Annotated in this window: 51 protein-coding genes (2 of these 51 running past the window's edge); 13 read left to right on the top strand and 38 right to left on the bottom strand. The window is 44.0% G+C overall.

Annotated features, from left to right (window positions below; all coding sequences use genetic code 11):
- A protein-coding gene (locus tag PAHA3_RS09750; RefSeq protein ID WP_062834555.1) for a sensor histidine kinase crosses the window boundary here: on the bottom strand, nucleotides 1-603 show its 5' end (the start). Its footprint begins 867 nt before the window's first position; the window shows 603 of its 1,470 coding nt (coding positions 1-603); the start codon lies at nucleotides 601-603; its stop codon lies off the left edge, out of view.
- Between the two features lie 278 nt (nucleotides 604-881).
- Here PAHA3_RS09750 and PAHA3_RS09745 point away from each other — a divergent pair, with 278 nt between their 5' ends.
- Both PAHA3_RS09745 and PAHA3_RS09740 read left to right on the top strand, forming a co-directional pair.
- A complete protein-coding gene (locus tag PAHA3_RS09745) occupies nucleotides 882-1,709 on the top strand; it encodes an AraC family transcriptional regulator (protein WP_062834554.1) in 828 nt (275 codons plus the stop codon).
- A gap of 79 nt (nucleotides 1,710-1,788) precedes the next feature.
- Entirely contained in the window at nucleotides 1,789-2,127 is a 339-nt protein-coding gene (locus PAHA3_RS09740; protein ID WP_062834553.1) for a cupin domain-containing protein, read from the top strand.
- Nucleotides 2,128-2,271: 144 nt separating this feature from the next.
- On the opposite strand, the gene PAHA3_RS09735 is transcribed toward PAHA3_RS09740, so the two are convergent.
- From PAHA3_RS09735 to pdxS, 8 genes are all read right to left on the bottom strand, one after another.
- Nucleotides 2,272-3,408, bottom strand: coding sequence for an alpha/beta hydrolase (locus PAHA3_RS09735; RefSeq protein WP_062834552.1), 1,137 nt, complete (start codon nucleotides 3,406-3,408; stop codon nucleotides 2,272-2,274).
- The gene (locus PAHA3_RS09730; RefSeq protein ID WP_062834551.1) at nucleotides 3,405-4,064 is read right to left on the bottom strand and encodes a TetR/AcrR family transcriptional regulator; all 660 of its coding nucleotides are present in this window, start codon (nucleotides 4,062-4,064) and stop codon (nucleotides 3,405-3,407) included. Before PAHA3_RS09730 ends, PAHA3_RS09735 begins: the two co-directional genes overlap by 4 nt.
- A 206-nt stretch (nucleotides 4,065-4,270) precedes the next feature.
- Complete coding sequence (locus tag PAHA3_RS09725; RefSeq protein WP_235599403.1) at nucleotides 4,271-5,110, bottom strand: copper amine oxidase N-terminal domain-containing protein; 840 nt, start codon at nucleotides 5,108-5,110, stop codon at nucleotides 4,271-4,273.
- A gap of 177 nt (nucleotides 5,111-5,287) precedes the next feature.
- Nucleotides 5,288-6,370, bottom strand: coding sequence for an ABC transporter substrate-binding protein (locus PAHA3_RS09720; RefSeq protein ID WP_062834549.1), 1,083 nt, complete (start codon nucleotides 6,368-6,370; stop codon nucleotides 5,288-5,290).
- A gap of 216 nt (nucleotides 6,371-6,586) precedes the next feature.
- On the bottom strand, nucleotides 6,587-8,860 hold the full coding sequence (locus PAHA3_RS09715) for a beta-glucosidase (RefSeq protein WP_062834548.1): 2,274 nt from the start codon (nucleotides 8,858-8,860) through the stop codon (nucleotides 6,587-6,589).
- A 19-nt stretch (nucleotides 8,861-8,879) separates the two neighbouring features.
- Complete coding sequence (locus PAHA3_RS09710; protein WP_062834547.1) at nucleotides 8,880-10,112, bottom strand: PTS sugar transporter subunit IIC; 1,233 nt, start codon at nucleotides 10,110-10,112, stop codon at nucleotides 8,880-8,882.
- A 201-nt stretch (nucleotides 10,113-10,313) separates the two neighbouring features.
- Nucleotides 10,314-12,827, bottom strand: coding sequence for a GH39 family glycosyl hydrolase (locus PAHA3_RS09705; RefSeq protein ID WP_371327906.1), 2,514 nt, complete (start codon nucleotides 12,825-12,827; stop codon nucleotides 10,314-10,316).
- Between the two features lie 150 nt (nucleotides 12,828-12,977).
- Nucleotides 12,978-13,862, bottom strand: a complete 885-nt coding sequence (gene pdxS, locus PAHA3_RS09700) for a pyridoxal 5'-phosphate synthase lyase subunit PdxS (protein ID WP_200869424.1) — start codon at nucleotides 13,860-13,862, stop codon at nucleotides 12,978-12,980.
- Nucleotides 13,863-14,007: 145 nt separating this feature from the next.
- Between pdxS and pdxR the strand changes: the two genes are divergently transcribed.
- The 3 genes from pdxR to PAHA3_RS09685 all read left to right on the top strand — a co-directional run bounded on the left by pdxR (nucleotide 14,008) and on the right by PAHA3_RS09685 (nucleotide 18,257).
- The gene (pdxR, locus tag PAHA3_RS09695; RefSeq protein WP_062834546.1) at nucleotides 14,008-15,498 is read left to right on the top strand and encodes a MocR-like pyridoxine biosynthesis transcription factor PdxR; all 1,491 of its coding nucleotides are present in this window, start codon (nucleotides 14,008-14,010) and stop codon (nucleotides 15,496-15,498) included.
- 60 nt (nucleotides 15,499-15,558) lie between these two features.
- Nucleotides 15,559-17,580: an ATP-dependent DNA helicase gene (locus PAHA3_RS09690; protein WP_062834545.1), complete on the top strand. Its 2,022-nt coding sequence runs from the start codon at nucleotides 15,559-15,561 to the stop codon at nucleotides 17,578-17,580.
- Between the two features lie 149 nt (nucleotides 17,581-17,729).
- Nucleotides 17,730-18,257 (top strand): DinB family protein, encoded by a 528-nt coding sequence (locus tag PAHA3_RS09685; protein WP_062834544.1) that lies wholly within the window; start codon nucleotides 17,730-17,732, stop codon nucleotides 18,255-18,257.
- Between the two features lie 78 nt (nucleotides 18,258-18,335).
- Here PAHA3_RS09685 and PAHA3_RS09680 read toward each other — a convergent pair whose 3' ends face one another.
- The 5 genes from PAHA3_RS09680 to PAHA3_RS09660 form a co-directional block, all read right to left on the bottom strand.
- Complete coding sequence (locus tag PAHA3_RS09680) at nucleotides 18,336-19,277, bottom strand: family 43 glycosylhydrolase (protein ID WP_062834543.1); 942 nt, start codon at nucleotides 19,275-19,277, stop codon at nucleotides 18,336-18,338.
- Between the two features lie 30 nt (nucleotides 19,278-19,307).
- Nucleotides 19,308-21,023 carry a discoidin domain-containing protein gene (locus tag PAHA3_RS09675; protein ID WP_062834542.1) on the bottom strand — a complete coding sequence of 572 codons (1,716 nt, stop codon included), beginning with the start codon at nucleotides 21,021-21,023 and terminating at the stop codon, nucleotides 19,308-19,310.
- 71 nt (nucleotides 21,024-21,094) lie between these two features.
- Nucleotides 21,095-22,780 (bottom strand): hypothetical protein, encoded by a 1,686-nt coding sequence (locus PAHA3_RS09670; protein ID WP_062834541.1) that lies wholly within the window; start codon nucleotides 22,778-22,780, stop codon nucleotides 21,095-21,097.
- 225 nt (nucleotides 22,781-23,005) lie between these two features.
- On the bottom strand, nucleotides 23,006-23,875 hold the full coding sequence (locus PAHA3_RS09665) for a carbohydrate ABC transporter permease (protein ID WP_047843039.1): 870 nt from the start codon (nucleotides 23,873-23,875) through the stop codon (nucleotides 23,006-23,008).
- 18 nt (nucleotides 23,876-23,893) lie between these two features.
- On the bottom strand, nucleotides 23,894-24,844 hold the full coding sequence (locus tag PAHA3_RS09660; protein ID WP_062836046.1) for an ABC transporter permease: 951 nt from the start codon (nucleotides 24,842-24,844) through the stop codon (nucleotides 23,894-23,896).
- A gap of 250 nt (nucleotides 24,845-25,094) precedes the next feature.
- Here PAHA3_RS09660 and PAHA3_RS09655 point away from each other — a divergent pair, with 250 nt between their 5' ends.
- Entirely contained in the window at nucleotides 25,095-26,804 is a 1,710-nt protein-coding gene (locus PAHA3_RS09655; protein WP_062834540.1) for a sensor histidine kinase, read from the top strand.
- On the top strand, nucleotides 26,804-28,153 hold the full coding sequence (locus tag PAHA3_RS09650; protein WP_062834539.1) for a response regulator: 1,350 nt from the start codon (nucleotides 26,804-26,806) through the stop codon (nucleotides 28,151-28,153). The genes PAHA3_RS09655 and PAHA3_RS09650 overlap by 1 nt, the downstream gene beginning before the upstream one ends.
- 119 nt (nucleotides 28,154-28,272) lie before the next feature.
- On the opposite strand, the gene PAHA3_RS09645 is transcribed toward PAHA3_RS09650, so the two are convergent.
- The 9 genes from PAHA3_RS09645 to PAHA3_RS09605 all read right to left on the bottom strand — a co-directional run bounded on the left by PAHA3_RS09645 (nucleotide 28,273) and on the right by PAHA3_RS09605 (nucleotide 37,329).
- Nucleotides 28,273-29,619, bottom strand: coding sequence for an LLM class flavin-dependent oxidoreductase (locus PAHA3_RS09645; protein WP_062834538.1), 1,347 nt, complete (start codon nucleotides 29,617-29,619; stop codon nucleotides 28,273-28,275).
- A gap of 29 nt (nucleotides 29,620-29,648) precedes the next feature.
- Nucleotides 29,649-30,482, bottom strand: a complete 834-nt coding sequence (locus PAHA3_RS09640) for an ABC transporter permease (RefSeq protein ID WP_082762758.1) — start codon at nucleotides 30,480-30,482, stop codon at nucleotides 29,649-29,651.
- A 6-nt stretch (nucleotides 30,483-30,488) separates the two neighbouring features.
- Nucleotides 30,489-31,283: an ABC transporter permease gene (locus PAHA3_RS09635; RefSeq protein ID WP_062834537.1), complete on the bottom strand. Its 795-nt coding sequence runs from the start codon at nucleotides 31,281-31,283 to the stop codon at nucleotides 30,489-30,491.
- 15 nt (nucleotides 31,284-31,298) lie between these two features.
- On the bottom strand, nucleotides 31,299-32,330 hold the full coding sequence (locus tag PAHA3_RS09630) for an aliphatic sulfonate ABC transporter substrate-binding protein (RefSeq protein ID WP_062834536.1): 1,032 nt from the start codon (nucleotides 32,328-32,330) through the stop codon (nucleotides 31,299-31,301).
- A 48-nt stretch (nucleotides 32,331-32,378) separates the two neighbouring features.
- Complete coding sequence (locus PAHA3_RS09625; protein WP_062834535.1) at nucleotides 32,379-33,146, bottom strand: ABC transporter ATP-binding protein; 768 nt, start codon at nucleotides 33,144-33,146, stop codon at nucleotides 32,379-32,381.
- A 189-nt stretch (nucleotides 33,147-33,335) separates the two neighbouring features.
- Nucleotides 33,336-33,956 (bottom strand): TetR/AcrR family transcriptional regulator, encoded by a 621-nt coding sequence (locus PAHA3_RS09620; protein ID WP_062834534.1) that lies wholly within the window; start codon nucleotides 33,954-33,956, stop codon nucleotides 33,336-33,338.
- Between the two features lie 213 nt (nucleotides 33,957-34,169).
- The gene (locus PAHA3_RS09615; protein WP_062834533.1) at nucleotides 34,170-35,114 is read right to left on the bottom strand and encodes an ABC transporter substrate-binding protein; all 945 of its coding nucleotides are present in this window, start codon (nucleotides 35,112-35,114) and stop codon (nucleotides 34,170-34,172) included.
- A 63-nt stretch (nucleotides 35,115-35,177) separates the two neighbouring features.
- A complete protein-coding gene (locus PAHA3_RS09610) occupies nucleotides 35,178-36,482 on the bottom strand; it encodes an NtaA/DmoA family FMN-dependent monooxygenase (protein ID WP_062834532.1) in 1,305 nt (434 codons plus the stop codon).
- 286 nt (nucleotides 36,483-36,768) lie between these two features.
- A complete protein-coding gene (locus PAHA3_RS09605; RefSeq protein ID WP_062834531.1) occupies nucleotides 36,769-37,329 on the bottom strand; it encodes a sugar O-acetyltransferase in 561 nt (186 codons plus the stop codon).
- 180 nt (nucleotides 37,330-37,509) lie between these two features.
- On the opposite strand from PAHA3_RS09605, the gene PAHA3_RS09600 reads away from it, so the two are divergent.
- Entirely contained in the window at nucleotides 37,510-37,911 is a 402-nt protein-coding gene (locus tag PAHA3_RS09600) for a MerR family transcriptional regulator (protein ID WP_201028077.1), read from the top strand.
- A gap of 142 nt (nucleotides 37,912-38,053) precedes the next feature.
- Here PAHA3_RS09600 and PAHA3_RS09595 read toward each other — a convergent pair whose 3' ends face one another.
- The 5 genes from PAHA3_RS09595 to PAHA3_RS09570 all read right to left on the bottom strand — a co-directional run bounded on the left by PAHA3_RS09595 (nucleotide 38,054) and on the right by PAHA3_RS09570 (nucleotide 43,119).
- Entirely contained in the window at nucleotides 38,054-38,485 is a 432-nt protein-coding gene (locus PAHA3_RS09595; RefSeq protein WP_062834529.1) for a hypothetical protein, read from the bottom strand.
- Between the two features lie 54 nt (nucleotides 38,486-38,539).
- A complete protein-coding gene (locus tag PAHA3_RS09590) occupies nucleotides 38,540-38,911 on the bottom strand; it encodes a DUF7674 family protein (protein WP_062834528.1) in 372 nt (123 codons plus the stop codon).
- 621 nt (nucleotides 38,912-39,532) lie between these two features.
- Complete coding sequence (locus PAHA3_RS09580; RefSeq protein ID WP_062834526.1) at nucleotides 39,533-40,771, bottom strand: DUF418 domain-containing protein; 1,239 nt, start codon at nucleotides 40,769-40,771, stop codon at nucleotides 39,533-39,535.
- Between the two features lie 187 nt (nucleotides 40,772-40,958).
- Nucleotides 40,959-41,699, bottom strand: coding sequence for a type I methionyl aminopeptidase (gene map / locus PAHA3_RS09575; RefSeq protein ID WP_062836044.1), 741 nt, complete (start codon nucleotides 41,697-41,699; stop codon nucleotides 40,959-40,961).
- A gap of 112 nt (nucleotides 41,700-41,811) precedes the next feature.
- Nucleotides 41,812-43,119 carry an AraC family transcriptional regulator gene (locus PAHA3_RS09570; protein ID WP_062834525.1) on the bottom strand — a complete coding sequence of 436 codons (1,308 nt, stop codon included), beginning with the start codon at nucleotides 43,117-43,119 and terminating at the stop codon, nucleotides 41,812-41,814.
- Between the two features lie 182 nt (nucleotides 43,120-43,301).
- On the opposite strand from PAHA3_RS09570, the gene PAHA3_RS09565 reads away from it, so the two are divergent.
- Nucleotides 43,302-43,904, top strand: coding sequence for a GNAT family N-acetyltransferase (locus tag PAHA3_RS09565; RefSeq protein ID WP_062834524.1), 603 nt, complete (start codon nucleotides 43,302-43,304; stop codon nucleotides 43,902-43,904).
- Between the two features lie 61 nt (nucleotides 43,905-43,965).
- On the opposite strand, the gene PAHA3_RS09560 is transcribed toward PAHA3_RS09565, so the two are convergent.
- From PAHA3_RS09560 to PAHA3_RS09550, 3 genes are read right to left on the bottom strand one after another with little or no spacing between them, the layout of a single operon-like run.
- The gene (locus PAHA3_RS09560; RefSeq protein WP_062834523.1) at nucleotides 43,966-45,147 is read right to left on the bottom strand and encodes a Ger(x)C family spore germination protein; all 1,182 of its coding nucleotides are present in this window, start codon (nucleotides 45,145-45,147) and stop codon (nucleotides 43,966-43,968) included.
- Nucleotides 45,144-46,241 (bottom strand): GerAB/ArcD/ProY family transporter, encoded by a 1,098-nt coding sequence (locus PAHA3_RS09555; RefSeq protein WP_062834522.1) that lies wholly within the window; start codon nucleotides 46,239-46,241, stop codon nucleotides 45,144-45,146. Before PAHA3_RS09555 ends, PAHA3_RS09560 begins: the two co-directional genes overlap by 4 nt.
- Nucleotides 46,242-46,272: 31 nt before the next feature.
- Entirely contained in the window at nucleotides 46,273-47,967 is a 1,695-nt protein-coding gene (locus PAHA3_RS09550; protein ID WP_062834521.1) for a spore germination protein, read from the bottom strand.
- Between the two features lie 366 nt (nucleotides 47,968-48,333).
- Between PAHA3_RS09550 and PAHA3_RS09545 the strand changes: the two genes are divergently transcribed.
- From PAHA3_RS09545 to PAHA3_RS09535, 3 genes are read left to right on the top strand one after another with little or no spacing between them, the layout of a single operon-like run.
- Entirely contained in the window at nucleotides 48,334-49,116 is a 783-nt protein-coding gene (locus PAHA3_RS09545) for a DNA/RNA nuclease SfsA (protein WP_062834520.1), read from the top strand.
- A 59-nt stretch (nucleotides 49,117-49,175) separates the two neighbouring features.
- Nucleotides 49,176-50,123 carry a helix-turn-helix transcriptional regulator gene (locus PAHA3_RS09540; protein WP_062834519.1) on the top strand — a complete coding sequence of 316 codons (948 nt, stop codon included), beginning with the start codon at nucleotides 49,176-49,178 and terminating at the stop codon, nucleotides 50,121-50,123.
- Between the two features lie 37 nt (nucleotides 50,124-50,160).
- Entirely contained in the window at nucleotides 50,161-51,045 is an 885-nt protein-coding gene (locus tag PAHA3_RS09535) for an SDR family oxidoreductase (RefSeq protein WP_062834518.1), read from the top strand.
- Nucleotides 51,046-51,106: 61 nt separating this feature from the next.
- Here PAHA3_RS09535 and PAHA3_RS09530 read toward each other — a convergent pair whose 3' ends face one another.
- From PAHA3_RS09530 to PAHA3_RS09505, 6 genes are read right to left on the bottom strand one after another with little or no spacing between them, the layout of a single operon-like run.
- The gene (locus tag PAHA3_RS09530; RefSeq protein WP_062834517.1) at nucleotides 51,107-51,760 is read right to left on the bottom strand and encodes a hypothetical protein; all 654 of its coding nucleotides are present in this window, start codon (nucleotides 51,758-51,760) and stop codon (nucleotides 51,107-51,109) included.
- A 13-nt stretch (nucleotides 51,761-51,773) separates the two neighbouring features.
- Nucleotides 51,774-52,739, bottom strand: coding sequence for a zinc-binding alcohol dehydrogenase family protein (locus tag PAHA3_RS09525; protein ID WP_062834516.1), 966 nt, complete (start codon nucleotides 52,737-52,739; stop codon nucleotides 51,774-51,776).
- 6 nt (nucleotides 52,740-52,745) lie between these two features.
- Nucleotides 52,746-53,372, bottom strand: coding sequence for an ABC transporter permease (locus PAHA3_RS09520; RefSeq protein WP_062834515.1), 627 nt, complete (start codon nucleotides 53,370-53,372; stop codon nucleotides 52,746-52,748).
- Nucleotides 53,369-54,169: an ABC transporter ATP-binding protein gene (locus tag PAHA3_RS09515; RefSeq protein ID WP_235599401.1), complete on the bottom strand. Its 801-nt coding sequence runs from the start codon at nucleotides 54,167-54,169 to the stop codon at nucleotides 53,369-53,371. Before PAHA3_RS09515 ends, PAHA3_RS09520 begins: the two co-directional genes overlap by 4 nt.
- Complete coding sequence (locus tag PAHA3_RS09510; protein ID WP_062834514.1) at nucleotides 54,153-55,067, bottom strand: glycine betaine ABC transporter substrate-binding protein; 915 nt, start codon at nucleotides 55,065-55,067, stop codon at nucleotides 54,153-54,155. Before PAHA3_RS09510 ends, PAHA3_RS09515 begins: the two co-directional genes overlap by 17 nt.
- Before the next feature lie 9 nt (nucleotides 55,068-55,076).
- On the bottom strand, nucleotides 55,077-55,733 hold the full coding sequence (locus PAHA3_RS09505) for an ABC transporter permease (RefSeq protein ID WP_167350865.1): 657 nt from the start codon (nucleotides 55,731-55,733) through the stop codon (nucleotides 55,077-55,079).
- A 131-nt stretch (nucleotides 55,734-55,864) separates the two neighbouring features.
- Here PAHA3_RS09505 and PAHA3_RS09500 point away from each other — a divergent pair, with 131 nt between their 5' ends.
- Complete coding sequence (locus PAHA3_RS09500) at nucleotides 55,865-56,215, top strand: winged helix-turn-helix transcriptional regulator (protein ID WP_062834512.1); 351 nt, start codon at nucleotides 55,865-55,867, stop codon at nucleotides 56,213-56,215.
- 99 nt (nucleotides 56,216-56,314) lie between these two features.
- Here PAHA3_RS09500 and PAHA3_RS09495 read toward each other — a convergent pair whose 3' ends face one another.
- Nucleotides 56,315-57,671, bottom strand: partial view of a glycoside hydrolase family 127 protein gene (locus tag PAHA3_RS09495; protein ID WP_062834511.1) — the 3' portion only. It continues 584 nt past the right edge of the window; the window shows 1,357 of its 1,941 coding nt (coding positions 585-1,941); its start codon lies off the right edge, out of view — the gene reads right to left on this strand; its stop codon occupies nucleotides 56,315-56,317.

The following is a 57,671-nucleotide window of genomic DNA, read 5'->3' as shown; positions in this document are numbered from 1 at the left end:
AATGAAGCTACGAGTGATCCAGCGGAACAAGAGCAGATTGGTAATAATGAGGACACCGATAAGCAGGAGTGACATCACAGGGAGCAGCTTGCGAGTAAGTTCCGCAAAGGGACTTTTCTCACGAATGACGAAGATACTCCCCCGTTCCCCATCTGAATATTGAAAATCAAATTTCGCATACGCGTAGAATCGCTCACCAATATTGAAGGTGCTCCGAATCTGGTAATTGTTAAGGTCATAGGCAGGCAGTGCTTGCTTCAGTTCTGGCTGGTTAAACGTCAGTGATTCGAAGATCTGACTATTCTCCCGTCTGACGTAGAGTCCTGACTTCTCAGCTCGAAGCTTCATGTCATATTCACGCAACAAAATCTTGTTCTGCAGGTCGTCCGGGTCATTTTTGGCCAGAAACTTCATCTCTTGAAAGATCGATTCTCCCTGTTCAGTCAGTGGATTGATCTGATAATGCACCTTGTAGATATCGCGAAAACTCTGCAGATCCCCCGTAGCCGCAATCGTGTATAGGCTTGCCGTAAGCAGGATGAACAACAGACTTATAACGAGCATGCCCGTGAAAGACAGCAGCATTTTGATTCGAATTGACATAAGTTCCCCTTCTTAAACATGCAATTGGATTAGTTAGTGCACATGTTAACACAAGATCGATCCCATTGCCCATATTTTAAAAAAAGTGCTTCCGCATTCGCTATGTTGGTTCGGTTACCCCGCATGGAACCGTTTAATGCTAGTTTGAGCGGAGCCAAAAGCATCATTTTTCATTTTATATGTTGACAGTGATAATGATTATCAATAGTGTTGAAGTTAGTTTCACAGTAATTTATCTCAGCATGACCAGCAAACACTTTTGAAACGAGGTACGAAATGTGAAAGTAGATGTGAATCAATTAGCAGCGCATTTTGCACACATTCCTTTTCAAGTAGAAGGAATATATCGATATGCTAGAAATCCAGGCGTGCCCCACGCTGACTATACCGATTCTTTTCCTGGATTTGTATTTCCTCTGACAGGAAAGATTCAATTCCAATTTGATGGTACGCCCTATATCTTCTCACCAGGAAAAGTTGTGCACGGGGGTGCGAAAATGAAACTGGACCAAACCGTGTTTAATAAAAACGACTGGGAATACATCCTTGTTTTATACCGAATATGTAGTTCAGATCTCGATGAATCAAGCTTTTCCCATCAGCATTTTGAATTATCAACGGGTCAATCCCCTCGTCTGATCGAACTAATTACGCGTTTATGGCATGTGTATAATCAGCGTGGAGGCATGTCAAAGTTTCAGACCGAGATGCTGTTCCGCGATGTGCTGAATGAGGCCTTAATATGTGTGGATCATCGGCAAAATAGTAATGAATCAGATGCTTTATTCGAACGGGTCTCTACTCATATTCATGAAAACTATGATCATAGCCTGACAGTAACATCGCTCGCAGAGCTATATAATGTGAATCGCAATCGAATTTCTTATGTATTTAGAAGACATGCGGGCATGGGGCCAGCAGATTATATATTGAAATATCGTATAAATATGGCGCAACAAATGTTGTCTGCAAGTGACGCGTCTGTAAAACACATTGCCGAAACCGTTGGCATTGCTGATCCCTTCTATTTTAGTAGAGTGTTCAAGAAACAAAATGGTATTTCTCCTACTGAGTATCGCCAGAAGTTCATCAATAATCCATCCTGATTTCAACAGGCATCCATGTTATACCAAAGCTTAGATCAGTATACTGAACATATAGGATGAATACACAGGAGGAATGACGATGCACTATCAAGCTATTAAATTAAATGAGGAATTTTCGAAATTAAACGATCTTTGGTCTCCGAAACTCATTGGTGAAATGAATGACTATCAGTTTAAGATCGTTAAGATTGCTGGAGATTTTGAGTGGCACGTTCATGAAGAGACTGACAAGTTATTTTTTGTGCTCGAAGGGGAAATGATTATTGATTTTCGTGATGGGCAAGTGAAGATTGCTAAAGGTGAGATGTACATTGTTCCCAAGGGAGTTGAGATCAAGCCTTCCGCCGAAAAAGAATGTCATATCATGTTGATGGAGCCTGGAAGCGAAGTAAACACTGGCGGGACTAAGTCCGAATAAGCGTCAGATATTGGAACCAGGATGTGAATTTGTAATATCAGAGAGCCGATAACCGCGTAATAGGGTTAGCGGCTCTGCGTCTGTACGGCTAGCTCTTGGACATGCATTAATTTACATATATTAATCAGTAGCCTCTCGGTTATGTCACTTTTTGCTGGTCTTATTGATCAATTCCACACCATCGTATGCCAGACTTTCCACACTTGTTGTCTTCTGTAGTATGTAATGATCAAAAAAGTTCTTCGCATAGTCTGTAACAAGATTTCGCATCTCCACAGCATCCCGTTCACCTCTGAGTTCCTCATTAACACTGGTAAACACGATGTCACAGTAATCCAAATGTGCAACACGATCAACTGAGAAATAATAGGTTTCCATGCTATTGTTAGCGCCAATAACCGCATTCATATTATAGTTAGGTTCACAAAACAGGAACAAGAAGGGTTTCTTAAGATCGCTGTCAAGAAGTCCAAACGCACCGCTATCCAAGCCAATCCCGCAGGCGAACCGGTCGTCATCCCGGCAAACCATCGCCGTCGTAGGCCCTCCATAAGAATGTCCGACTATACCCATGCCGATGTCAAGCAGCAATCTACCCTTAAAGATGGAATTCAGCTCTCCAGAGTCCAGTTTGTAAAGGTAATCGGCTACATACCTTACATCTTCTGCCTGTGATTCACTGTACTCTGTTATCTTGGAAAGTATCGGTAGTGCAAGCACGTTACGGCACATCTCAATGGCAGTTTCATCGTCAGGACGCATCTCCATCTTACCAGTCAACGCCAGCATCTCTGGATCTTCACCAAACGCTGTAATGACATCGGAAAAATCCTTGGATACATTAAACAGGCGCCCATCTTTACGTTTATACATCGTGCTATTCTGATGGCCGATGCTCACCACAACATACCCCATGCTTGCCAAGTCTGTACAGAGCACTGTACCCCATTCTGGAGAACCACCCCCGCCGCAAACATAGAATAACACGGGATAGCGCTTTTCCTTCCCGGAGAGAGCAAGGTCGTCGTAACACTGTGTCTTGATATCTATAGAGAAAACATCCTTCAACGCAGTGACAAGTGGCTGCTCATTAAACATCTCGTAGACTTCAGGAAACATGTACGTTGATGTAGTCTTACCTTCGCTACTGTCAGACGGATAGTACACAAAAGCGGTCAGTTCTCTTTTGGAGTAATCTGATGCCGTGTATTCAAAATCTATCTGGGTTCGACCGACAGTATAGCCGCCAATTGGTTCTGGAAATACGTCATAGGTTTTCATTTTCTTTCCCCCTTGAGATCGCTAACCATTTCAGAATATTTATGATCTTCAAGCAGCCCATGCCCCATAAATTCAGCAAAGTACTTGCTGATCTTATGTTGCAGCTTAGAGTCCTTAATATCGAATTCTCTAAAAAACATAATTAAATTAAGCTGCATTGACTCAAACATAAAAGAAATCAGGTCGTCGTCAACATCAGGCCTTAGATATCCATCAACCCTCATTCGGCGTAAAATGTCCTTGATCATAGGGAATGACTCGCCCTTTAACACATTCACATATACTTTCAGCAAAATATCCTCAGGAATATATGAAAATGTTTTAGTCAATTTGATTTCCAACTCATTCAGTGGCTCGGTCACCATGCTATTTACGTTACCAAATAAGCCAGTAAGGAAATAGCTGTAAAGGGAATCTTCATTACTGTTATTAAAATATGCAGCTCTTTTCTGGGTCACATTACGTATTAAGTGACAATAAAGGTCATCTTTGTCTTCAAAATACCGATAAAATGTTCCGGGGTGCATGGACAAACTATCCAAAACCATCTTCATAGATATATCCTCGTAAAGGTTATTAACAAAAAGCTGCATAGCGCTATTCGATATGTCCTCGCGCCTTGCTTCATCTAAACGAAAGAAAGTATTTTTTGGCATAGACTACTCCTTAATGTGAGGTGTGAACTGATTCACACTATACCGATAATAAATTCACAAGTCAACTAGTCTTGAAAGATATCATTATAAAAAGATTCAGGAAGAAATATGCTAGAGCCGCTGATCATCGTGATCAGCGGCTCTTTGAGATCTTTGTATTATTGTTCTTTAATTGGTAACGTATGAATATCGGATCAGATATATATTCAGCGAGGAAGCACTTCAAGCACCTTACCGCTTCCATCATCGATAATACGTATCTTATTGTCATCTATGAGTTGAATACTACCATCTGAATTCAAAATTTCATGCGGCTCCATTACCCCATGAGCAATGGATTTGCGAATCAGACCTTTATTTTTGAATACCAACGTGTAAAGATCGTAGTCTTCTGTTTTTCGATTAGTATGTTCAATGATGACAATAAGTAGATTTTGGGGACTCCTCTTGAAATTTATCTTGAGATCATGAGTATTCACATTAATGTCCTTTATACCTAACGGAATTGAACTCTTTTGTCCAGTAGAAGTATTCGTAATTTCAAGATCTCCTTTTGTAGCGCGAATGACATAGGTGTAACCCATGTCGCTACCATAAAAAGTATCGGTATAATTGCTCAGCCCAGTCACGGTTATCTTATTCGTTTTCGTATCTCGATGAGTCACTTCCCCGTCCAAAGCAGATGCAAGAAATCTAATGGGCACATAAAGTTGACTAATATACGACACAGGTTCTGTGCCCATATCTACTTTTTGACCATCCACTTCGGCAATTCTGCTTCCCAAGTGCACAACGATATGCTTCTCACTGCTCTTTAGTACGGCCGTCTTATCATCTTCCATCCCCCACACTAGGCCTGCCTTAATACCCAGTGAGAAAAAGTTTCCGTACGTGACTCCATCCTTGATTAACGTCTCAACATGGTTAATACGACCGTCAGCCCACTGAATTTCCAAATCAACGTATTTGGATGCCGCTTCAGATTTTTGAGGCCCCAGTGGTAATAACACCGACATCACTAATGCAACGGCAACTACTTTTCTCATATGCTTCATCTTCACAGCGGCTCACCCATTCCATGTAATTTTTAACTATAGAATAGTAACGTTAGATTCCAATAAAAGTTTGATCAGCTTAAGACAGAAATTGGATTCCTGATAACAAAAAAAAGCCGCTAATATAGCGACTTTCATTGGTACTATGCTCTTAGCACGAAATTGCCATTACAAGCCTAGATCATCAGCAAGTCCTTCAACGCCTGTGAAGATGGAATCTCCGTATCCCCAGAAGTTGTTGAAATCAATAATGTAGATTTTCTTGTTTTTAACTGCGTTAATGTTTTGTACCTGCTTGTTGGCTAGCAGCTTTTTAATCGTTTCTTCTGGATCAATACCACCAGCATATCTAGAAATAATCATGGCATCCGGATTAATCTCGATTAGCTTCTCGAGACTGAGTGTGCCGGTTTCATTAATCAGCATATTATGCATATTGATTAATGACATTGCACTTTCAATAAACGTATCTCCGTTTCCGTTGTAGATTCCAATAGTTCCATCACCATTATCTGAAAAAGATGCATAGTTGATCGTTTCAGCGCTAGCTCGGGCAGACAACGCAGTCTCGCGAGCTTTAAGAGTCTCAATATATGCAGCTGCGTTCGCCTGTACGTTGAATATCTCACCTAATTCAGTAATGTCCTGATACAGACTATCTAACGATGCATCAGGAACACTGGTGCTTTGCACGTACGTTTTAATCCCCATATCATTTAAGCTGCTTACTGTACCAACGCCCCAATCAGCATCCTCAAACAATCCACCACGCCCCACAACCAGGTCAGGCGAAGCGCCTATGGTCACTTCCTTACCGACATAGCCTTCAGCCAGCACAGGAATTTTTTTGAATTCATCAGCGATATCGTCAGGTACACTACCGAAAAGCGCTGCAACTCCAACAATTTTGTCAGTCAAACCAAGACGGATCATTAATTCAGCCGCACCTTGTGTATTGGCAACAACCCGTTCAGGTACCTTATCGAACGTTTGATCCTTCTTCACCCATGTGCCATTCTCTGTTGTGTAATTTGAAACGGTTACCGGGTAAGTTGTTTCAGCAGGTGCTGAAGCGTCTGCGTCGGTTTGTTCCCCATTTTTTGCTTCATTCGTGGCGCTGCTCTCCGCAGCTTGCTGTGAGCTGCCATTTGCATCTTCACTGCCACCATTGCTGCTTGAACACGCTGCGAGCACCAGAATCATTGCAGTAATCAAACAAAGAAACATTCCTTTTTTAACGGATACCAACATGTAAATAATCTCTCCCTTTTGAATTCTCTCTTGTCTTTTAGACCAATATGTAAAATAACTATTGTCAGTATACAGTAAATGTCGAAGTGTGTAAATGAGAACAATAATCAATATCATTCATCGAAGGTTACGTTCCCTAATGATATACCCGAAACTTTAAAAAAACCAAGTTCATCTCCTTTGTACGGAATTGAACTTGGTTTCTCTTTTATTTATCTATTCATTACGTGCCTGGTTAACCTTGGCGATAAGTTCATTAATAATTTCATCAGGTGACCGCTCATTCATCCATTGTTGGCCGAACATTTGGAACACTTTGATCATCGGGAAATCTGCCCAGAATCCCACAAACTCCTCGTTAAGATATACCTTGTCCGTAACGTGCTCGTTCATTTCATTCAGGCAATGCTCCAATTCCTTTTTCGCCACAGGATCACTCATCCACTCACTGAGCAGACTGAATTTGTGGAACGTGATTTCTTCCTTACCAAAGTCACAATGCAGACGTTCCGTAATTCGGAGATCTTTGGACGAGCTGCCAAGTGAAATTTGGAAAAACCCGGTCTCTGCCACCCAACGGTTATACTTGGTGTTGTAATATGAGAAATCTCTCTCTTCCAGTTCAAAAGTAATTTTGCGTTTTTCACGCGGCTCCAGTTCAACTTTGGCAAAAGCTTTTAATTCTTTCTCTGGACGGGTCCATGTGCACTCTTCATCGTGAACATACAGTTGAACAACTTCTTTCCCCTTGCGCTTACCGGTATTTTTTAATTGGAAGGACACAGTAACACCGGTATGGGTCTGAGCCACTTCCAGATCCGTATACAAAAACGATGTGTAAGACAATCCGTGTCCAAACGGGAATTGAGGTGCCAGTTCTTTCCGGTCATAATATCGATAACCCACGAACAGGCCTTCGCGATAATACAGTTTGCCGTTCTCTCCGCGAATTCGCATATGTGAAGGGTTGTCCGATAGTTTGACGGGGAATGTCTCAGACAGCTTGCCCGAAGGATTCGTCTGTCCGAATAATACATCTGCAATCACTTTACCCATGCCTTGACCCGACAACCAAGAATGAATCACACCAGGTACATGCTGTACCCATGGACGCATCGCCAGTGCGGAACCGCTACTCGTTACGACAATACACTTGGGCTGAACTGCGGCTACCGCAAGAATCAATTTTACTTGATGCTCGGGAAGATCAATGCCTTGCAAATCATGCATTTCGGATTCCGCATATTCCGGTTGGCCTACAAACAGTACAGCAACATCGGAATTCATGGCTATTGACACGCTTTCCTTGATTAGCTCATCATTGATAGAGTCATCCTCCGGGTACCCTTCTGCATAATTCATGGTCATGGCATCGCCAGCCAGATTTTTTATCTCGTCCCATGGAATATCGACTCTTGTAGGCGTTACCTTCGCACTGCCCGCTCCCTGAATTCTCGGTTTTTTGGCAAACCGCCCGATCACGGCAATCGACGCAATGGACTCCTGCCCTAGCGGGAGAATCGCGTTCTCATTTTTCAGAAGCACAATACTCTCGGCCGCCGCTTTACGCGCGAGTGCATGATAGTCCGAATCTGGAGAAGAATCCATGTCTTTCTTGCCCGTTACCCGCTCAACCAGCTTCAAAATCCGGCCCACGCTGCGATCTAACTGTTTTTCGGAAAGGCTTCCGTTCTGGACCGCTTCAATGATTGCTTTGGCATTGTAATGAGCAGGACCTGGCATCTCCAGATCAAGCCCGGCCTTCAGACCGCGTATGCGATCATTGACAGCAGTCCAGTCGGATAGGACAACACCTTCATAACCCCACTCTTTTCTCAAAATGTCATGTAGCAAATGTTCGTTCTCGCTCGTATATGTTCCATTCAATAAGTTATAAGAACACATGACCGTCCAAGGGTCGGATTTCTTAATAATTCGTTCAAAGGCGCTCAGGTAAATCTCGCGAAGCGTTCGCTCGTCGATTTCCGAACTGGTCACCATTTTCTCGAACTCCTGGTTGTTGCCGGCAAAGTGTTTGACAGAAGCGCCCACGCCTTCGCTTTGGATCCCGTTTATAAAAGCTGCTCCAAGTTCACCCGTCAAGTATGGGTCTTCCGAATAGTATTCGAAGTTTCTTCCGCCGAGCGGCGTTCTTTTCATATTGACACCGGGTCCAAGCAACAGCTCGACGTCCATCGTTTTCGATTCCTGTCCTAGGGCCACACCGACTTCATGCAACAATTCCGTATTCCACGAAGAACCGATGGCTGAACCTGTAGGGTAACAGGTTGCGGGTACATTTTCCGTTGTAATCCCCATTTCTTCATCGCTGTTTGTTTTACGGATGCCGTTTGTCCCATCGTACATATGAACTGGCGGAATGTTTAACCGCTCGATTCCTTTTGTCATCCACATATTCAATCCTGCGCAGAGTGAAGCTTTCTCGGCCAACGTTAATGCCGTCAACAATTCATTGATTGATTTATCCATAGTACTCACCCTTCTAATATCAATTTTGTTCCTGTTCTTTCTTCAGTTCCTGTGCATCATACAGTTTGAAAAACGGAAACCAGACAATAAATACAATCACCAGGACGACCGCCAGCAAGATAAGCCCATTGAGTCCGGACATAATGTAGGTGGACAGGCCGATCGGCGTGTACCATAGCTGGAAGATCTGGCTCGGAATCCGCACCCAACCCCAGTCGAGAGCCAAGTACACAATCACCGGTGTGATAAGTGAATTAATCCACATCGGCACCATGAGTAATGGATTAAAGGCAATCGGTGCACCGTATACGACAGGTTCATTAATGTTGAACAAGGACGGGATAATAGTCGCCTTGCCGACAGATTTCAGTTTTTTCGAACGTGCCATCAGGAACCAAACAACTAACGGCAAAGTCGCACCCATACCGCCAATACCCAGCCAGCCGGAGAAAAAGGTTTCAAATGTGTTGATATTGACCGGATCTTGTCCCGCTGCGACAAGAGCTGCATTTTCTTCGATTGCAGGTATCCAGATTGCGTACCAGATCGGTGTCATGACCCACGGGCTTACGCCGAAAGAATACAGTACAACACCAATGAAATTGAACAATAAAAATCCGGTTAAGCTTTGTCCAACGGCATTGATCGGCTCAAATACGTTCACGATCAGTCCAAAAATATCAAAATGAAGCTGATATACAAGCAACCATCCTGTTGTTAATACCAGGGCGATCGGGACGAGAAAATCGAACCAGTCCATAATGAATTCGGGAAGTGAAGACCCTTTTTTAAAGAACGAAAATTTGTTACACATGATCATTACAAGAGCGACAAATACACCTACCAACAGTGCTGTAATCATCCCCGAGGGTCCAAATCGTTCAAGGATGAACTGAATGGTACCGTCTTCGTTTACCGTCGGGTTAAGCAGCATAACGAACAGAGATATCCCCGTCATTCCTGCCAGCAACTTGATTTTGTGTCGTTCTCTTTTTTCCATCACGACATAAGGCGTCAAAAAAGCAATAAACAACCCCAGTAAACCGAAACTGAATGTCGTGATGGGTGTCAGGTCCGGCATTCCCGGAATGAAATCCTGCAAAATCGAAATCAATGTAATAATCGAACCGATGAAAATCATCGGAATGGCGACCATGATGGCTTCTTGAATCGAAGAAACCCAAATATTGTTCGTAAACGCCTCCAATCTTGGCGCAAACGAATCTGTCATCCATTTCATGAAACGCTTCATCCAAAACTCCCCCTGTCTTCCTCTAAGCTGCCACAACCATAGTATATCGATTTGTGTTAACGCTTTCTTGTTGGAACTTGCCGCATCATGGATCGTTTTTTGCCCAATTCATCGCTATTGTTCTAGCTTGCCAGCCTGAACAAGAAATAAACAACAAAAAACATCCCTTCAATACTGAAAGGATGCCTTAAGAGTACTTTTTTAATATTGTTTATCCAAAATGAGCAGCATTACCCCATGCGGTGGAAGCAAAATCTCTCTGCGCCAACTTTCATCTCTTACCATCTCTGTCCCCATAACGGGTCCACTCCTACCGTTTAGATAGGCGATTTCTTCTTCCGTCAGGGAATAGGGCGATCCCATGCGGGTCCACTCATCAAATACCGATCCATGCTCCCGGTCCAGTTGATAACTGGTGCATTTATAAGGACCCTCGAGATTGCCCAGGGTAAGTTCATAAGCTTTGCTGCCTTTTTCCTCAAATACGTCATAGCGGGTTGAGCTGGATAATTCCGACCAATCTCCACTTGCAAACAGCTGGTCTACGTGAACATAGTGATAGAACAAAAATTGCATGCTTCCATCCCTTTTTCGGGTTCCAACATAACCGTCTCCCTTGACCATCAGCTCATCCCCAAGCTTTTGCATAAGCTCAAATGCATAATAGCTGGGTTTCTTCAGCCCATCGCGGTTAATCAGGCCAAAACCTCCGTAGAAAGGAGAAGCGGGAACGATACTTTCTTCGAATACATCGGTAAAGGACCAGAAAGCCATCGCTTTCACGTCACCGAGCGTGTTCATGGTGTGGTAAATGACAAATGGAGCCATGAACATGGTATCGTGTAGCAAGTTACGGTCATACAGCGAAAAGTTCCACTCGGTGACATGAAGTTCAACATGACCGTACGATGACGCATTCATTTTTTGCTGCATTAGCTCAATACTCTCTTTATAAAAAGCAGGGGGCATGATTTGGGTTAAACGATCCTCTTCAACTTTGAGCTTGGGATACTCCGAATAGATGTGGAATGAGAAAAAGTCGAGATCCACTTCCCGCTTGTGGCAATAGGACAAAAATTCCTCCGCCCAGGTATCATTCCAGATAGATCCGTAACCCATAGCTGGACCCCCCACCTTCAATTCCGGCAAAATTGATTTGATGGCATGAACGGTCGATTCGTAAAACGCAAAGTATTCTTCCTTGCTTCCTGCCCAACAAACACCAGCCAGGTCAGGCTCGTTCCATACTTCGAAATACCACCGTCTCACCTCTTCCGCCCCATAACGATTTAAACAATGACGAACGAATTCGCCAACAAGCGCCTGCCACTTGGCAGGGTCGGATGGCGGGCTGATATTCCCCCTCCACCAAAACAGCGTTTCTTTGGATCTCGCCAGTTGGCTAGGCATGAAACTTAATTCCACAAATGGCCGAACGCCTTGATCCAGCAGGAAATCATACAACTTGTCCACATAAGACCAATTATAGATGGGGATGCCCTGCTCGTTTTCGCTGTACACCATCATCTCGTCATTGAAGATGCCGTGAAATCGAATATATTGAAAAGGTACTTTGCCTTTCAGCGTGGAGAGCTGCTTCCGCCAATCTTCACGCAAACCTTCAATGGCTCTCCCCGCCGTCATGGTCATATTCCAGTGCTTTTCATAGACAGACGACGTCTGATCCGCACGAATTTCAATGCTAGTTTGGTCTGACAGATGTGCAGACGTTACAGGGAGCGTGTCCTGATCGGCATCTACCTTAGCATCCAGATATCGATACAGTGAGCCAATCGCATTCAACGTTTCCATCTCGTAATAATCTCCGCTTGAAGATTCCTCATACGTTTTGGGCTTGCGGTTCACATTCAACTGATGGGGTTCCGGTGTACGTAAAGCTTCCCGATAGGAACCGGGCGTGCAGCCGTACTTTTCCTTGAAGTATTTGTTAAACAGCTTCACATTGGCAAATCCGCAATCCAGCGCAATCTCAGAAATGTTTTTATCGTTTGCAGCCAGCTGAGCCTGAGCCTTCTCCAATCGAATGAGCGTCAAATACTTTTGGAAAGGTATTCCGATTTTGTCGGTGAAGAAGTGGGAGAAATAATGCAAACTTAAATGTTCGGAATGCGCCATATCCTGCAGCGTAATCTTCTCATTGTAGTGTAGATCAATATATGTGAGGACCCTGTTCAGTCTCTTATAGTCATAATCCCTGCTGCCTTCTTCCAATAGGGCATTGGTTCCACTGGAAAAACACCTTTGCAGGTAGCCGCATAACATCTGTAATCTGCCTATTGTGAAATTTTGATAACCCGGTGTTTTTTTGTTAATCTCCCATACCATCTGCGCAAGATATTGTTTAATGCTATGCAGCCGGGGAGCGTCTTGCTCCACATTCAAGGCAGAGTTACAGGTGATAAAGGTATTATTGTTCATCAACTCAGGACCGAATTGCAATGTCAATAACACGTTGTCCTGATTGGTTCGTTCGATCTTGTGGACTGACATACTGTTAACCACGATCACATCATCTTTTTGCAGTGTATATTGCTGCTGGTCCAGATACATGATGATTGAACCGTGGAGCACATATACAACTTCCACTTCCTTATGCCAATGGAAATCAATATGTTTTACCGAGTTCACGAAGAGTTTCATAGGCAGATCGTCCTGATGTTGAATAAACTCGTATAGATAGCGAATTGTCTGCACCTTCCTTCATACCGATTATTATAGGCACAGCATTTTGAAGATATCAACAAACTAAACAGTAATAACAAAAAAGCCGATCAATTAAGTTCAATTGATCGGCTCTTCTATATAAATGTTCAAATTACCTATTCAACCAGATGCCCTGCTATCTTACCAACCGCGGTTGGACATGCGCTCTTCAGGAGCCAATTTAGAAATTTCGATCCCTTTCATCGGGGCGCCCAAGTTTTTGGATACTTCGGCAATCAATTTGTAATCCGTGTAATGTGTTGTCGCTTCAACGATTGCACGAGCGAATTTCTCCGGGCTATCTGATTTGAAAATACCTGATCCTACAAACACACCATCTGCTCCCAGGTGCATCATTAATGCTGCGTCTGCTGGTGTAGCTACACCGCCTGCTGCAAAGTTAACGACAGGAAGTTTTCCATTTTCATGTACTTCGCGCAGTAGCTCATAAGCTACACCCAGGTTTTTTGCTTCAGCGTACAGCTCGTCCTTGGACATGTTTTGCACTTTACGGAGCTGGCTGTTAATTAGACGCATATGACGAACTGCCTCAACAATGTTACCCGTTCCAGGCTCACCTTTTGTACGAATCATCGATGCTCCCTCACCAATACGGCGAAGAGCCTCTCCCAAATCTTTCGCTCCACATACAAATGGTACAGTGAACTCATGTTTATCAATATGGAACACTTCGTCTGCAGGTGTAAGAACTTCACTTTCATCGAGATAATCCACACCTAGGGATTCAAGCACTTTGGCTTCTATGTAATGACCGATACGCGCTTTGGCCATAACTGGAATAGACACAACTTTCATAACCTCTTCAACGATCGTTGGATCAGCCATACGAGCTACACCGCCAGCTGCGCGAATATCAGAAGGCACCCGCTCAAGAGCCATAACTGCTGTTGCCCCAGCCGCCTCAGCGATTTTAGCTTGCTCTGCATTCATAACGTCCATGATGACGCCACCTTTTTGCATCTCAGCCATTCCTCTTTTTACACGATCTGTACCTGTTTGCATGATTGTATTCCTCCTATGAACTTTGGGTGGTTTTCAATAAAGGCATCGCTCTAAACTATGATTTAGTATAGAATGAGAATGGTCATATAAAAAGATCCAATAATTTTGGTTTTTATTGTACCACTTGAATTATAACTCTGGAGGTCCTATGCAATTTCATGTAGCTTACAGTTCATATTTGAACCGAAAATATACGAAGATGAAGGCTCTCTATCATGCCATTCGTGATGCTATTCATGAAGGTAATCTTATACATGGCGAGAAGTTACCCTCGACTAGAGAGTTAGCCGCGACGTATCACATTTCCAGAGGAACCGTGAATCAGGTCTATGATACATTGACTGCTCAAGGTTACATTCAATCAGAGCATGGAAGAGGAACCTTTGTTGCGTATCAGTTGGATTTAAGCAATGATTCGTCCACCGTGAAAGCTTGTAACCATCACTTATCAGCCTGGGGAAATCGTATTCAGCAGTTTGAACAGCTGACAACTCAAAGAAATGCACAAACCAATGCTCCAACACATGATTCCAGAATGGATCGCAACGAAGTGATCGACTTTAGCAAATACCAACCTGATTTATCCAAATTCCCTTACGATGAATGGAATAATCGATTGTATGCAGAGATACGGCAGCGTGAGCATCACCTGGAAACAACCTCTGCGATGGTCAGTTCAACCGGGGATCCGAGATTGAGAGAAGCCATTGCTGCCTACCTTCGAAGAATGCGGGGAATTCAAGTCGATCCGGATCATATTGCAGTGACTGCAGGCTCCATGCAAGCTATAGCTCTTCTCACTCAATTACTTGCAGATCCTGGGGATCACGTCGTGACGGAAAGCCCTTGTTATGTCGGGATTTCTAAAGCCATTTTGGCTGCGGGTGCACAGTTGATTGAAGCCAATCTCGATGGTCAGGGCGTTGTGCCCCAAGACTGGGAAGCGCGTATGTTGTTTGTCACGCCGTCACGACAGTTTCCCACTGGCGAAATGCTCAGCCTTGAACGCAGACAAACCTTGCTGGACTGGGCACATCGTCATGATGCCATGATTGTCGAGGATGATTATGATAGTGAATTCCGATATCGCGGAATGCATGTTGAACCGCTGAAAACACTTGATAAAGCAGGACGTGTAATCTACCTGGGCAGCTTTACGAAAACCTTGCCTTTTGAAGTACGACTTGGTTTTGTGGTTCTTCCACCTACCTTGGCAGATACCTTTAGAAAGGCACAGGCATTATACGAGCCAAGACCCGTCAACCTGATCGAACAACGGGCATTAGCTGCATTCATGACAAGCGGTCAATATGAGCGTCATCTGCGCAGGATGAATCGATTATACAGTCGCAAATTCGATCTGTTACTCAAACTTTTGAACAAGCAACTTTCTACATGGTTTGATTGGGTGGAGAATGAAGCGGGTCTGCACGTGTTTGGCTGGTGGCGAGGTAATGTGTCCACGTATGAGGCCTTTCGGGCATCGGCTAAGTCACAAGGTGTGGTATACTCAGAAGTCAGCAGTTCAACGTCAGTTGGTACGAAGTATGGTATATATTTATCTTTTGCACATTTGTCAGATGAACAGTTACAGGAAGGCGTATCCAGATTGAAAAACGCCGTCACAGCCTCTTTGTGAGGTACATCGTCTCCAAAATGTGGTACAAGAAGATCATCATTCGGAAGAGGGGCGATCGTTATGAATTGGTTAAATGAACTCTATAAAATAAATAAGCGGGAACCGAACAAGGAAATCGAACGTTCTTTGGTTAATGCCATCTTCCGAATATATGACCGGTTCCCCCGAATCGGTCTAAGAGAGCGGATCGGACAGCAAGAAATGTCTCTCGACATAGCCGATGCTTATATCCAAGGACATAACGCCATGATTGAAGCTGGTGTCGGAATCGGTAAGTCTTTTGCGTACCTGATTCCAAGTCTGCTCACGAATCAAATGTCTCAGAAACCAGTCATTATAGCTACATCCTCCATTCAGCTCTCTGAACAGATACATAAAGATTTAAGGACTATTGGAAGCAGATTGGGATTCACAACGGTTCGTTCCGTCGTGGGCAAAGGCATGGGCCAGTATGCTTGCCGAAGCAGGGCAGCGGAATTGATCAGTCTTGATGATGCTAACTCCTCCGTGTCTACCCTCGCCCAGCGCATATTAGATTATGAAATTGATGAAAGAGCCGATATTAAAGCTGGAGTTAGTGATGCCGAATGGTCCCACGTTTCCGTGAATGATTGCACATTTGAACGTTGCCATCATAAAAATGCATGTTTGTTCTACGATATGAGAGCGAAATTAAATGCAAAAACTCACGAAATTGATTTTATTATCGTGAACCAGGACTTGCTCATACGGGATTTGATGAAGAAAAAAGAAGGAACCAAGAGCATCATCTCGGAACAGCCTGCTCTGATCGTTGTTGATGAAGCGCATAATCTGGAAGCAAAAGTTCGAGATGCCAGAACACTTGAGTTCACTTATCGGGGAATCTGCCGCATTCTGGATACCACGGTGCAGCTTCTAACGAAGCAGTCCGGGGATAAAAGTCTCTTCTCACAATCCAAGTTCATCAAAAACTGCGCTGAGCGCATCTTCAAACAGGTAAACGCGGATCTGCTCCACCACGCCAAGCAGGATAACGACCGAATCAAAGTGTCGGAGATCAAAGGAATACCGTTGAACCAAGTCTCAAACGATTTGAAAGATTTCAGTCTACGCCTGTCCATTTTGACTTCTCGCCACGAGCGGGAGATCGATGACGCTTTTGAAGCCATCAACGGGCTTATTACTCTCATTGGTGTCTTATCTGAACTGGAGGACAACTATCTTTTATGGGCAAGCAGTCCCCTGGGAGTAGCTACGATCAGCATCTGTCCCAAAGATATAAGCCAATTTCTGAAATACACTTTATTTAATGGCAAGGCCCCTGTAATCCTGACGTCGGCAACGCTGTGCCAAGGCGGAGATACATTGGAGGAAGAATACTCTTATTTGACGCGCTCTCTGGGCTATAAGGGGGATTTTATGGATCGCAAATCCTCCCCTTTTGACTACACCAACCATGCCATGATGTACATCTCGAACAAAGTTCCCTCTTACCACCATGACCAGCGCGAAAACTATCTTGAAGCAGCTTACCAAGAAATGGTTCAACTCTGTAATCTAACTCAGGGAAGAACAATCGTCCTTTTTTCAGCAAAGGAGGACATGAAGTACATTCACAAGAAGTTGATGTCAGAGCTTAATGAATATTCATGGGCAGTCCATGTTCAAAAAGAAGGATCTTCACAGGACAGTGTCATCGCCGAATTCAGGAAAAGCAAAGGAGTACTCCTGGGTACCGGTGTATTCTGGGAAGGCGTGAATATCGAGGGTCCTGACCTGTCACAGGTCATTATTTTCCGTCTGCCCTTCCCTGTTCCATCGGATCCTGTTTATGAATATAAGGCATCTGTAACGGAGAATTCGTTCATGGAGGTGTTTGTACCGGACATGCTTCTTCGGTTACGGCAAGGAACGGGTCGTTTGATTCGAAGTGAAACGGACCTTGGCATACTCAGCATACTTGACTCTCGTCTCAGCGCAGCGGCCAAAAAGAGTTATCGGGAACAGGTGCTGGACACGTTACCGTTCAAAAAACTGACAGAGGATTTTGCGGTTTTGGAGAAGTTTGTCCAAAATAAAGGAATACGACGTACGGATTAGAAGTGGAATAACACGTAACCTTGAAAAACTGCCTAAATTACATGAAGCAGCCCTTCCACCTATCAAGCGGAAGGGCCAATTTAAATGCTGGAAGTAAGATTTATGCTACAATATATTCCAGATCTACGAACCCCAAAGGAGGCATTACCATGGTTGAAAGACCAACTACTGATGAATATGCAGCTTATTATGAAGGGTACATCAAGCTTGTTCCTGAAGGGAATATCATCGAACACTTAGAGCTGCAAGCCAACATCGTACCAACTTTGCTTTCTTCATTGACCGAAGAGCAAGCAAATTATCGTTACGCTGAAGGCAAATGGAGCGTGAAAGAGGTCATCGGCCACCTTTTGGATAACGAACGAATCATGAGCAGCCGATTGCTTCGTATCGCCAGAGGCGACCAAGCGAATCATCCCGGCTACGATCAGGACGTGCTTATGCAGACCCACCCGTTCAATGCATATACCCTGGCCGATTTGAGTGAAGAATATGCCGTCACACGTCGCTCAACCATCCTTATGCTCCGTCGCCTCACGCCGGAAGCTTGGCTCAGTAGAGGGATCGTCAGTGATAATCCTGCTTCAGCTCGATCAATCGCCGTTATTATGGTTGGACATGAGCTCCACCATTTATCCGTACTTCGCGATCGCTATTCGTTAGATTTGAATTTATAAAATTCATTCAAAAAGACTTTGAACCTTCATTCTCTGTAGGATCAAAGTCTTTTCTCAACAATCGTTTTATCGTTCAAATTATCGTTCAAAATGAATCAGATGTGCGTCCTCTCGCAAGGATAACGTGCAATAATGATTCAGAATCGGAATGTCCCCATTGAACTCAATGGGTAGTACCACATAGCTGGACTGAAAGTAATCCGATCCATTCCAGCGATCCGAAAAGTACAGGTACTCCTCCTCTGATCGCTTCAGCACAAACGCTGGTTGCGTTCGATATGTCGTTTCATCGCCAAAATCGCTGAGCATCCCCCATGGACCATCCATCATATTAGCCATCGCGTATTTCCCTTGATTGGGAGCCCAACCCGTGCAAAATGAGGTCACCATATAATACTTCCCGTTCCGCTTGAAGACGGCTGGCGCTTCTCGATACTCCCCCTGCCATAGCTTTCCGACAAGGCTTTCGACATTCAGGTAATCCTCCTGTAGACGATAGATGTGAAGGTCCGCATTGTCTCTGGCAGCCGAAATAAAATATGCCGTCCCGTCATCGTCCTGAAAGAGCGTGCAGTCACGCGACATATACCCGTACGGATTAAAGCTGCCATGATACACGAAATGACTATCCGGAGAATCCGATGTGGCAATGGCGCATGCGGCATCGTTGTAATTGTTACCATTCTCATAGTGAGCCCAAAGTACATACTTTTTGGTCACCGCGTTGAAAAGCACTTTAGGCCGTTCGAGATTTACTTTTCCACCTTTATCGTTCACTAATCCCAGATTTGTCCGAACTCGAATGGGTGCAGCTGGCGTAGAGGTCGTCAAAATATGGTTTCGAAACTCCCAGTTGAATAGATCTTTGGAACGGTAACAACTCACATATATATCGTCTCTCCGATCTTCGCCATACCAGTAATAATAGTCGTCATGGAATAACATATGTCCACCATGGGCATGGATCGGATTACCATTTGAATCATTCCAGATGCCACCATTGATTAATTGAATATTCACATCGTTACCTCTCTTCTTTTAGGAACATCGTTAATTGGTGCCCGATCCAAATACCTTCACTTCCCAAAGTCTTGGCGTGTACCAATTGTTTGGATTGTTATGAAGTGCCGCATTTTGCATATTAATTCGTACATACCTGGCAGCAGTGCTTGATAGCGTATCTGATGTGAAACCGTAAGATGTATTATTGGTTCGATCCAATGCCACGGTCCAGTTTACATTATCCGTACTGGTCTCGATTTTGTATTTGTAATAACCTTCGGAGCCTTTTTGCATCCACCAGGAGATTTGCACATTATTCAATTGCTGAACGGAACCAAGGTCGACCTTCCACCAATGTGGCCAGGAACTGCCTGTGCCGACCCATTCGGTTTGATAGTTACCATCATTAGCATAACTTGCCGGATTCGTTCCGGTAGCTGTTTGCGCTGTTGCAGGTTTACCTTGTGACAGCAGTTTCCCATTTTGAACGGGAACGACAACATCATCACTTGTATTGTATAGAACTTGATCAAAATAATCATAAAATGCGTAACCATCGGAGAACCAAACGGGAAGCAGTCGTTCCTCCGTTGTTCCATTTTGCGTACCTGCCCAGCCAAACATCCAGCGATATGCAACCATAACTACGTTGTTACCCGTATCTGGCTTCACCCGCATAACGGAACCCGACTGCGCCGAGAAGGTTGACGTGTTGCCAATTGTCCGTAATTCAGACCAATCTCCGTCTATGCTATTTGCTGATGAATACAAAGGTATACTCGGATACCAACCTGCCGCTTGGGAAGAGAACAAATAATAAATGCCATCTTTTTTGATCATCTTAGGCAGTTCTCTATGTTGATTTTGATAAATAACAGAAACTTGATAATCCACATCCAACCAATCGGAGGTTAACTTATACAAAATTGTGTCCGAATTATTATTAGCCGTAGAGATCAGATAGGCCGAATCATCATCATCTTTGAAAATGGAGATATCCCTTGATTGGTTTCCTTCCGGCCGAAAGCTTTTGTGAAAGGTAAAGTCTTCTCCAGGCGTGGCTGAAGCCACCGATACCCTGGCAAGTGTGTAGTCTGTACTGTTTTCATAGTGAGCCCAAAAAACAAACTTATTCGTAGGTGCATGGTATAGGATATTAATCCCCTCAAATTTAGAATTCGCCAGATCGGGATGATCCGTGTAGGAAAGGACCACTTTGTCGTTACCGTATGTGATGTCATCCGTTGACGTCTGTTGAATCATTTCGCCAAAACCGCCTGATGACTTTTGTACGAAATTGAATCTGTAGTAGGTATCTCCAACTTTAAGTTCATTGGGGAGCATAAGCGTTGATTGCGTTGTGTTATCAAAAGTTGTGAGGTTCTCTGGAAGGCTGAAAGGGGTATATTCTGGTGAGACAGCAGAGGTTAACAAGGAAGTTCCGCCATATGCCTTCACTTGATATTTGTACGTGCTACCTAGATTGAGGTCATAATCATCCGTCGTTGTACCGGTTAGGGTCTGTAATAAATGATAGGTCTCATTGTTCTCGGATCTATACAACTCGTATGCAGTCGCTCCCTGAACAGGTGCCCAATGGATTTTGGCATTGGATACTTCGGATTCATTCTTCAATACAAACAGTGTTGCAGCAATATGGGTCTCTTCACCAGCAGCGTGAACGGTTTGAGCTGAGGACGTTAAATGAACTGTTAACAACATCAATGCAATGACGATAGCCATCCACGATTTACCTTTGATCATGTCTCATCATCTCCTTTTTTAGAAGACCAACCTTCCAGTTGGCGGAAGGCTGATCCAGGTGATACTTGACTTTATTTCAAATTCATCAGTGTCATTACATCTGTCTCACTAGCTTGGTTGTACCAATCGTTAACTTCTTGGATTACGGTGTCTCCACCTTTTTCGTGCCACTGCTGGACAAAGGTATCAAATGCTTCAAGCGGCTCATTGCCATATATAATTTTGGTGAACGTCTCTTGTTCCATGGTGGTCAACTGTTCCCACACATTTTGCATCGTTGGCGTTGGTGGACCGTTAAACTCATTTGGCAGTAAAACATCCCTGTTTTCATACGAAATCCGGTATCCATCCTGCGTCGTTTGATCTTTTGAAGCGCTTTGAATGAGGACGCCCGTGTCGGCTTTAACTCCATTCGCCAGATCGTAGTACGATTGGCCGGGACCATCAACACTCGGTGTATTTTTGGTAAATGCCATTTTGCCAACGCCTTGCACAGCCTCTAATGGCGTATTAAATTTTGTTGGATCGAAAGTGACTTCGTCATTGACGATATCGTAATCGTAACCCTGAGCGTAGCCGTATTTAAAATCTCCAGTGCTGAACGCCGCATCATACATTTTATCGTAGTACAGGAAGAAGGCTTCCATGTTCTGAAAATCCTTGTTAAACATGAACACCCCATCGTTCAATTGGGCGGACTGATAGGTCTTATCTCCGTTCACGCCTTGAATAGTCGGATAAGCACTAATTTTCGCACCCTCAACATTTTTCTCTACGTCTTTCACACTGTCATATAGCCAAGGACGACCAATGATAATACCTGCTTTCCCCTCCGTAAAATCGGACAGTGCGTCCCAGGCCCCCTGGGTGGCCAATTCTTTGTTCAAGTACCCTTTTGCATACCAATCGCGTAACTTCGCCAGTGCCTCTTTGTTGCCATCAGCCACAGATCCATAAGTAAGTTTGCCGTTCTCGTTGTACCATTGTCTTGGAAGGTGCTTGCCCGTGTATGCGCTGAAGATCATGACCGGATCGCTGACCCAGCCCGTATTGTAGGAATCTTTCCCCGAAAATGTAAAGCCATATGTGTCTTTCTTGCCGTTCCCATCCGGGTCCTCGTTGGTGAACGCCGCGATGACTTGCTCAAACTCTTCAATCGTTGTTGGCGCTTTCAAATTTAATTTGTCCAACCAGTCCTGGCGAATCAGCATGACTTCGCCTTCCGTCAGATTCGGCGCGATCGCCATACCGTAGACTTTACCCTCCCTAACCACTGGATTGAAGGTGGTCGGGTATTGTTTGTATATTTCTTTTATCCGGTCAGGCATGTAGGTTGAGATGTCTTCCGTAATCTCCTTGACCTGCCCCGACTCGATCAGATCATTGACCAGCATGGTATCATAGACGGGCAGAACATCGGGCAACTTCTCGGAACCCGTTAACGCCAGCCGCAGCTTGGTATTATATTGTGAAGCATCACCTCCCAGCAGGGTGGTTTGGATTTTGATACCCAGGTTTTGTTCGCCCCAACGGGTCAACACATTGTCATTCAATGTCTCACCATTAATGTACTTTCCAGCATTCTCATCCTGTTGTTTGGCGATGGTGATCGTAAATGGAGGATCATATTTTCCGTCCTTAAGCACCGATGCCGGTGCGGTCTCGGAAGCACTCTCCCCTTTGCTACAGCCAGCCACTAGAATAGCCGACAGCATAACCATACTTACCATTTTCCATAACTCGTTTCTTTTCTTCATGGAAACATGCCCCCTTCACTCACTCAATTTGTTTTCTAGATAAGCTCAACTAATTTCATATTTACACTGACACTCCGATGACAGAATAACCTTCCGATCGCTGTTATCCCCAGAATTTTTAGATTCACCTTTACAAATGTAAATTTCTAGTGATAAAGGCGAACGCTCCGCTTCTTCAGATTATTTCTGTCCTCTCCGTTAAGATCGAATTTTTCGTCACAACAACTATTCTTTTACAGCTCCTAGCACGATTCCCTTTACGAAATAACGTTGTAAAAAAGGATAGACCAAAATGATCGGTAGCGTGCTGACGAAAATTTGAGCTGCTTTGATGCTTTGCTCTGACATTGCGGCAACCTCGGACTGGCTCATCGCCATATTTTGCATGTTGCTCTGTACGACAACGGTCTGTAGGAATGAAGCCAGCGGATACTTGCTCGCATCCGACATGTACAAAATTCCGTCAAACCAGGAATTCCAGTGCCCCACCATAATGAACAAGGATACGGTCGCGATGCCGGGCAGAGATAGTGGTAAATAGATTTTGCTGAGGATTACGAAAAAGGACGCTCCGTCAATGAATGCCGCTTCTTCCAAGGCTTTGGGAATCGTTTTGAAGAAGTTGACGAGAAGAATCAGATTATAAGCACCGAAAGCTCCCGGCAGCACAAGGGCCCATATTGTATCCTTTAATCCAAGGGCGGTGATCAATATGTAAGAAGGTATCAATCCCCCCGAGAAGAGCATGGTGAAGATAAAAAACCACATGAGCACGTTGCGTCCCCGGAATTCTTTGGATAGGGCATATCCTGCACAGGTAAGGATAAACATGCTGATGGTCGTACCCAAAACGGTCCGAGTGATGGATGTCAGCATGGCACCGTTGAAGTTGGAATTATTGAACGTTTTGATATAGGCATCCACGTTGAACCCGACCGGCCAAAATGAAACCATATTACCGCTAATGGCCGCTTTACTGCTGAGCGATTGCGCGAGCAAATGAAGCAGTGGAAGGAAACACGCCAGACCCGCCAGTATCATGAATGCGTAATTAAAATAGGAGAATACTCTATAGCCTGTCGTCTTATGGTACATGATCCCTCTCCCTCCTTGTTAGAATATTTTGTAATTGGCATATTTATAGGCCAGCCTGTAGGAGACGACGATCAAGATCAAGCTGATTCCCGATTTGAACAATCCTACAGCAGTTCCGAACCCATATTGCCCGTTTAATAAAGATGAACGGTAGACATAGGTATCAATGATATCTCCCGTACTGTAGACAAGCGGATTGTACAGATTGAAGACCTGATCAAAGCCCGCATCCAGAATATTGCCCAGACTCAGCGTAGAAATGACGATAATCATAGGCAACATGCTAGGCAAGGTGACGTATCGAATTTGCTGCCGGCGTGTGGCGCCGTCGATCTCGGCCGCTTCGTAATAAGAAGGATTAATCCCAGCAATGGTCGCCAGATAGACAATCATGCCGAAGCCAAAGCTTTTCCACACGTCGCTGATTACAACCGTGAATCGAAACAGATCAGGATCACCCAGGAAGTAAATGGGATCGTTCCCGAAAATCCGTGTCAAGATGTGATTGATTCCTCCGTCTAATCCGAGAATGTCGATCATCAACCCCGCGACCGTAACCCAGGACAAGAAATGCGGCAGATACACCAGTGTCTGAACACTTTTCTTAATGCCCATATTTCGGATCTCGCTCAGCAGAATAGCCATGACGATCGGAACGATAATACCGACGATAATTTTGGAAACGGCGATAATCAACGTATTAATGATCGCTTGTGTGGCTTCTTTGTACTGGAAAATTCGTTCGAAATTATCTAACCCGATCCACCGTGAACCTGTGATGCCCAGCCATGGTTTGTAGTCCTGAAATGCCATGAGCAAACCTACCATCGGGCCGTAAGAAAAGACGCAGACAAACACAAAAGCGGGAATACACAGTACATACAAAGGCCAGCTTTTCTTGAGTTCCTTTTTGAATGAAGTTCGCTGGGTAAGCTTTGTTTTTGTTTTTTTTGCGGATCTGGCGGGCACGATCTCGTTAATGTTGCATACCTCCTCTATGATGGCTCTTCGAAAGCGATCCTTGAAGATAAGCTTAACAAAAGCGCTTTCACTCCAAAATGCCAAAATTTCAAGATCATCACCCCACGCTGAAGTATTTTAAAACCGCTTTCATTTATCGCGGATACTGCCCTTCCGCTTTTCGAAGGTTTGGCTTATATTAAGGTTAATCCGATATGATTTTAAACTTCTACGTTTGGCGATATGAAAGGAAAGGCATATGATCAGAAAAATGTATATGAAGCGATTCATCTATTTCTTTGTTTTTTTTCTGCTGCTGACGTTGAGTTTGTTTTTCGTGATGAACCGATTGAGCTCCAAAACACTTGAAGAAAATTTGATAAGCGCTTCGAAAAACCAGCTTGATTATGTGAAAGGCATTCTAGACGGGATTATATACGAGGCTAATATGTACGGGGTTCAGTATGCAGCTGACAGTGATGTGCGGTTCTATCAGAGGCATGTTATCGAGCTGAGCAATTACGATTCCCAAATGAAAAAAAACGATATCGTGGATCGCTTGCGGCAAACGCTCCTTTCCAGTCGATCCATTGAATCGATCGGCATTTACTGGAAGACTGAAGAAGCGTTTCTCTCCACGAACAATACCCAGGGGGCAAGACTTCCGTTCAAGGATGTTCATGAGCGGGGATGGCAAATCGTCGGTAACAGCTTGTATTACTTTGCCCTCTACCCTTACATCCAAAAGTCCGGACAAAACGAACCGACTCAGTACGTGGTTGGTGTAAAGCTGAATACGGATTATTTAAAAAGCCTGCTGAAAAAGGCTGTGAATAACGACAGCTCAAACGCTTTTTTTCTTTTTGCCCCCGAGCAGTTATGGAGTGAGAAAGAAATTGACACCGATCTATTGAAAGCGGTTACCGAAATGATTTCACCCCAGCCAGAAGTCACTTTAAAATACGATTATCATACCAATTCGGATGACTACTATGTTCTTTCCCGATATATTGAATCGATCGACGGCTACCTGATTACATATACACAGACGAACGATTTTCTGCAACCGCTTGACCGCAATCGCAAAGTATTCTTTGCCAGCATTTTAGCCGTGTTCACGCTTGGTCTGGTCGTGATCTTTACGTTTTATCGGAACTACTACCGTAATCTCCGTTTGTTGGAGAGAAAGTTTTCACAGGTTGAGCAAGGCAATCACAACACGCGAATCACCGAAAATACGGGCAAAGAGTTTTACAGCCTGTTCAGAAGTTTTAACCATATGGTTACTGAAATTCAGGATCTGTTCGTATCCTTGAAGACTGAAACGGAACTGAGACGAGGTGCGGAACTTCAACAACTTCAAGCTCAGATTAACCCTCATTTTTTATATAACAGTTTGTTTTTCATCATGTCGGTGGCTCAGTTTTCACCTGATTCTGTCATGCGCATGAGCAAGCATCTAGCTGAATATTATCGTTATTTAACCAAGTTGGACCGACATGAAGTGACGCTGGAAAGCGAGCTCCAGTTTGCGGAACATTTCCTGATTATTATGGCTCTCAGCAAAAAAATGGAGTACAGCATTGATCTGCCGCCAGAACTGGCCTCCCTTCCCCTCATGCCGCTGATCATCCAGCCAGTGGTTGAAAATGCAATTCAACATGGCATTGAAGGACAACAAGGAGCCCATCGGGTGACGATCGATGTCAAACAGACGGAAGCTGCGATAACGATCAAGGTATCCGATGACGGCAAAGGTCTTTCGCTGGATGATATCCGCAGCCTAGAGGCTCGGCTTGAGAGCGATACCCCGCCTGAAGGAATTAAAGGCGTAGGGCTCTGGAATGTAAATCGACGTCTGAAAAATACGTACGGCGAACGTAGTGGGCTACATTTTACTACGAATGATTGGGGCGGCTTGTCCGTCCTGCTGCTCATCAGCATACCCGAGGTGAAAGGAGATAACTAATGCGATTATTAATTGTGGATGACGGACATTATGTCGTTGAGTATATGAAGCACTTGCTCGATTGGAAAACCTTCGGCATTCATCAGATCGAGACGATGACCAATTCGATTGAAGCCCGGGACATGTTGACTCAAAACCATATCGATATTCTGATCACTGACATACGAATGCCCGAGGTGTCGGGTATTGATCTGCTTCAACATATCCACCAACATAGCTTGCCAACCAAAGTCATCATCCTTTCCGGCTACTCCGAGTTCGAGTATGCACAGCAAGGAATCCGTTTAGGTGCGCTTGACTATCTGCTCAAACCTGTAGACAAAGATGATGTGGAGAAAGCCATGTCTAAAGCCATCAAGAATATTACAAAGACACGGCCCGCTCAACCTATCGCATGGGAGAACTTCGATGGATTGGGGTATCTGCTTTCGCTGCTAGGTCAAAACGAGACATTAAGAAAGCAATATGATTCTTATACTGATTTTTTAGGGGAACACCGTTTTTGCTACTTCAAGCTGGAGGGATTCACACAAGAACATGAGGATGTTATAAAACGTGATGTCGCAGACAGATTGGATTGTCTCGTTTGGGCTGCTGGTACCCGACTGGTCGCTCTTGTTCCGGAAGAAGTTGCTGGGGAACTAACTATCCAACTGGAGCAATCGTTCGTGTCCCCTCCCTTTGTATTGACCGATAGAAACGTGATCCGGCAGATGTTCTACAGGTTCTTTCTTAATGAGGACGTACACTCAGAAGATTTTATTAGCATATTCAATCATTCTCCATCATGCGGTGATTGGGAGTCGGCGGGAAATATCATTAAAAAATATGATCAAATCCATCTCCGAGAGCAAAAAATAATCTTTCTCATGGAAACCATTCTATATGTATATCTGGCGGATAAGGATCACGATACCTCTGAAACCGTGGATTGGATGTTCAATCAGTTAGAGCAACCTGATGAACTGTGGTCAACTCTCATGGATCGGGTCAGTCGGATCAGAAACAACAAACAGATGTCCATCCAAACTATCGTCGAGAAAGTGCAAACGTATATCGAAGACCATCTGTCACATGGTCTTAGTCTGGATGAGTTGGGGAAAGTCGCACATCTACATCCCGTTTATTTTTCCAAACTGTTTAAACAAGAGACGGGCGAAAATGTGTCAAATTACATTTCTAAGAAAAGGCTGGAGAAAGCTTCTCAACTGCTTCAAGATTCGGAACTCCGTGTCAACGATATAGCACAAATGGTCGGTTACAGAAAAAATCAGTATTTTATCCAGTTGTTCAAAGTGGAATACGGGGTTACGCCCTACCAGTATCGCAGAAATATGATTCACAAATAGTGCTATAAAACTAAATGACCGTTCCCCGGTAGAATACCGTAAAACGGCCTCAGCCTAAATCTATATATTTTACAGTTTAGCTATTAGAGTGAATTCGATGATTGGTTCTTCCTAACGGATTAACGGTGAACTTGCTGTTTATGACTTACTAACACCGTTGGTTCAGAAAGTCCCAAATGCTCTCGCAGCGTTGTCCCCTCATACTCCCTGCGGAAGAGCCCACGTCGCTGAAGCTCTGGAACGACGTGCTCGACGAAGTCATCAAGATCTCCAGGCAGAACCGGCGGCATGATGTTAAAGCCATCGCAGCCGTATCCATTAAACCATTCTTCCATGAGGTCGGTAAGTTGCTCCGGCGTTCCTACAAATTGCATATGACCACGGGCACCGAGAAGCCTCCGCCCGAGTTCGGCAATGGATAATTGCTCGTCACGTGCAAGGTCCATAATGAGTTGCACGCGACTCTTCATTCCGTTGCTTGCTTGGACCGGATCTGAGATGTCTGGTAATGGACTGTCCACAGGATACCCGCTGAGGTCTGTTTGAAGCATGCCAGATAGCATCATTACCGCTTCCTGCGGATCGATGAGGTCGAGCAGCTCGCGTTCCTTGCGTCGAGCCTCCTCCACAGTTGAACCGAGGATCGGTGACAAACCCGGCATGATGAGCAAGCTGCCACGTTCACGTCCGATTGCCAGAAGTTTCTCATTCACCGTGCGATAGAAATCTTGCGCAGCAGTGAGTGAGGTCTGTGCAGTGAAGATCACCTCTCCGACTTTTGCAGCGAAATCCTGACCTGGACCCGAGGAACCAGCCTGAATAAGGACGGGGTAACCTTGCGGTGGACTGGGGACGTTCAAGAGCCCTTGCGTGGAATACCATTGCCCTTTATAGTCAGCGACACGCAGCTTGGATTCATCGACGAATGTGCCTGATTCTCGATTCATGACGAGTGAATCCTGTGGCCAGCTGTCCCATAATGCCGCAACGACATCAACGAATTCCTGCGCCATCTCGTAACGTGTTCCATGTTCAGGATGCTTATCTCGACCGAAGTTCCGAGCTTCCGTGTCAACTTGGGACGTGACGATATTCCATCCGGTCCGTCCTCTGCTTATGTGGTCGAGTGTAGCTAAACGGCGCGCGGCATTGAACGGCTCGTTATAGGTCGTCGATAACGTTGCTGTCAACCCGATTTTATCCGTTACCATGGATAGTGCGGAGAGCAGCGACACCGGGTCCAGCATGCCTGCTGCAGCGCGACTTGGGTAGATCAAGTGCAGTAAGTCCGCAAAAAAAATCATATCAAGCTTACCTTTTTCAGCTGTCTGGGCAATCCGCTTATACCATTCGATATCGAACATCTTCTCTACCCCTGATTCAGGATGACGCCATCCGGCATGATGATGTCCAGTGAAATATATAAATGCACCAAGATGAAGCTGGCCCTGTCGTTTTTTCGTCATATCTGTTCCTCCGCTTTCATTCTAAAAATCTAGCCTTTATATGTGTTATTCCATCGTAGTAATCTTCTTTCCACCAGTCTGACTGCCGAATCCGACAGTTTGCCCACCAATGCAAACATAATTATGCCCACGAAGACGACATCTGTCTGTGCATATACACGTGCGTCTTGTATCATATAGCCAACTCCTGCGCTTGCACCCATCATCTCTGCCACGGCAAGCAACAGCCAGGAGGCACCCACAGATAACCGAATGCCAAGTAGAATGTTTGGCAACGCCGAGGGAATAATTAGCCTGGTTAGCAGCCGGAACTTAGAATATTGCAAGATGCGAGTAACCTCATACAGCTTTCTGTCCGCACTGCGGACCCCCAAATGTGTATGAAAATAGAGCGGGAAGAATGACCCTAGTGCAATGAGCAGTACTTTGGATAATTCCCCTACTCCGAACCAAAGAATGAACAGCGGAATAACCGCAAGCAACGGAACCGTTCGCAGCATCTGTATCGTCGGATCAAGCGTTTGTTCAGCCCATTTGCCTAGACCAGTAAACACACCGAGCAGCAATCCTGTGACGGCTCCAAGTAAGAATCCACCACTCGCCCGAATGGTACTGGTTGTGAGATGCTGCGTCATATCACCATTTAGGCACAGTTGCCAGAATGTTCGAGCAATGCGGGATGGAGCTGGCAGTGCCGAGTCAGACAACAGTCCAAGAGCAGAGCCTGCCTCCCATAAAGCTAATATAATAATGGGCAACACCCATCCATACAGCCAATTTGGCATTCTCCACTGGTGTCCCCTTCTTATTACCGTCTGCTCCTTATTAGTCTTCGAGCTTAATGACACATCGTTCGTACTCATAATCTGTTATCCATCTCCCTCTATGGAATCCTGCCAACGCAGTAACTTCTTCTCCGCCAGCCTAACCAATGAATCGGTCACTTTGCCAACAATCGCAAAGACAATTATGCCGACGAAGATGACAGACGTTAGTGAGAAGGATCGTGCGTCATTGATGATATAACCGATCCCTGAGCTTGAACCCATCATCTCCGCGACAACCAGGCCAAGCCAACTTACCGCAATTGAGAGCCGAACACCTAAAAACAGGGAAGGAAGTGAGGCAGGGATAATCAGCTTGGTGATGGTTTGAAGTTTCGTGAATTGCAATACGCTTGCTACATCGAACAACTGGCGATCCACCGAACGAACGCCCAAAAAGGCATTTACATATAAAGGGAAGAATGCCCCCTTAGCGATGAGTACAATCTTTGAAGTTTCGCCAAAGCCGAACCACAGAATGAACAATGGTGCAACAGCCAAATGAGGTAGTGTCCGAAGCAGTTGAAGTGACGGATCGAGCAACCGTTCCGCTTTTAACGAAAAGCCGACCCATAATCCTGCGGCTAATCCCAGACCGCCGCCCAACAAGAACCCGAGTGCCGCTCTCCCCGTCGAGATGCGCAAATTCGTCAGCAGTTCTCCTGAAGAGATCATCCGTCCAAATTCAGCCACGATGTCCTTCGGAGGAGGAACTAACACCGGATTTACCCACCCATTCGAGGATGCAATCTGCCAAATGATTAATATTGCCGCCGGTACCGACATCCCAATCAGGAGATGAATAGTCCGAAAAACAAGCTTGTTTCCCGATAGTTGCATAACCGCACCTCTACTTTATTTAAGAGCTTCTTCAATGTACTGGTTGTCGAATACGTCAGCCACGTTGATTTCCTTACGGATTGTACCTAATTCAAATTGAAAGTTAGCGGTGTTCTGCTGACTGGCAATCGTTTCGTCACTTACCGGTATATTGATCATTGCCGCCCGCGATTGAATGCCCTTCACCAGGTCAATCGGAATGTTGCGTTCGTCGGCATAGCGTTGGTACGCTTCCTCTTGATTATTAGCTTCCCACTGGCGTGCTTGCTCGAATGTCTTTAGATAAAGCGTAACCAGTTCCGGATAGTCATTCGCAAAATCCGAACGAACCAATTGGAAGGATGGAGACAGTACGCCTTCACTTTCCCCATCAGCTAGCACTTTTCCCTTGCCACTTAATGTATTCAGAGTAATGTAAGGATCCCAGACGGCCCAGGCATCCACTTTTCCGCTTTCGAAGGAAGGCTGCGTTTCATCAGGTTGTAATTGGATTTCTTGAATATCGGAGTTATCTAAACCAGCTTTTTGGAGTACTTGATATAGGAAGTTATAGGCGTTGCTCCCTTTTGTGACAGCCACCTTTTTGCCTTTGAGATCCGCAATGCTTTTGATCGGGCTGTCGTTCGGCACAATGATCGCTACATTGTTCTTGCCATCAAGTAGCTGTGAGATGATTTTGAAGTTAATGCCAGCTGCTTGTGCAGAGATTGGGGGCATGTTGCCCATGCCAGCAAAGTCCAAATGATTAGAGGTCATCGCTTCGATCATTGGAGGACCGCTCTGGAACTCCAACCACTCCACTTTTACCCCCAACTCTCCGAATGCATCCTCAAACCACTTCTGTTCTTGCGCCTTGCCGAACAAGCCGCCCTTGCCCTGTACACCAATCTTCACTGTGACATCATCATAGGATGCATTTGGATTCGAGCTACTTTCTACCGGCTTGGCATCTTCGCCATTGCCAGCATTGTTGTTTGCACTGCCGCATCCCGCCACAACCAGTATCAATACGAGTAAGACTGCGATCAAATTATATTTTTTAACCATATATTCGTATCCCCTTTATGAACGTAAATTCGTTTATGTGTATCCAATTTAAATGCCTGCGCCCTTATCAATCAGGGGGGCATGTTCCACTTTTTCGAACTCACTTAACACGCGGGAGCGAAGCTCCTGAAAGGCCCCCCCACTGCGCTTACGCGGATAAGGGAGATCTACAGAAATTACATTGCGGATATGACCCGGGCGAGGGTTCATAATGACGACTTTCTCTCCAAGAAATACCGCTTCGTCCAAGTCATGCGTAACAAACAACATGGTCGTCCGGCTGTTCTGCCAGATGTCCAGTAGCGCCTCTTGCATGTGTGTGCGAGTGAAGGCATCGAGGGCTCCAAAAGGCTCGTCGAGCAGCAGAATCTCCGGTTTACGCAACAATGCCCTTGCAATGGCCACGCGTTGAGCCATTCCTCCAGATAACTCCTTCGGATATGCTTTCTCGAATCCTTTCAGACGAACTAGCTCAATCAGCTCTTGGACTTGATGGCGAACCTGAGCATTGCCAAGCGAGAGATTGGCTGCGATATTCTTCTCGACCGTCATCCAGGGGAACAAACGTGGCTCTTGAAAAATAAACCCTTTATCAACACTTGGTCCTGTAATTGCTTTTCCGTTTAGTTCAACTGTTCCTTCATAGGTCGTGTCTAACCCGGCCACGATTTTGAGCAATGTACTTTTGCCGCATCCGCTTGGTCCGATAAAAGTAATAAATTGTCCCGGCTCAACTTGCAACCGTATATTACTTAGCGCCACAATCGGCCCGGTAGGAGCAGCGAACGTTTTGTTCAACCGCTCAATAATCAGCATAGGGTGTTACCTCCAATTTAAAATAATTTTTCGGATCTATTTACTTGGTTTTATAGTTATAAAAAAAGGCCTTCTGCTTATATATCTTTCCCCATGAACGATCTCTGGTTGTCCAGTCGAACTCTCGTTCACAAACCGAGCGATTACTCGGTTTGTTGGGGAAATTGTAGCAGTGGCCTGTATCTGTTGTCAATCATTTCTTTTGGAGTTATGTAAAGACACAGCAAATAAAGAGACAATTGAACGCGCCTGCGCACGGATCGGCACTTCAGCGCCTGGCATTTTCTGTAGCGTGAGTCCTTGAATTAAACTTACAAAATAATAGGCAAGCTCCAAGGGAACACCGCTGACGATGAGTCCTTCCTTTTGCCCCTGTTCCATTATGTTCGCGACAGGACCAAGGTTATTCGTGAAACGTTCCGTAACCTCCCGCCGAATCTCTTCGGAGGAAGTATCCGAAAGTCGCGCTGTGTGGATAAGGATCGTGTAAGCCCAATTGTTTTCCAACGCAAGCCAAGACTCAGACAGTAGTAAAAGTTTGTTCAGAGCATCGCCGGACTGCTCAGCGAGCTGGGAGACATGTTCTCCGTAACTGGTCTGGCCTCTTCTCAGAATTTCGCTGATAATCTCATCTTTGGACTTGAAGTAGTGATACATGTTCCCAATACTCATGCCTGCTGCTGCTGCGATGTGGTTGATGCTTACTGAACCTATTCCTTTAAGGGCAATGATCTCCAGCGCGGAATCAAGGATGTGGTTTATTCTTTTTTCCCGTTGTTGCAAGTCTTTCTCTATGTTTCTAGGTGACATTAACGTGGCCTCCCCTTTCTGAATTTCATTATAGCATAGCCGTTTTGAGGCTTTGACTAACTAAGAAACATGTTACCTGAGTTCCTTACAAGGACGGCAAGCCAATCCATTTTGGAGCTAAATAAATCGGCATAGGAAATTACGATGTTAATTCAAAATAAAAAAGCCGCTATAATAGCGACTTTGATTAGTATTTGGATTTTGTGTACGTATCTATTGTTCAGCCAATTTCACAAAATATTCTGAAGCCAAACGCACAGCCAGGATACTTGCGCTATTGAGGGAATTATCAAAGATAACAACATGGTTGTTTTTTACCGCTTCCAATGACTTCCATACCTTTGAAGATTCCTTATCCTTGACTGCTGCCTCTGCGACGTCAATACGATGCTGGATAATAATATAATCGGGATTCATGCTGGAAAGCCCCTCCAAGGTAAGTGATTCTCCTCCCTCAGGATATCCCTCTGGTGCTAATAATCCAAAGCCTGCAGTTTGATTGTAGTACATCGTGTTTTTAGACCCTTGCGCATTAAAATTGGATTTTCCGTCTACCCGCAACAAGGCAAAGGTTTTATTCTCAAGCGTACTTAACTGCTCTTTCGTGGATGCTATCATTTCTTGTGTTTCCTGAATCAATTGTTCCGCAAGCTCCTCTTTACCAACAATCTGAGCACAAAGCATGGTCGTTTTTTCCCATGTGTCGGTGTAGTCGATTAAGACGACAGGTGCAATCTTGCTCAACTCATCATATATGGTATCCACGGAACCCTTAAAGGTCACAATGACATCAGGGTTAGCCTCCATAATCTTTTCCAGATTCGCTGAGTCGTTACCCAAGTCAATAATCTCGGCAGATCCGGCGTAAGGCTGTAATGTAGCAAACTCCTTCATCGCTTCTGCCGCGCTAGTTGATGCAATTGGAGTTGTATCCAAAGCAAAAAAGTAATCTAAGTATAAAGGATGAAGCACCGCTATGCGCTCTGGTCGTTTCTCAAGCACCACTCCATTTTCGCTAGCATCCTGAATGGTTCTTGGCCATGCCTCCCCCTCGCTCTTGCTGGTTTCAGGTGTAACGGTGCTGGACGTTTGGGAACATCCGGCCAGTACTCCTGTTAGTATCATTAATACTGCAATCCATCCAATTAGTCTGTTCATATGGCTCCCCATTCGATAAGTTATTAATTATTTTATACCACTGCTTCATTAATGATCGATCTATTAAATCCCTAGGTGATCTCGTAAAGTAGCTCCCTCGTAGTCGCTTCTGAACATTCCTCGTTCGACCAACTTTGGAATCAGCTGTTCAAAGAATATCTCCATCGATTTTTCTGAACCGCCCGGCAACGCTATGAATCCATCAATCGCACCAGCCTCAACCCGCTCGATAATATCATTCATTACAGTCTCGACGGTCCCCACAGATACCCAATGGGCTGATCCGACAACCTCCGGTCGATCCAGGATTTCTTGCACGGTAGGCTGATATTTTGTAATAAAACGGCGTAGCAACTCTGCATGTGTACGGCTGCGGACAGCTTGACTTGGATCGGGAAGCATTTCAGCAATTACGCGTTGATTCAAAGGAAAACCTGTTAGATCAAGTCCCATTACCGATTGGAGTGAGGCATGTCTGCGTTCAAGAGTTAGATGCGAATGCGCAGCCTTATGCAACTCAAGCGCTTCTTCATACGTATCGCCTAGGAAAAAATACAGACCCGGCAAAACTTTGATGGCATTTGGATCGCGCCCATGTTCTAGTGCTCTTCTTCGCAAATCATTTCGTAATTCCACTCCTGATTCAAGATCAGGCATTGCTGCAAAAATAGCATCCGCGACGGAAGAGGAAAAGTTCCGCCCGATATCTGAAGCGCCAGCTTGAAACAAAGGAATGCTTCCGGATGGATGAGATGGTAACGTTAGCGGCCCTTTTACATTGAAAAATTCACCAGAATGATTAATGGCAGTCACTTTATCCTTATCTGAGAACTGGCCTGACTTGCGGTCAATGACAATGGCTTCATCCGGGAAACTCTCCCAAAGCTTGCATACGACATCCGTAAACTCCATTGCCTTAGCATATCTCTCTTCCGGTGATGGCATAGGTGAATTGCCGAAATTATCGGCTCCTTCAATAGAAGTGACAATATTCCAGCCTGCACGTCCATTGCTTAGCCAGTGTAAAGACTGCAGTTGTCTGGCAACAACATAGGGTGGATTAAACGTAGTAGAGATCGTCGTAACCAGTCCGATTCGGTTCGTTTCACGAGCGATCGCTGCAAAGAACAGCGTAGGATCCGGGCTGCCAAAGTTAGAGGAATCACCCAACATTTGCGGGCTAATATACAGATAATCCGCTCTGAAAAGAAAATCAAGCTTGAACTTCTCTGCTATTTTTGCCCACTGAATGTAGTAGTCAATGGTTCCTGTATGCTCGACTCCGCTATCCGGGTGCCGCCACCCGTCACCTTTACTCCATGTTGCATTTAAGGATAATCCAATACTTAATTTTCGATCTGAAGTCATGTTTACCAACCTTTCGTTTCGTTGATTTGCTCCTAAGAGACCTGAGGTAAAACTTTAGCTCTCATAATTAATAATGATTCTCATTATCAGAAATAAAGTTTAACAAGGATTCAACTCCATTTGAATACACAAGTGACGAATTGGATATGCATAATTATCTAATTCAAATTAGAACAAGCTCTTGCCCTCGCCAACTTAGATAGGAAATTACATGGATAAAACAAAAAAAGCCGCTTGAATAGCGACTTGAATGATACTATGTTCTTGTCCCGTGACTGGTGATGACCTACGATTCAAGCTCTTTGATTACTTTGGCAGGTACACCCCCAACAACACAATGATCAGGGACATCCTTGGATACAACAGCCCCCGCAGCAACAATTACATTGTTTCCTATCGTTACGCCTGGTAGAATCACACAGTTCGCTCCGATCCAAACATCATCACCAATCGTAACGGGTTTCGTAATGGACAACTTCTCTCTTCTTCCTTTGGCTGTCATCGGATGATTTACTGTAGAGATCGTAGTGTTAGGGCCTATCATGCAATAATCCCCAATCGTTACTGTGTCGACATCAAGAATTGTAACGTTGTAATTGGTCAGAAAATCTTCCCCCACATGAATATTCTTACCCACATCGCAATTGAACGGTGGCTGCATATAAACTTTAGTACCACATGAACCAAATAATCTGCGGATTACTTCTTGTTGTTCCTGGATATTTACAGTATCAATTTCATTGAATTTTTTACATAGACGAGTTGCATTTTCTTTCAGTGAAGCAATCTCTGGATCTAAAAAGCAAAACGCTTCCCCAGCAAGATATTTATCCATTTCTGTTTTCATATCGATTCTCCTCTTGGACTGTTTAACTCACTTATTTCTAAATTCAGGATACAAATTAAAGTGCACTTTAAGTCAATTGATTTTTATATAAACTTGCTTCATTAACTCTTTATCCGTTAGAGTGTCTCAGAAGAACGATTCGTTTGAAGAGATATTTAGCACCATCCTGGGAGGACGATTATGTATATCAAGGAAGCCGCTGAGAAATTGGGAATTGAAGCTCATACGATACGGTATTATGAACAAGAAGGATTACTGCCGTTCGTTGAACGTGATCAAGGTGGAAGAAGAGTTTTTAACGAAGGGGACTTAAGTTGGTTGGATCTGATTACTTGCTTGCGGATTACGAATATATCTATTGCAGATTTGCGAAAGATCGTTGAGCTTACTCAGGAGGGAGATTGGACTATTCAAGCAAGAAAAGAGATTATTTTAGAACACAAAGCTAAATTAATGGAAGAGCAACATAAATTAGACAAAGCTTTTAAAAAAATAGCCCAAAAACTCGATTACTTCGACGATCTTGAAGAAAAGTATGTGGAAAAACAAAGTCAACGTAATGGCAATGTAGCATTAGAATAAGTTGAAAAAAAGTTGAAAAAAGAAGGGGCATTTCGATGCTCCTTCTTCTCTTTAGATCAGACATGAATCCCTGCGGGGAATCCTTCTTAGTTTAGGTTATTCCCGTATGCTCCAAGGGAGTACTTTAATATCTTATAAAAAATTACACATGTTCTCCATAAGAAATCGACTGAAACAATGGACCAAATATAGGTACTAGTTTAGTTGTATACCAATTTATATCAGTAACTTTAATATAACTTTCTACATCAAGGACTTTTCGATTGATATCAGGGCTTATCAGTATGGTGCCGTTCTCTTTAATTAAAAAAGTGCCCCCTATATTTGTATCCTTCCAAGTCATAGCCACTCCAATTAATTCTCCTTGATTATCCTTTATAGCTAGAATTTTTAGTAACTCGTCTATAGGAATATCTTTGTGCTGCCAATCAAAGTCATCCTCATCCCCAACAGGTAGAAAAGTTACTTTTCCTTGATCGTTATATGACCAACCAAACTCTTCTAGTTTGTGAAGAATATCCATTCTTGAGATTTGCTTTGATAAACTGATTTCAATAGATATTGAAACGGACATGCAGAATCCCCCTTATCACTGTGAAAAATTCAACCTGATCTTCTGCACATTAATCTATGAAAAATATTTCCCTGAGTGCAAATCTTCTATTTCTTGAGAGAGTCTTTGAGTATGTGGCTTCATATAACTTTGAGCTTTTTGTAAAATATCTGTGTGTCCACCTAGATCATACAATATTGTAGTAGATAACACTTGTACAATATAAAGGCTCGCTTGAGTTGCCATCCATTCAAAAAAATTGAAAAACTTCTCAATTAGTTCTGTGTCATCATTTTCACGAAGCAATCCTTCAACATAAGTAGCCACTTCATCACCAAAAAACACATGTCCTAGAAACTCTTGATTTAAATTCAAATGTTCGATATAACAATCGTGGAATTCAGGAAAAAGTTTTAAGAATTGATTGATTAAAATGTCACTATCCATTCCAACCTCCATAATTACTGTTCTTTTCGTTTAAAAAACATCTTGCCAACAATAAGTCCCATACCAGATGAACAGATTAGATATCCAAAGAACAAGAAAAGTAAATAAACACCATGAAGATCTGCAGGAATCTGCTTTAAGCCTTCAAACCAAGCTAAACGAAAAGGATACAGAATTAGTACCCAAATGATCAGCAAGAAAAGAAGAAAATTAATAATTTTCAGCACAATAACGATCCTTTCAAGTCCGAGTGGAAACAGTCGGAGATATACGCTGCATCGTTTATTTCGTATACCTTAACGCTGTCCGTACTATAATAGTTAACTTATGTATTAAAGTTGATATGTTGAATCTATAAATAATTACTAATTTTATTAGGAAACATTAGGGGGATTTCTTATTTCTTCAGTAAGCATAACAAATAAAGGTAATATAAGCACACAAAATTAATTATGGTAATTCTCCAAGCTAAAACAATTAACTTATTCTTAACTAACGTTGAAAATAAGTGAAGAAATACGTGTCATGCTTTAAGTTTAGGGAAGTAATCAATACGGCATTAAGAAGCCCTTTATTTCATCAGAACGGGCTTCTTTGTACATTTGCAGCAAAGCTTTAAGTTCACTGGACACCAGGCGCGTTTTCTTGCACATTCGAGTTCAATCTTTTCTTCTTTCTTGGCTGACCCTTCCAGGACAGATATGTCCAAATCCGTAGAACATACTCGACCGGTCCAGTGCTGAATTTCTTAAGATATAGTGGACTAAGCCACAATTGAATGCCGTATACAGCAAGCGCAATAATTGCTCCGATGAACACGCCAGCACGACCAAACAGTCCGAGGCCGTATCCATAAAAGATGGTCGTACAGATTACGCTCTGCATAAGGTAGTTCGTCAGCGAGAGACGGCCAACCGCCTCGAACCTGCCCATCAGGCTGGAACGGTGGCTTCCCGCATACAACAGCGCAAATGCGTAAATGTATCCGAGTGCAAGCAACGTTCCTCCAAGCGTTTCCCTGATTCCGATTCCGGGCCATCCTTCCGCACCAAATTGTGGTGCCAGTACGCCATATGCTTTGAGCATCAAACCAACTGGAATCAAAAACGAGACACGACGAAGATACATATTTCGCATTGCCTGAGGGTCGTTAAACGTACCAATTCTTGCAGCATGCATACCGAGCAGGAACATCGGTATCGTCATAAGTGGGGCCAGCACCAAGGCTATGAGGGCGTATGACACCTCTAAATCCCCACCGAATGGATCACCGTTATTGCTGAAATCCCTGATCTCCGCGTAGCTGCCGCTGCCGTATACATCCTGACTTTGAATGATGTAGTTCTCCATATTCGTGGATTCAAAAGCCAGCGGGTTCGTTGGATTGGATGCCGGTAGACCTAGAAGCCCTGCTCCAGCGAGTAGTATTAACGCCCATATAAGCAATGTTTTGGGCTTCCGATTAAGAAACATCAGCAGGAAGAAACCCAGTACACCGTAAAACGCCAGGATATCCCCTTCCCACAGATAGATGATGTGCAGCAATCCGATACCAAACAGCAGTAGAAAACGTCGAGCCAGATGACACTTTGGTCGTAAATCTCGTGATTTTAGGCTTTCCGATAGCTTAATCATGCCAAAGCCGAACATAAATGCAAAAATCGGCATAAAACTGCCCACCACCGTGATAAGCAGGAACGAGAGAAAAGCTTGGTCTGCACCGCCGATCCCGAACAGTTGGGGTTTACTCTGGCCGAACATTCCGTATTGGAAAGCCAGCATATTTGCCAGCACGATGCCGACTAGACTGAATCCGCGCAGTCCATCTATTAATTGGATGCGCTTTTTTGATGTGCTCAATCAATCACCTCTGTCTATAACATAAAGATCAGATCTAAATATACGTTAAATCCTTCCAAAATTTCAACATAAAATAATAAGTGAACATTTATATTATGGTTTACTTTGACGTACCATTAAAACAAAAACAAAAACAAAAACAAAAACAAAAAAAGCCGCTAAATTAGCGACTTTTAATTGGAACATTTTAAAGGGTAACTATGATTGGACCATTTTTAGAAAGGATGATCGTATGTTCGATTTGAGCGACATAGCTATTTTTAGTAGCAAAGGTCCAGCCGTCTCCTGTTTGGAATACTTCTTCTTCTGAAGTGGAGACAAATGGCTCGAATGCGATAACCATGCCTTCTTTTAACAATTCATCATCCGATGGATCATTATAGTTATAGATGTGGTCAGGTGCTTCGTGTATCGCACGTCCAACACCGTGTCCTGTAAGGTTTTTGATAACCGTTAATTCATGCTGTCTGGCAGTTTGGAATACGGCTTTTCCGATCCCGCTTTTTTTGGAACCCGGTTTTGCTTTCTTAAGACCTGCTTCAAATGCTTGTTTAACAACATCGCATATTTTCGTTAACACTTCTTCGCCTTCGCCTACGACAAACGAGATCCCCGTATCTGCAAAATAACTATTCTTCGAGCCAGACACATCAATATTGACGATGTCCCCTTCTTGAATAACCCGCTCTCCAGGAATACCATGTGCCACTTCTTCATTAACACTAATACAAGTGAACCCTGGGAAATTATATTCACTTTTTGGAGCAGAGACTGCGCCAGCTTTCTCAAAAAGCTCTCCGGCCAGATCATCAAGTTCTTTAGTCGTTATGCCCGGAATGGTTTTTTGAACCAATTCATCTCTAATAGAAGCCACAATTTTGCCAATTTCCTTCAAACCATTAAAATCTTCTTCTGTTCTTGCGATCATTTTTTCTACCTCACTATCTTTTATCGTCAATTGATTAATCATATCCAAAGCAGCAAAGCTTCGCAACTTTTTTATCCACATCGTGAGTGTGGTTGTTCTCTTGTTCCTTCTGTTATTGAAGCTCAATTCTCCATCCCTTCATATGTTCTGCGCCATAACTGAGGGTATAGTTTTGAAGTAGTCCTTGTATGGTGGTGATCTGTTCTGAAATAGCGTTACTACTCGTTCCGATGATAAATACAGGAGAAATATCGTTTTCCCTGAATTGGTTGAGCATCCATGTCAAAACTTGAAAATCGTCACGGTTTGCAGTATCCAAAGTTTCTTCAAATCCAAAAACGTTGTTGGGGCTTAAGGTATTTACCTGAAGGATCATCTTAAGATACGCTTGTGAATCACCTTTTACTAATTCAGATACCTTGATCAAATATAGAGAAGTTGAATATTGTTCATTAGGCCCAAATATATCGATATGAATCCGTTTATTTAGTTCGCTGTTTACTGTCTCAGGAATTTCAAATAATCCTCGATGACTTGTAAGCACTAATGCTGGATCGATGATTTCCCTGCAATGTTCTTTCATCTTCTGTTTCTTTTGATGTTGTTCACGAAATGCTTTCGGTCCTTCCGGAAAAATCTTATTAAATCGTTGATAAAAATATCTGGGTGAAGAAAAACCGCTCTCGATTGATATTACTAACAGACTTTGATCTGTCGTCAATAATTGTTTGATTGCATGCTCAATGCGCAAGTAATGAAGTAAGTTTTGCAGCGTATCTCCTATTAGTAACTTGAATTGTGATGACAAATAATCCAAATTTAAATATTCCTCGGTATGTTTGGCGATATCATTCAAAGATACCTTGTTAATAAAGCCCCTGTTATTGAATAAGTAATCATATATTCTTCCTATTCGTTGCAGCTTGGTCGGGTTCCCTTCGAACATTCTTTTCGCATCAAAATTCATAATGAGCAGGTCCAACAATTGTTCTGCTGTATTCTTTAACGTTAAAAATGGCATCTCACGCGTAGCTACAATTGGAGTGATTAACGTGCAGATGGACTTAATGACTCCTTCTACTCGTTCTATCCCTAGACATGCTCCAGGGCTAAATTCATGCGCAAACCAGACATATGATAAATCCGGAAAATAAGCTTTTGCAAATTCAGCATCGATATTTATTTGGAGGACGACATTGTTTTCATCGGTCTGCCATAGACGGTGAACTTGATTGATGTTGAAAATTTCTATTGCATCAGCACCTAATGTTCTTTGCTCATCTGCAATGGCAATATGAATGCTACCTTCCAACACAATTACCACTTCAATGGAATTATGCCATCGGAAGGGTTCATCTTTTACGTTTAGAAACTCTACATTCATGGGAGAACTGGCGGTGAAATAACCCGTACTACTCATCTTGTTAGCTCCTCCTTTCACTCCAATTCAACGAATCCCAAGCAACATTCGAGCAACATACGAAGAAATCTAAGAAATGTACCCACAACGCAAAGAAATGTGAATTGTTCACGTTACTGCATTTTAGGAAAATGAATGATAGAGCATCAACTAACTCTTAATTAAGGATTGGGGAGATATCCATGAACCAAATTCAAATCACACAGCAGCTTAATGCACAACAACAAGAACAAGTTGCTCATTTATTTTACGAAGCTTTTCCATTGAAAGTAACACATCTGTGGTTTTATGCAAAAACAAAAGAAAAAGCAATTAAGCTATTATCTCAGTCTATTCAATTTGAACAAGGCATATATGCATTAAGAAATGAAGAAGTGGTCGGATTTCTCGGTTACAATATAGGAAAAAAAGCGTTCACACCTGCCAATTATGCAGCATTTCGGAAAGTGTACTCCCCATTTGTAGCGACTTGGCGATTTTTATGTTATGCGTTTTATTTAAAATTTCATTTGTATCATGAACATGTATTGCATATCGACCCTATTGCCGTATCTGAAGAAGCTCGTGGTCATGGAATAGGTAAATTGCTATTAAGTAAGTTGGAACAAGTCGCAATCAATAAGCAAATTACTACAATCAATCTAGAGGTCGTGGATACGAACCCTTCGGCACAAAAATTATATGAGCGGTTCGGTTATAAAACCAAAAAAGAACTGAAATCCGGCCCATTTACTGCCAAGGCCGGCTTCAAAAAAGTGATATTTATGCAAAAAATGCTTAGATAACACTAATTCCTCAATCCAATCAGAATAAGGAGGCCAGCGGACTTGTGCCACTGCCTCCAACTTAATCCATACTCATGGTAGAGGCTCCATAATCATCGATATGCAGCTTCACACTGAAGGTCACTGGAATTGTGGTGAATGTGTCATCCCAATTTCCTTTGACCTTTTCCCATACGGCCGGATGCTGAATGCGCAGCGCTTTACCCAGACCTGCAACCTCTACATGCATTTTTTTTAACTTGGTCATGGTGTTCTCTACTAGTTTTTTAACCTCTGCTTCCACGATTTCGGAATGCTGTTCTAGCGACCGATTATTCTTTTTCTTAATGTTGGATGCAAAGACTTCAGACAGGCGCCCTTCCGACTTCATGTCAACGTGAAACGAGATATCATCCCCGTGCACGGTTGCCTTGATTTTGCTCTTGACGGATTTGATCTCATATACGAATTGCTGCTGTAGTTCAGGTTCTTTGATCTTGTATATGCCCCCTGAAATATCACCTTTTATCCATTGCAAACCTTCCACATGGGATTCATTTAAGTATCCGCCGTACTTTTGCGTGTTGCCTTTCATTACCCCCGCACCTTTGATCTTTAAGGCACCTTGTTCCACACTGACATTTGGCAGAAGATAGCTGGATTCCGATTTTAGCGGTCCGATCAGGTTCGCAAGTGTAACGGGTTTGATGAGGCGGGAGATTCGTTTGCGGTTGCCGGACAGCTCTTTGAGCAGAAAAGCAGGAATCTCTCCGGATGCATTTTCCTTGAGGACGTCACTAGCTGTTCCTGTCGTCATATATACCTGGAGACTAAGTCGAATATCATTATCGGCTAGATAAAAATCAAGTAACTCATGCATCGGAATCTCTTGCAGTAGCTTGGAACTGATCACAATTGTCTTTAGATGGAAACCGGCTGGTGATCGGTTCGTGAGATACGTCTCCCTCGTCATCTCCATAATGGAGTCCCCGATCTCCTCTTTGTTATAAAACTTTTTCCCTGGAGAGTTGTTAGACTTAGCTCCTGCTTCAGGCAAAATATATTGCACGGTTCGCCGAATCTTTTGTTTTTGAGGGTAATCTACGCGCTCAGAAGCAATTCTTTCTTCAGGTTGTATCTTATCGTAGGCAATACCTGCCTCCAGATACCGCTTTTCAATAGGTGAGCTGCTCCAACATCCGGTCATTAACATACTTGCTGCTGCCACCAACATAAACAGAGCAACATTTCGGGAATAGATCATGTCGACTTTGACCTCCAGCGCGAAATGAGTAGCAGGATCAGAGACAAACCGGAGAATAGAATGAGGTTGGCTTTACCAATATATCTCCCCAGTTGGAATAGTTCGTTGATATCCCGAGGGACGCGAGATACGATCAGCATGATGGGCAGTAGAATACAGAGACTTCGTGCATAAGAAAGCTTTGTCACATGGGATAATCCCAATGCCGCACAATAAAAAGCGATATTAAATGTCGCGAAAATCTCTAGTACCCAGATTGACAAGAGTAAGGATTCGAACCGTTCCAACGGTAAATTATCTACTTCAACACTGCGTGTGAGATCGAAAAAAGGCCATACACGAGTCATAACCCCCTCCGCAGTGAATGCACCGATGCACAGAATAGTAGCGGTTGTATAGAGCACGATAGCTACGCCAAGCCCCCATCCCATGATGCGAACTGCTTTTTCGGGTTTTTCCATTTTGGCTAATATAAATAACATGATTTCGCTCCCGCTAAATGCCAAGGTAGTGGTACTCATGCCATGAAAGACGGGAGACATGCCTTTGGATAAAAAAGGACGCAAGGTGCTAACGTCAAAGTTTTTCACCCCAAGTAATAAAATGAGGAGGTAGATCACGATCGTGATCGGAACAATGATCTGGCATACTTTTGCGATCACGTCCGTGCCCTCCATGCACAAGTACAAGGAGATCCAGACAAATAGGGCCTGAATGGCCCACCATGGTGTACCTTCAAGTAGGAAAAACGATGTGACTTCCTCCATCGCCCGCATTTCATAACTTCCCAAATGAATGTAATAGACTATCACGACCAAACCAATCATCTTGCCAATCCATGTACCTACAATCTGTTGCACGAATTCATAGAAGTTCATCCCTGGAAATTTTCGGGCTAGCCTTATCATCATCCACGCCAAAAGTAACGTTACACATCCTCCGAGAATGACGGACAACCAGGCATCTGCACTTTTAACAGCATGAACGACTTCTCTGGGTAACGTAAAAAGCTCCACACCAACAATAAAACCAATGATCAGACTTATGCTCTGTAATGTTGTAAGCTTGCCTGATTCATTCAGCCCGGATGCCATTATGGTCCCTCCTCATTCTAAGTGTTACATGTTAACTCTTGCGTTTCCGGTCTTTGGTCTGCAACAGTCCTGGTCTTTCCCGCATGAATTGTATCGGAGCACGAATCAAATAATCCTTCCACTCCTTAATGGAAGGTGGAGCAGCCATCCCTACATAAGGAATGCCAAAACTTTTTAATTTGAACATATGGATGACCAGGAACAGAAAAGCCATGATCACACCATATAATCCGAACATCGCAGCGGTGAACATGATGGGAAACCGTAATAACCGCATGGCAATACCTGCACTGTACATTGGCGTGGCAAAAGAAGATATCGCCGTCACTGCAACAACGATGACCAGTATGGGACTTACAATACCGGCATCCACCGCAGCTTGTCCAACGATGAGACCACCAACGATCCCCATGGCTGGGCCGATAGGCTTCGGCAAACGTAATCCCGCCTCCCGCAAAATCTCAATCGCAAGTTCCATAATAAGTGCTTCAATTAACGTGGAAAAAGGCACGCCCTGCCTCGTTCCAATGATTGAAATCACCAAATTGGTAGGAATCAGTCCAGGATGAAACGAGATAAACGAAATGTATATAGCCGGAGCAAATAGCGAAATCAGGGTAGCTACAAAGCGTAAAAAGCGGATAAACGAACTGGGAATCCAGCGTTCATAATAATCTTCGGGTGATTGCAGCATCATGGCATAGGTAACCGGCATTAACAAGGCGTAAGGTGACCCGTCCAGCAGGATCGCGACTCTCCCTTCCAATAAGGCCCCCATGACCCTGTCCGGTCGTTCTGTATTTTGAATCTGGGCAAAAGGGCTAAGGAAATTATCTTCAATTAACTGCTCCACATAACCGGACTCCAGTACTTCATCTACATCAATTGCGCGCACACGTCGTTTGACTTCGTCGACCAGTTCATGATTGGCAATATCCCGAAAATAGACGATCATCAGTTGCTTCTCGACTCTGCTTCCCACTTTGCAGGAGACCATTGCAAGTTCATTGGTTTCCCCGTGTCTGCGCAGCATGGCCGTATTGTCACTGAGCACTTCCGTGAAGCCAATCCTTGGCCCCCGAAGAACCGATTCCGATACTGGCTCCTCGATCGATCTTGATTTCCCCTTTGGCGTTCCCAGAATTAGCGCCCCTTGAACCCCATCCAGCAAAAGGATTACGGAGCCAAACAGGACCTTGCGCAAGCTCGGAGTGACCTCCTTCACAAATTCTGTTTCAGATACCAGCAACAGCTGCTGATCCAGTAAATATACCAGCTGTTCAGGAGTTAACTTCTCATGCTCAAGTGGCGTGTTTCCCCACTCCAACATCGGTTTCAGCACGTTATGATCCAGCGCCATCTTATCGGTCAAACCATCGACAAAATACAAGACTGCACGACAATCCAGGTTGCTTAGATAAAATGTTCGTTCATTAATATCATCCATATCCAGTGCAACCTGTTTGAAGCGATTCATGTTGGTCACAAGTTCATCTGTATATAATAAGGCTTTATCATCTGTGACCGTTGGAACAGGACTAGGGTCACCCGACTGTTCTTCTGCAGCGGGAGGACTCTCCATTCTCTGCTTTCGTTGGCCCAGCCGCGCATCCATAAGCTTGATCTGGCGAAACAGGCCCATAATGAGAAAAGGTACTAACGTTAAGCACACGGTGCCCGCCCAGGCACCCCAGTCAGGTATATGGTCCAGTATTTGTTTCCACATCACCTGATCAGATCTCCTTACATCACATACTGTTTTCAAGTAGAATGACCAATATTCTACAATTCATGCATTCATGACCTTTCCCAAGATGTTGTATACGAGAATCTCTTGACAGAAGGCAACTTGAAAATGGACTTTGAGGCCGCAGCTATTGGATATGTAGCTCTTCGATCCCTCGCACCGGGGCAGGCGATTTATCTGGCTTAATATCCTCCCTTCTGCTCCACCCTGGATTAATTTGTGAAAACTGCGAGTGAATCGCTACTGCCATGCTGTTGTCAGGAGGCATGTTGTATAGTGTTGTTAAATGTTAAAGCCAAGGAAATATTACATTTACAATATTAATCATTTGGGAGCTGTTTTTTGTTGGAAACTGTACATGATCCATTCATATTTGAAAAACCTCTGCTGGAGGGCATCATTCGTAAACGTAAAAATCGATTTATTATGATTGTAGAAATGGAAGGCATTTTATATGACTGTCATTGTCCTGCTACGGGAAGCATTGGCGATATTGTGTTTCGTGATATTGCCTGCCTTGTTTCCAAAAGTGATGATGTCAAACGAAAAACTCAATTCACCATTGAAGCTATTTCACTTGACTTGCCTGCTGAGGAACATAAATCATGGATTGGCATTAATCAGAATGCTGCAAATCGGTATGTAGAGCACTTTCTGAAGAATGGTCAACTGCTTAACATGGTGAGCAACGGTGAAACGGTCCTGCGTGAAAAAAAACTGGGCAATTCCAAATTAGATTTTCTCGTAGATAATACGTACATTGAGGTCAAGACACCACTCACCCAGTTACAAGTTGAAATGAAGGAGCATATTGAAATCAAAAAATCGAGCGAATTTAATTCGTTTGAGCGTTTCATCAAACATATTGGAGAGCTAAGTGGTAGCTTGACGGAAAATGCAAGAGCGATTCTGTTAGTTTGCTTAATATATCAAAATTCAGGTTTCAAGGTAGGCATGGGCGGCAAACATAGCAACTACATTATGCAGTCGGTTCAAGATTCGGTACAACGTGGCGTTGAAATCTGGCAAACTGATTTTAAAATCACGCCCACAGAGGTTAGCTTAACTGGATACTATAACATTACCGCACAATTTTTGAATGATGAAATCATCTCAAGTAAACCGTAATCATCAGTTCACCTTTCGGAAAAATCATTGGGCCATGGCGTTAAAATGGAGGAACTCCTATGCAGAAAACAAGTCGACAACTGGGCATTGTGCTGGAGTTGCAGCATCGGAAAATGGTAAAAGCGGAAGAACTCGCAGAACGGTTTGAGACAAGTATTCGTACGATCTATCGAGATATCCAGACACTTAATGAAGCCGGTGTTCCAGTCATTGGATTACCTGGCATCGGCTATTCTTTAATGGAGGGCTACTTCCTTCCTCCCATCAGTTTTACATCAGAAGAAGCCTTGACACTTCTCATGGGTACGGAGTTCATTGAACAACGTTTTGATGAGCGCTACAGTCATAGTGCCAGATCCTCACGTGCTAAAATTGAGGCCATTTTGCCTAAATCCATACGCACAGATGCGGATCGAGTGCGTGAAAGCATTCGTTTGTTATATAAAGAAGAGCCCGACATCGGCGCCAGAGAAAAGGCTCATATCGAAACGCTGAGAGAAGCACTGCTTGCCCGAAAAAAAATCAGGTTCACCCATCATAAACGTTATAAAGATGCCACAAACAACGGAGAAACGAGCCGTAGTGCAGCTCCTTTGGGTTTGGTACTCGTTGATGGCGGGTGGATTCTAATTGCACAATGTGACTTGCGTCAAGACATCCGTCATTTTCGAGTTTCCAGAATGAGCGATCTCTCCATTATGGATGAACACTATCAGGTTCCCGAAGACTTCAGACTTCACGAATATCAGCCGAAGGATGACCGAACGGTTCGGATCCGAGCGCGTTTTGATACAAAAATCGCGGACAAAGTGAAAGAATCCAACTTGTATTACATGGAGGAGGCTCATCTTCATGATGAGGGGTATGATGTGACTTTTCGCGTTCGGGAGATGGAAGAATTACTGCAATGGATACTCGGTTGGGGTTCAGAGGTCGTCATTATCGAACCGGAGTCCTTCAAAAGCCGGGTGAAAGAAGAAATAGAACTCATGTTAAAGCGCTATTAATATGGATGGAAAATGACATTTACAGGAGGAATATAAAATGAGTACATTGAAAGAAAATAATGTTTTGGTTACAGGTGCTAGCGGTAATGTCGGTCGGTTGGTCGTGGATTGGTTGTTGGAAAATTACAACGGTTCGATTATAGCGACTACTCGCCATCCTGAGAAACTTGCGGATTTGGCTGAACGTGGAGTCATCGTACGTCATGCTGATTTTGATCAGCCGGAATCACTCGATGAAGCTTTTGCCGGCGCACAACGCCTGCTTCTGATCAGCACAGATGCGATCGGCATTGCGGACATTCGGCTCAATCAACAAACCCAAGCCGTGCGTGCTGCCGTTAAAGCTGGAGTAAACCATATTGTGTATACTTCCTTCTTTAATAATGAGCCGGGAACAGCTAACGTTACCGCTGCGGACCATTACTTCACGGAGCAAGCCATCAAAGATAGCGGATTAACGTATACGATTCTTCGTAACAATTTATACGCTGAAAACCTTCTTCAAGCCTTGGAACAAGCGGCTGAAAGAGGAATGTACGCATCTGCTATTGGTGAAGGCAAGATCTCTTATATTGCTCGTCAAGATTGTGCCATCGCTGCCGCTGTGGCTGTATCATCATCTAACAATGATAATAAAACACTGAATCTAACCGGCTTGGAAGCTGTTTCGGGTCAGGACATTGCCCGTATTTTGAGTGAAGCTGTAGGCAACCCCGTATCGTACGTGCCGTTAGAGATTCCTCAACTCGTTGGAATTTATGAATCCTTTCACATGCCGAAGCCTATGGCGGAAGCCCTTGCTTCTTTTGATGCGGCTTCAGCTAAAGGTGAATATGAGCTGGTAACTCAGGATTTCAAAGAACTCACAGGTCAAAATCCAATAAGTATCAAACAGTTTCTGGCAGCGCAGAAGAACGGTTAATCTTTAGGCAGTGTCATGAAAATAGAAAAAACGAAGGTGGATTAACCGCCTTCGTTTTTTTTCAATTGGAGATCGTAATCCGAAGGTCAGAAAAGAAAGCCTCTGTGCCGATATCTACGAATAGTCCGATATCTCCTGTAATTACAGTCCCTTTAGTTTTATCTAAAGAAATGCATTCACTTCCATCGACATATGCTGTCAGTTTAATATCGTCAATGTCTAACGAAAGATTAACCCACTCCCCAGGACCAATGTGTGCTCCCGCTTCGAAACGACCATCCGGGTATTCCTGTCTCAGTCTGTCGAACTTCCAATCTGGATATGCAAAATACTGGAGAGCACGTTTGTCGCGTGGCGCCTCAGGTTGTGTCTTTAAGCCATTAAGCGGACGAATATAAACGGCTTCAAAGGCATCCGTATGGTCACTTATGCGATATGCCAGTCCTGCAAATCCGCGTGCATAAGCCGGAGCATCATCTCTTAAATTGCTAAAGATATCCACCGATAAAGTACCATTTTTAAATTCTACAGGAATTTTCAAGAATGTCGGCATGTCGATGAAATCAACGTTTGGTACACCATCGGATACCTCATCCGTTAAAGTAACTCGTAATGTCTGACGACCGCCCATTCGAACCGTGGTGGCAGTTACCGAGTGAGGTTGTGCTCCTTCTGGAATCGTCTCAAGATTGTAATCGATGATCCGATTGCTCATAACTTTCTCCTCCTCATTCATTCGTGATTACGATTTTACCATTCGCTGTATTGCTCTCCATGAACAGATGAGCCGCTGCTATTTCTTCGAGCTTGAACACTTTAGCCATGGGCGGGACAAGCGCATGATCCTTGATGTGGTTAAACAGATTGACTAACACCGTTTCTTTAATAACTTCACTTGTAAAAGCCGTAAACAAAACACCCGTCGGTATATCAATTAATGGTTCAAACGAATTAAGGGTCCATTCATTGCCTAAGATGCCCGACATGCATAAGATGCCTCGCTCCGAAACCAATTGCAAAGACTCCTTCAAGGTAAGCGTTCCGATCAATTCCAGCACCTTGTCTACGCCATTTGGAGCAATTTCAACTACTTTATTTGTAAAATGTTCATCATCCAGTATTGCGAAGTCCGCACCCGCCTGTTGAAGATACGCCAGCTTTCCGCTGTCACGAGTGGTCGATATTACGGTGGCTCCTACGCTTTTGGCAAGCTGGAGGGCAGCCAGGCCAACGGAACTGGTCCCGCCACGAATGAGAAGCACTTCTCCCGTAGTTAATTGAAGACTTTCAAATAACGATGCGTATGCCGTGTAATACATTTCCGGAATGGCAGCGAGCGTAGTCCACTCCATTCCTTCAGGAATGAGATACACCTGCTCTGAAGGAATCAAAGCATACTCCGCATAGCTTCCATCAAATTCTCGCCCCAACCCTCCCATCAGAGAAGCAACATGCTGCCCTTTTTGGAATGTGCTATCCGATGCGTCCTCGATGACCCCCACACACTCAATACCAATGATCCGCGGAAACGGAACAGATGGTGAGTGCCCCTGCCTTGTATACATTTCAGAGCGGTTAATGCCAAATGCTCTGATTTTGATTAACACCCAGCCTGGTTTAACTTCGGGAATGGGAACCTCCCGTACGTTTAGTTCTTCAGGTGCGCAGGCACCTTCCAGTACAACTGCCTTCATCACAATTTATCTCCCCGCTCCGATATAGATTCGTTTTTCCAACTGAATGAATAATGCATTTGTCGCTAGGGCAAGTCCTGCGGACAGGATGCTTCCCCATAGAATTTTATCGATATTCATGGTACGTAAACCATCATATAAGATCGTCCCTAACCCGCCTGCATTGATAAATGCAGCAATAGTCGCCATACCAATCGTAGATACGGAGGCAAGTCGCAGTCCTGTAAAAAGGGTTTGAATTGCCAAGAGTGCCCGAATCTGAATCAATATTTGCAAACGACTCATGCCAAGCCCGGTGGCTGCCTCAATGATAGGTTCGTCCACATGATTCAAACCGGCGATAAAGTGGCGCAGAAGAATGTATTGATTATATAGAATCAGCACGATGATTGCCGTCGTTGTACCCAAGCCCGTCACAGGAATCATAATGGTGAACAAAGCCAGGCTGGGGATGGAATACAGAATGGAAAAGACATAAATGAAAATGCGTGACACCCAGTCTGAAGTCAGAACGACGATGGTTAGAAGCACGGCAACAATAATGGAGATCACCATGGTTATGAAAAGAATCTCCAAATGCTCTAACAGAGCATTTCCCCACTTATCTGGATGTTTGATTGCATAGTCGATCATTCTAAGTCCTCCCAGAAACGTTCTTGCTCCCTTGAAGATTGAATAAGCGACGCTACGAATTCATCGGCAGGATGCTTAACGATTTCTTTTGGCGTATCAAACTGGCACACTTTTCCTTGATTCATAATAATGACCCGGGTTCCCAACTTGAATGCTTCATTAATGTCATGCGTGACGAACAGGAATGTCTTATTCGATCCTCTATGGATTTTCAATAATTCGTCCTGTAAATGGAGACGGGTAATCGCGTCCAAAGCGCCAAAAGGCTCGTCCAGAAGCATGATCGCAGGATTGGTCGCTAAAGCTCGGGCGAGTCCGATTCGCTGTTGTTGTCCTCCCGATAATTGGGAAGGATAGCGATGTTCATACGTCCGAGGGTCCAGTCCCACCAGATGCAGTAGTTCTGAGACCCTCTGCTCTGTTTTCTCTTTATCCCATTTCAACAGACGAGGTACGGTAGCGATATTTTTCGCGATGGTCATATGTGGGAACAATCCAACCTGCTGGATGACGTAACCAATCTTCCTTCTCAGCATCACGGGATCTATAGCCGCAATGTCTTCTCCAAACACCTGAATGTTCCCCTGAGAAGGTTCGTATAAACGGTTCACCATTTTCAAAAGCGTTGTTTTTCCAGATCCAGAGGAGCCTAGTATCGTAATAAACTCCCCTTCTTCAATAGATAAATTGACATGATTCACTGCGTATTCATTGGATTGTGCATAGGTTTTGCACACATGATGAAATTTGATGGCTGGTGGCCCCATAGTACCATTACGTTTATTGGATGGATTCATAAAAGGCTTTTGCAACGTCTTCATATTCTTCTTGATTAACATCCACTTTGGCATTAAGTGCTGTGATCGTGTCTGTGTCCAGTGCCGAACTGACCTTGTTGATGATTTCAGCAATTTCTGGATGTGAAGACAGTACTTCATCACGGATGACAGGAGCCAAATTGTACGGGGGCCATACTTGTTTGTCATCTTCCAATAGGATGTACTGATCTTTATTTACGAGTTGTCCCTCCGTCGTATATGCAGGTGCAACATCTGCCTCGTTATTTTTAAGCACTTCATATTTCAAACTATTGTCGTAGACTTTAGAGGACTTCCAGTTTAACTTACCATATACTTTTTCCAATGCTGGAATACCGTCTGCACGCTGATCCACTTCGCCTTGTGAGGCAAATCGAAGCTCGGTTGCATGTTTTTGCAAATCAGTAATCGTCTTGATCCCCCATTGTTCCGAGGCTTCTGCACGAATGACGAGCCCTGCTCCATCATTGGCTTTGGAATAGTCGAGCCAGGTCAAGTTGAATTGCTTTTTGTATTCATCCTTCACTTTGGCATATACTTCATCCGGATCAGTCAACAAGTCCAGCTTCAGGATGGCTAACAAACCGGTGCCTGTATATTCTGGGTACATATCTATATCTTGGTTTACAATGGAAGAATGGATCACAGAACCCGCAATGTTAGGTACACGCTCTACTTGGTAGCCGGCATCCTCCAAGGCCAAAGCATAAAGTTCCCCCACAATCAGATTTTCAGTGAAATCTTTGGTGCCGATTCGAATCGATGTCTCTTTATTTTCCGAAGTCTGATTTTTTTGCTCACCACAGGCGCTTAATAAGAGCGATAATACGATGATAAGTGAAGTGATGAGATAGATTGTTTTCTTTTTATTTTTCATGTCGTTTTCCTACCTTTGCAAAAATTGATATCGAAATAAAATTCGTTCGGATATATCAAGCAAGACTCCGATGACGATGGCTAAAATCGCCACAGCTCCCCCGCCGATTAGAAGCAAATCGATTCGATTGAGTCCCAGACCAGTAAAAATGATCTCACCAAATCCCCCAGCTCCGATTTTGGCTGCCAAGGTGGCACTGGCGATAATTTCAATGGCAGCTGTTTTGATACCGGTCAGAATGAGTGGTGCAGCAAGAGGGAACTTGATCTTCCACATCATTTGAGGATCTGACATGCCCGCCCCTTGAGCAGATTCAAGAATGGATAGAGGAATATGGTTCAAACCGGAAATGGTATTCATCAGTATGGGAGGTACCCCCAATAAGATTAAAGCAATCAACGCTGGTTTCGTGCCAGTGCCCATTAACGGTATTAATAGAAGTAATACAGCCAGACTAGGTACAATCCGCAAAATCTGAATCAGCGATACAATCCACTTTTCCGAGCGTTTGTATGTGATGGTCAGATATCCCAGCGTTATTCCGATCCATGCAGAACAAAGCAATGCCAGTAAACTGACCTGTATATGCTCTCGTCCCAGAGCGAAGAAAGTACGCCCATGATCCGAGAAATAGTTTACCAATTGCATCCACAAGCTTTCTTGCAATATGTCCCCTCCTTTCATTCAAGTTGCTTTTCCCTCGACAGCTTTATAATATAAGCATTATAATCGTTTTGAAAGTAGGCACCTTTTTATTAGATAGGAACCAAAAAGTAACTATTGGAGGATTAGCTTAAATGTTTACCAAAAAAGAGTTGCCTGAGTGCCCTGTAGCAACAACGGTCGGTTTAATAGGTAACAAGTGGAAATTACTTATCATGAGAGATCTTCTGGAAGGAACCCAACGGTTCGGTGAGCTTCGCAAAAGTATTCCGGAAATCAGCCAAAAGGTATTAACCGAAAATTTGCGTTCCATGGAAGGAGACGGTATCGTCATTCGGACCGTCTATGCGGAGGTACCGCCCAGAGTCGAATACAGCTTGAGCGATTTAGGTAATACGCTGAGGCCCATCATTAGTGTGATGGAAACATGGGGAATAGATTATAAGAAGCTCAATGAGGATACTTCGACCGATACAGACATATAGGAGTACAGATAACAGAAACGAGCGCATCCATGTTCAGGGTGCGCTCGTTTTTTAATGGTTCCTTTTGTGGAATTGTAAAAGTACATCCTTACTTCCTCTTTAATAGCGTAGCCACACGCTCATTTCACCAGCAAGGCGATTGCCCCACAAATAATAGGGAATGGCCTTGAAACGTACAGCCTTTGTCTGCTTAATATAAGAACGGTACGGCTTCTCATCTGACCATAAATCGCTGTTGTCAGTCACGAAACCGTCCCCTTCTACCACGACACAACCACCTAGCAAATTGGGATCAGCATACGCCGTTAATTGCGGCTCCGCAGCGATTGCGAGTGAAGTGAGCGGTGCTTCGTTGTCTGCTTCTTCGACGCAATAAACGAGCGGGCCGCGTTGAATAGCCACCTTGCCTGCATCTGCCCGAATTAAAGGGTGCGCCGCAACTAACTTCGGCTCAATCGGAAGCAGCCACTCCACTGTATTTCTATCTGACCAGCTGCGATTTATTTTGGCGTAACCATTCTCAACATGAATATCTTGCTTTTCACCATTTACTTTCAACGTTGGTTCTCCGTCCTGGAACCAGTTCGGTATACGGAGCGCAAGTTCAAACTCGACCGATTCTCCAACCTTAGGAAGCTGAACCGAGAATTCAACATGACCGTTCCAGGGAAGCTCAGAGCGTTGATGTAATGTTATTGTGGTGTCGGCAAGCTCGAACGAGGCTTGACTTCCAATATACAAATGGGTATAGATCGTTCTGCCATCCTCAGACACATCGTAAATATAATTGTCTAACGAACCTAGCAACCGCGCGACATTGGGAGGACAACAGGAGCAACCGAACCATTTTTGTCGGACGGGCTTTACGTGATGTTTATCCGGATTTTTGAGACTTGCTTCTGGCCATACCTCAAGTGGGTTGACATAGAAGAAGTGTTTCCCATCCATTGACATGCTGCCCAGCACATTGTTGTAGAGTGCTCTCTCCAACACATCCGCATACTCGCTTTTAACTTCCAATTGAAGCATGCGACGTGCCCAGAAAATCAAGCCAATCGAGGCGCAGGTCTCCGCGTAAACGGAATCATTCGGAAGATCGTAGTCGAACGTAAAGGCTTCCCCGAGATGTGTTGAACCAATGCCCCCGGTAATATACATTTGTTTGCCTGTTGTGTTCGACCAGAGCCGTTCACAGGCCTCCTTTAACTCTTCGTCACCTGTTAGTCGCGCAAGAGCAGCCATTGCCGTGTACATGTAAACTGCCCGAACGGAGTGTCCAACAGCTACCTTTTGCTCACGAACAGGCAGATGAGACTGATAGACCTCAAGATTAGGCTCTCCCTGTGACCAGATGTTTGTCCGGCTTCCGCGTTTCCATTCCTTGATAAAATAATTGGGCTGCTTTCCCCGTTCATCTATGAAGTATCGGCTAAGGTTCAAATAACGCTCTTCTCCG

The organism is Paenibacillus amylolyticus (assembly GCF_001570725.1).
GTDB lineage: Bacteria > Bacillota > Bacilli > Paenibacillales > Paenibacillaceae > Paenibacillus > Paenibacillus amylolyticus_A.
This window is presented reverse-complemented; position numbering and strand designations above follow the sequence as displayed.

Excerpts from the sequence above, each read along its gene's own strand:
- PAHA3_RS09740 (WP_062834553.1), top strand. The coding sequence starts at position 1,789 with ATGCACTATCAAGCTATTAAATTAAATGAGGAATTTTCGAAATTAAAC.
- PAHA3_RS09735 (WP_062834552.1), bottom strand. The coding sequence starts at position 3,408 with ATGAAAACCTATGACGTATTTCCAGAACCAATTGGCGGCTATACTGTC.
- PAHA3_RS09730 (WP_062834551.1), bottom strand. The coding sequence starts at position 4,064 with ATGCCAAAAAATACTTTCTTTCGTTTAGATGAAGCAAGGCGCGAGGAC.
- PAHA3_RS09725 (WP_235599403.1), bottom strand. The coding sequence starts at position 5,110 with ATGAGAAAAGTAGTTGCCGTTGCATTAGTGATGTCGGTGTTATTACCA.
- PAHA3_RS09720 (WP_062834549.1), bottom strand. The coding sequence starts at position 6,370 with ATGTTGGTATCCGTTAAAAAAGGAATGTTTCTTTGTTTGATTACTGCA.
- PAHA3_RS09715 (WP_062834548.1), bottom strand. The coding sequence starts at position 8,860 with ATGGATAAATCAATCAATGAATTGTTGACGGCATTAACGTTGGCCGAG.
- PAHA3_RS09710 (WP_062834547.1), bottom strand. The coding sequence starts at position 10,112 with ATGAAGCGTTTCATGAAATGGATGACAGATTCGTTTGCGCCAAGATTG.
- pdxR (WP_062834546.1), top strand. The coding sequence starts at position 14,008 with ATGCAATTTCATGTAGCTTACAGTTCATATTTGAACCGAAAATATACG.
- PAHA3_RS09690 (WP_062834545.1), top strand. The coding sequence starts at position 15,559 with ATGAATTGGTTAAATGAACTCTATAAAATAAATAAGCGGGAACCGAAC.
- PAHA3_RS09685 (WP_062834544.1), top strand. The coding sequence starts at position 17,730 with ATGGTTGAAAGACCAACTACTGATGAATATGCAGCTTATTATGAAGGG.
- PAHA3_RS09675 (WP_062834542.1), bottom strand. The coding sequence starts at position 21,023 with ATGATCAAAGGTAAATCGTGGATGGCTATCGTCATTGCATTGATGTTG.
- PAHA3_RS09670 (WP_062834541.1), bottom strand. The coding sequence starts at position 22,780 with ATGAAGAAAAGAAACGAGTTATGGAAAATGGTAAGTATGGTTATGCTG.
- PAHA3_RS09665 (WP_047843039.1), bottom strand. The coding sequence starts at position 23,875 with ATGTACCATAAGACGACAGGCTATAGAGTATTCTCCTATTTTAATTAC.
- PAHA3_RS09655 (WP_062834540.1), top strand. The coding sequence starts at position 25,095 with ATGATCAGAAAAATGTATATGAAGCGATTCATCTATTTCTTTGTTTTT.
- PAHA3_RS09650 (WP_062834539.1), top strand. The coding sequence starts at position 26,804 with ATGCGATTATTAATTGTGGATGACGGACATTATGTCGTTGAGTATATG.
- PAHA3_RS09645 (WP_062834538.1), bottom strand. The coding sequence starts at position 29,619 with ATGACGAAAAAACGACAGGGCCAGCTTCATCTTGGTGCATTTATATAT.
- PAHA3_RS09640 (WP_082762758.1), bottom strand. The coding sequence starts at position 30,482 with ATGAGTACGAACGATGTGTCATTAAGCTCGAAGACTAATAAGGAGCAG.
- PAHA3_RS09635 (WP_062834537.1), bottom strand. The coding sequence starts at position 31,283 with ATGCAACTATCGGGAAACAAGCTTGTTTTTCGGACTATTCATCTCCTG.
- PAHA3_RS09630 (WP_062834536.1), bottom strand. The coding sequence starts at position 32,330 with ATGGTTAAAAAATATAATTTGATCGCAGTCTTACTCGTATTGATACTG.
- PAHA3_RS09625 (WP_062834535.1), bottom strand. The coding sequence starts at position 33,146 with ATGCTGATTATTGAGCGGTTGAACAAAACGTTCGCTGCTCCTACCGGG.
- PAHA3_RS09620 (WP_062834534.1), bottom strand. The coding sequence starts at position 33,956 with ATGTCACCTAGAAACATAGAGAAAGACTTGCAACAACGGGAAAAAAGA.
- PAHA3_RS09615 (WP_062834533.1), bottom strand. The coding sequence starts at position 35,114 with ATGAACAGACTAATTGGATGGATTGCAGTATTAATGATACTAACAGGA.
- PAHA3_RS09610 (WP_062834532.1), bottom strand. The coding sequence starts at position 36,482 with ATGACTTCAGATCGAAAATTAAGTATTGGATTATCCTTAAATGCAACA.
- PAHA3_RS09605 (WP_062834531.1), bottom strand. The coding sequence starts at position 37,329 with ATGAAAACAGAAATGGATAAATATCTTGCTGGGGAAGCGTTTTGCTTT.
- PAHA3_RS09600 (WP_201028077.1), top strand. The coding sequence starts at position 37,510 with ATGTATATCAAGGAAGCCGCTGAGAAATTGGGAATTGAAGCTCATACG.
- PAHA3_RS09595 (WP_062834529.1), bottom strand. The coding sequence starts at position 38,485 with ATGTCCGTTTCAATATCTATTGAAATCAGTTTATCAAAGCAAATCTCA.
- PAHA3_RS09590 (WP_062834528.1), bottom strand. The coding sequence starts at position 38,911 with ATGGATAGTGACATTTTAATCAATCAATTCTTAAAACTTTTTCCTGAA.
- map (WP_062836044.1), bottom strand. The coding sequence starts at position 41,699 with ATGATCGCAAGAACAGAAGAAGATTTTAATGGTTTGAAGGAAATTGGC.
- PAHA3_RS09570 (WP_062834525.1), bottom strand. The coding sequence starts at position 43,119 with ATGAGTAGTACGGGTTATTTCACCGCCAGTTCTCCCATGAATGTAGAG.
- PAHA3_RS09565 (WP_062834524.1), top strand. The coding sequence starts at position 43,302 with ATGAACCAAATTCAAATCACACAGCAGCTTAATGCACAACAACAAGAA.
- PAHA3_RS09560 (WP_062834523.1), bottom strand. The coding sequence starts at position 45,147 with ATGATCTATTCCCGAAATGTTGCTCTGTTTATGTTGGTGGCAGCAGCA.
- PAHA3_RS09555 (WP_062834522.1), bottom strand. The coding sequence starts at position 46,241 with ATGGCATCCGGGCTGAATGAATCAGGCAAGCTTACAACATTACAGAGC.
- PAHA3_RS09550 (WP_062834521.1), bottom strand. The coding sequence starts at position 47,967 with ATGTGGAAACAAATACTGGACCATATACCTGACTGGGGTGCCTGGGCG.
- PAHA3_RS09540 (WP_062834519.1), top strand. The coding sequence starts at position 49,176 with ATGCAGAAAACAAGTCGACAACTGGGCATTGTGCTGGAGTTGCAGCAT.
- PAHA3_RS09535 (WP_062834518.1), top strand. The coding sequence starts at position 50,161 with ATGAGTACATTGAAAGAAAATAATGTTTTGGTTACAGGTGCTAGCGGT.
- PAHA3_RS09530 (WP_062834517.1), bottom strand. The coding sequence starts at position 51,760 with ATGAGCAATCGGATCATCGATTACAATCTTGAGACGATTCCAGAAGGA.
- PAHA3_RS09525 (WP_062834516.1), bottom strand. The coding sequence starts at position 52,739 with ATGAAGGCAGTTGTACTGGAAGGTGCCTGCGCACCTGAAGAACTAAAC.
- PAHA3_RS09520 (WP_062834515.1), bottom strand. The coding sequence starts at position 53,372 with ATGATCGACTATGCAATCAAACATCCAGATAAGTGGGGAAATGCTCTG.
- PAHA3_RS09515 (WP_235599401.1), bottom strand. The coding sequence starts at position 54,169 with ATGAATCCATCCAATAAACGTAATGGTACTATGGGGCCACCAGCCATC.
- PAHA3_RS09510 (WP_062834514.1), bottom strand. The coding sequence starts at position 55,067 with ATGAAAAATAAAAAGAAAACAATCTATCTCATCACTTCACTTATCATC.
- PAHA3_RS09500 (WP_062834512.1), top strand. The coding sequence starts at position 55,865 with ATGTTTACCAAAAAAGAGTTGCCTGAGTGCCCTGTAGCAACAACGGTC.